Origin of the sequence: Nocardia shimofusensis NBRC 100134 (genome assembly GCF_001613125.1) — a bacterium.
GTDB classification, from domain to species: Bacteria; Actinomycetota; Actinomycetes; order Mycobacteriales; family Mycobacteriaceae; genus Nocardia; species Nocardia shimofusensis.
On sequence record NZ_BDBT01000007.1, the window covers coordinates 173015 to 228848 of the forward strand.

Annotated in this window: 59 protein-coding genes and 1 pseudogene (2 of these 60 cut by a window edge); 31 read left to right on the forward strand and 29 right to left on the reverse strand. The window is 67.5% G+C overall.

Going from position 1 to position 55834, the window contains the following annotated elements; all coding sequences use genetic code 11:
- On the forward strand, nucleotides 1-1098 hold the 3' portion of the coding sequence (locus NS3_RS10265) for a CaiB/BaiF CoA transferase family protein (RefSeq protein WP_067857318.1). The gene continues 117 nt to the left of window position 1, outside the view; the window shows 1098 of its 1215 coding nt (coding positions 118-1215); the start codon falls outside the window, past its left edge; the stop codon is at nucleotides 1096-1098.
- Nucleotides 1099-1121: 23 nt separating this feature from the next.
- Here the strand turns inward: NS3_RS10265 and NS3_RS10270 are convergent, their stop codons facing one another.
- Nucleotides 1122-1907 (reverse strand): IclR family transcriptional regulator, encoded by a 786-nt coding sequence (locus NS3_RS10270; RefSeq protein WP_067857321.1) that lies wholly within the window; start codon nucleotides 1905-1907, stop codon nucleotides 1122-1124.
- Nucleotides 1908-1921: 14 nt separating this feature from the next.
- Nucleotides 1922-2737, reverse strand: a complete 816-nt coding sequence (locus tag NS3_RS10275; RefSeq protein WP_067857323.1) for an HpcH/HpaI aldolase/citrate lyase family protein — start codon at nucleotides 2735-2737, stop codon at nucleotides 1922-1924.
- A gap of 188 nt (nucleotides 2738-2925) precedes the next feature.
- On the opposite strand from NS3_RS10275, the gene NS3_RS10280 reads away from it, so the two are divergent.
- Nucleotides 2926-4116 (forward strand): NAD(P)/FAD-dependent oxidoreductase, encoded by a 1191-nt coding sequence (locus tag NS3_RS10280; protein ID WP_067857324.1) that lies wholly within the window; start codon nucleotides 2926-2928, stop codon nucleotides 4114-4116.
- A 10-nt stretch (nucleotides 4117-4126) separates the two neighbouring features.
- Nucleotides 4127-5068 (forward strand): sigma-70 family RNA polymerase sigma factor, encoded by a 942-nt coding sequence (locus NS3_RS10285; protein WP_067857326.1) that lies wholly within the window; start codon nucleotides 4127-4129, stop codon nucleotides 5066-5068.
- Between the two features lie 451 nt (nucleotides 5069-5519).
- Here NS3_RS10285 and NS3_RS10290 read toward each other — a convergent pair whose 3' ends face one another.
- From NS3_RS10290 to NS3_RS10315, 6 genes are all read right to left on the reverse strand, one after another.
- Nucleotides 5520-6284, reverse strand: coding sequence for a group II truncated hemoglobin (locus NS3_RS10290; protein WP_067857328.1), 765 nt, complete (start codon nucleotides 6282-6284; stop codon nucleotides 5520-5522).
- A gap of 162 nt (nucleotides 6285-6446) precedes the next feature.
- On the reverse strand, nucleotides 6447-7097 hold the full coding sequence (locus tag NS3_RS10295; protein WP_067857614.1) for a nitroreductase family protein: 651 nt from the start codon (nucleotides 7095-7097) through the stop codon (nucleotides 6447-6449).
- 68 nt (nucleotides 7098-7165) lie between these two features.
- Nucleotides 7166-7669 carry a thioesterase family protein gene (locus tag NS3_RS10300; protein ID WP_067857330.1) on the reverse strand — a complete coding sequence of 168 codons (504 nt, stop codon included), beginning with the start codon at nucleotides 7667-7669 and terminating at the stop codon, nucleotides 7166-7168.
- A gap of 80 nt (nucleotides 7670-7749) precedes the next feature.
- Nucleotides 7750-8919, reverse strand: coding sequence for a zinc-dependent alcohol dehydrogenase (locus tag NS3_RS10305; protein ID WP_067857333.1), 1170 nt, complete (start codon nucleotides 8917-8919; stop codon nucleotides 7750-7752).
- 14 nt (nucleotides 8920-8933) lie between these two features.
- A complete protein-coding gene (locus NS3_RS10310; protein ID WP_067857336.1) occupies nucleotides 8934-9437 on the reverse strand; it encodes a hypothetical protein in 504 nt (167 codons plus the stop codon).
- A gap of 163 nt (nucleotides 9438-9600) precedes the next feature.
- Nucleotides 9601-10698 carry a YihY/virulence factor BrkB family protein gene (locus NS3_RS10315; RefSeq protein WP_218018215.1) on the reverse strand — a complete coding sequence of 366 codons (1098 nt, stop codon included), beginning with the start codon at nucleotides 10696-10698 and terminating at the stop codon, nucleotides 9601-9603.
- A 327-nt stretch (nucleotides 10699-11025) separates the two neighbouring features.
- On the opposite strand from NS3_RS10315, the gene NS3_RS28410 reads away from it, so the two are divergent.
- Nucleotides 11026-11193, forward strand: a complete 168-nt coding sequence (locus NS3_RS28410; RefSeq protein ID WP_084495288.1) for a DUF4236 domain-containing protein — start codon at nucleotides 11026-11028, stop codon at nucleotides 11191-11193.
- A gap of 22 nt (nucleotides 11194-11215) precedes the next feature.
- Here NS3_RS28410 and NS3_RS10320 read toward each other — a convergent pair whose 3' ends face one another.
- Complete coding sequence (locus NS3_RS10320) at nucleotides 11216-12187, reverse strand: GlxA family transcriptional regulator (protein ID WP_084495290.1); 972 nt, start codon at nucleotides 12185-12187, stop codon at nucleotides 11216-11218.
- A 73-nt stretch (nucleotides 12188-12260) separates the two neighbouring features.
- Here NS3_RS10320 and NS3_RS10325 point away from each other — a divergent pair, with 73 nt between their 5' ends.
- Both NS3_RS10325 and NS3_RS10330 read left to right on the forward strand, forming a co-directional pair.
- Nucleotides 12261-12716: a hypothetical protein gene (locus NS3_RS10325; protein ID WP_157101262.1), complete on the forward strand. Its 456-nt coding sequence runs from the start codon at nucleotides 12261-12263 to the stop codon at nucleotides 12714-12716.
- A 138-nt stretch (nucleotides 12717-12854) separates the two neighbouring features.
- A complete protein-coding gene (locus tag NS3_RS10330; protein WP_067857344.1) occupies nucleotides 12855-14372 on the forward strand; it encodes a sulfatase family protein in 1518 nt (505 codons plus the stop codon).
- A gap of 125 nt (nucleotides 14373-14497) precedes the next feature.
- Here NS3_RS10330 and NS3_RS10335 read toward each other — a convergent pair whose 3' ends face one another.
- On the reverse strand, nucleotides 14498-15283 hold the full coding sequence (locus NS3_RS10335; RefSeq protein ID WP_067857347.1) for a MerR family transcriptional regulator: 786 nt from the start codon (nucleotides 15281-15283) through the stop codon (nucleotides 14498-14500).
- Between the two features lie 4 nt (nucleotides 15284-15287).
- Nucleotides 15288-16100, reverse strand: a complete 813-nt coding sequence (locus NS3_RS10340) for an alpha/beta hydrolase (RefSeq protein ID WP_067857350.1) — start codon at nucleotides 16098-16100, stop codon at nucleotides 15288-15290.
- Between the two features lie 403 nt (nucleotides 16101-16503).
- Between NS3_RS10340 and NS3_RS10345 the strand changes: the two genes are divergently transcribed.
- From NS3_RS10345 to NS3_RS10385, 9 genes are all read left to right on the forward strand, one after another.
- Nucleotides 16504-17553 (forward strand): 3-oxoacyl-ACP synthase III family protein, encoded by a 1050-nt coding sequence (locus tag NS3_RS10345; RefSeq protein WP_067857353.1) that lies wholly within the window; start codon nucleotides 16504-16506, stop codon nucleotides 17551-17553.
- A gap of 8 nt (nucleotides 17554-17561) precedes the next feature.
- Nucleotides 17562-18476, forward strand: coding sequence for a hypothetical protein (locus tag NS3_RS30325; RefSeq protein WP_067857355.1), 915 nt, complete (start codon nucleotides 17562-17564; stop codon nucleotides 18474-18476).
- Nucleotides 18473-20182 (forward strand): fatty acid CoA ligase family protein, encoded by a 1710-nt coding sequence (locus NS3_RS10355; protein ID WP_067857358.1) that lies wholly within the window; start codon nucleotides 18473-18475, stop codon nucleotides 20180-20182. Before NS3_RS30325 ends, NS3_RS10355 begins: the two co-directional genes overlap by 4 nt.
- Nucleotides 20179-20478, forward strand: coding sequence for a hypothetical protein (locus NS3_RS30020; RefSeq protein WP_067857361.1), 300 nt, complete (start codon nucleotides 20179-20181; stop codon nucleotides 20476-20478). The genes NS3_RS10355 and NS3_RS30020 overlap by 4 nt, the downstream gene beginning before the upstream one ends.
- A complete protein-coding gene (locus NS3_RS10365; RefSeq protein WP_067857364.1) occupies nucleotides 20475-21521 on the forward strand; it encodes an NAD-dependent epimerase/dehydratase family protein in 1047 nt (348 codons plus the stop codon). Before NS3_RS30020 ends, NS3_RS10365 begins: the two co-directional genes overlap by 4 nt.
- A gap of 19 nt (nucleotides 21522-21540) precedes the next feature.
- Complete coding sequence (locus tag NS3_RS10370; protein ID WP_067857368.1) at nucleotides 21541-22728, forward strand: peptide synthetase; 1188 nt, start codon at nucleotides 21541-21543, stop codon at nucleotides 22726-22728.
- A 35-nt stretch (nucleotides 22729-22763) separates the two neighbouring features.
- Complete coding sequence (locus NS3_RS10375; RefSeq protein WP_067857623.1) at nucleotides 22764-24827, forward strand: MMPL family transporter; 2064 nt, start codon at nucleotides 22764-22766, stop codon at nucleotides 24825-24827.
- 146 nt (nucleotides 24828-24973) lie between these two features.
- Nucleotides 24974-25297 carry a putative quinol monooxygenase gene (locus tag NS3_RS10380; RefSeq protein ID WP_067857371.1) on the forward strand — a complete coding sequence of 108 codons (324 nt, stop codon included), beginning with the start codon at nucleotides 24974-24976 and terminating at the stop codon, nucleotides 25295-25297.
- A gap of 137 nt (nucleotides 25298-25434) precedes the next feature.
- A complete protein-coding gene (locus NS3_RS10385; RefSeq protein ID WP_067857374.1) occupies nucleotides 25435-26268 on the forward strand; it encodes an enoyl-CoA hydratase-related protein in 834 nt (277 codons plus the stop codon).
- A 58-nt stretch (nucleotides 26269-26326) separates the two neighbouring features.
- On the opposite strand, the gene NS3_RS10390 is transcribed toward NS3_RS10385, so the two are convergent.
- Nucleotides 26327-27088, reverse strand: a complete 762-nt coding sequence (locus NS3_RS10390) for an alpha/beta hydrolase (RefSeq protein WP_067857377.1) — start codon at nucleotides 27086-27088, stop codon at nucleotides 26327-26329.
- Between the two features lie 188 nt (nucleotides 27089-27276).
- Nucleotides 27277-27591, reverse strand: coding sequence for an oxygenase MpaB family protein (locus NS3_RS29020; protein WP_157101263.1), 315 nt, complete (start codon nucleotides 27589-27591; stop codon nucleotides 27277-27279).
- On the opposite strand from NS3_RS29020, the gene NS3_RS29025 reads away from it, so the two are divergent.
- Entirely contained in the window at nucleotides 27574-27780 is a 207-nt protein-coding gene (locus NS3_RS29025; RefSeq protein ID WP_157101264.1) for a hypothetical protein, read from the forward strand. The two genes, NS3_RS29020 and NS3_RS29025, sit on opposite strands and share 18 nt — an antisense overlap.
- Before the next feature lie 24 nt (nucleotides 27781-27804).
- Nucleotides 27805-28419, forward strand: coding sequence for a class I SAM-dependent methyltransferase (locus NS3_RS10400; RefSeq protein ID WP_067857383.1), 615 nt, complete (start codon nucleotides 27805-27807; stop codon nucleotides 28417-28419).
- A gap of 161 nt (nucleotides 28420-28580) precedes the next feature.
- Here the strand turns inward: NS3_RS10400 and NS3_RS10405 are convergent, their stop codons facing one another.
- Nucleotides 28581-29114: a DUF1360 domain-containing protein gene (locus NS3_RS10405; protein ID WP_067857386.1), complete on the reverse strand. Its 534-nt coding sequence runs from the start codon at nucleotides 29112-29114 to the stop codon at nucleotides 28581-28583.
- Between the two features lie 196 nt (nucleotides 29115-29310).
- On the opposite strand from NS3_RS10405, the gene NS3_RS10410 reads away from it, so the two are divergent.
- Nucleotides 29311-29859 (forward strand): DUF2231 domain-containing protein, encoded by a 549-nt coding sequence (locus NS3_RS10410; protein WP_067857389.1) that lies wholly within the window; start codon nucleotides 29311-29313, stop codon nucleotides 29857-29859.
- Nucleotides 29860-30125: 266 nt separating this feature from the next.
- Entirely contained in the window at nucleotides 30126-31013 is an 888-nt protein-coding gene (locus tag NS3_RS10415) for a cation diffusion facilitator family transporter (protein WP_245649551.1), read from the forward strand.
- Between the two features lie 119 nt (nucleotides 31014-31132).
- On the opposite strand, the gene NS3_RS10420 is transcribed toward NS3_RS10415, so the two are convergent.
- Together NS3_RS10420 and NS3_RS10425 are read right to left on the reverse strand one after the other, a co-directional pair.
- The gene (locus tag NS3_RS10420) at nucleotides 31133-31546 is read right to left on the reverse strand and encodes a hypothetical protein (protein ID WP_084495294.1); all 414 of its coding nucleotides are present in this window, start codon (nucleotides 31544-31546) and stop codon (nucleotides 31133-31135) included.
- Nucleotides 31547-31660: 114 nt separating this feature from the next.
- Entirely contained in the window at nucleotides 31661-32671 is a 1011-nt protein-coding gene (locus tag NS3_RS10425; protein ID WP_067857396.1) for a GlxA family transcriptional regulator, read from the reverse strand.
- Nucleotides 32672-32725: 54 nt separating this feature from the next.
- Between NS3_RS10425 and NS3_RS10430 the strand changes: the two genes are divergently transcribed.
- From NS3_RS10430 to NS3_RS10440, 3 genes are all read left to right on the forward strand, one after another.
- On the forward strand, nucleotides 32726-34051 hold the full coding sequence (locus tag NS3_RS10430; RefSeq protein ID WP_067857399.1) for an MFS transporter: 1326 nt from the start codon (nucleotides 32726-32728) through the stop codon (nucleotides 34049-34051).
- A 752-nt stretch (nucleotides 34052-34803) separates the two neighbouring features.
- Nucleotides 34804-36867: an McrB family protein gene (locus NS3_RS10435; protein WP_067857402.1), complete on the forward strand. Its 2064-nt coding sequence runs from the start codon at nucleotides 34804-34806 to the stop codon at nucleotides 36865-36867.
- Entirely contained in the window at nucleotides 36860-38143 is a 1284-nt protein-coding gene (locus tag NS3_RS10440; protein WP_084495296.1) for an McrC family protein, read from the forward strand. The genes NS3_RS10435 and NS3_RS10440 overlap by 8 nt, the downstream gene beginning before the upstream one ends.
- Nucleotides 38144-38497: 354 nt before the next feature.
- Here the strand turns inward: NS3_RS10440 and NS3_RS10445 are convergent, their stop codons facing one another.
- The 3 genes from NS3_RS10445 to NS3_RS10460 all read right to left on the reverse strand — a co-directional run bounded on the left by NS3_RS10445 (nucleotide 38498) and on the right by NS3_RS10460 (nucleotide 41118).
- Nucleotides 38498-38860, reverse strand: coding sequence for a hypothetical protein (locus NS3_RS10445; RefSeq protein ID WP_157101265.1), 363 nt, complete (start codon nucleotides 38858-38860; stop codon nucleotides 38498-38500).
- A 288-nt stretch (nucleotides 38861-39148) separates the two neighbouring features.
- The gene (locus NS3_RS10455; protein WP_067857410.1) at nucleotides 39149-39379 is read right to left on the reverse strand and encodes a hypothetical protein; all 231 of its coding nucleotides are present in this window, start codon (nucleotides 39377-39379) and stop codon (nucleotides 39149-39151) included.
- Between the two features lie 524 nt (nucleotides 39380-39903).
- Entirely contained in the window at nucleotides 39904-41118 is a 1215-nt protein-coding gene (locus NS3_RS10460; RefSeq protein WP_067857413.1) for an NAD(P)/FAD-dependent oxidoreductase, read from the reverse strand.
- 333 nt (nucleotides 41119-41451) lie between these two features.
- Between NS3_RS10460 and NS3_RS10465 the strand changes: the two genes are divergently transcribed.
- The 3 genes from NS3_RS10465 (at nucleotide 41452) to NS3_RS10475 (ending at nucleotide 43589) form a co-directional block, all read left to right on the forward strand.
- Entirely contained in the window at nucleotides 41452-41757 is a 306-nt protein-coding gene (locus NS3_RS10465; RefSeq protein ID WP_067857416.1) for a hypothetical protein, read from the forward strand.
- 247 nt (nucleotides 41758-42004) lie between these two features.
- Nucleotides 42005-42886 (forward strand): acyl-CoA thioesterase, encoded by an 882-nt coding sequence (locus NS3_RS10470; RefSeq protein ID WP_067857419.1) that lies wholly within the window; start codon nucleotides 42005-42007, stop codon nucleotides 42884-42886.
- Between the two features lie 16 nt (nucleotides 42887-42902).
- Nucleotides 42903-43589, forward strand: a complete 687-nt coding sequence (locus NS3_RS10475; RefSeq protein WP_067857422.1) for a DUF427 domain-containing protein — start codon at nucleotides 42903-42905, stop codon at nucleotides 43587-43589.
- Between the two features lie 120 nt (nucleotides 43590-43709).
- Here NS3_RS10475 and NS3_RS28415 read toward each other — a convergent pair whose 3' ends face one another.
- Nucleotides 43710-44282 (reverse strand): DUF3558 family protein, encoded by a 573-nt coding sequence (locus NS3_RS28415; RefSeq protein ID WP_169811625.1) that lies wholly within the window; start codon nucleotides 44280-44282, stop codon nucleotides 43710-43712.
- A 221-nt stretch (nucleotides 44283-44503) separates the two neighbouring features.
- A complete protein-coding gene (locus tag NS3_RS10485; RefSeq protein WP_067857428.1) occupies nucleotides 44504-45418 on the reverse strand; it encodes a YncE family protein in 915 nt (304 codons plus the stop codon).
- A 433-nt stretch (nucleotides 45419-45851) separates the two neighbouring features.
- Between NS3_RS10485 and NS3_RS28420 the strand changes: the two genes are divergently transcribed.
- The gene (locus NS3_RS28420) at nucleotides 45852-46529 is read left to right on the forward strand and encodes a nuclease-related domain-containing protein (protein ID WP_169811626.1); all 678 of its coding nucleotides are present in this window, start codon (nucleotides 45852-45854) and stop codon (nucleotides 46527-46529) included.
- A 185-nt stretch (nucleotides 46530-46714) separates the two neighbouring features.
- Here NS3_RS28420 and NS3_RS10495 read toward each other — a convergent pair whose 3' ends face one another.
- Entirely contained in the window at nucleotides 46715-46927 is a 213-nt protein-coding gene (locus NS3_RS10495; protein WP_067857434.1) for a hypothetical protein, read from the reverse strand.
- Between the two features lie 460 nt (nucleotides 46928-47387).
- On the opposite strand from NS3_RS10495, the gene NS3_RS10500 reads away from it, so the two are divergent.
- Nucleotides 47388-48905: a sulfatase family protein gene (locus NS3_RS10500; protein ID WP_067857437.1), complete on the forward strand. Its 1518-nt coding sequence runs from the start codon at nucleotides 47388-47390 to the stop codon at nucleotides 48903-48905.
- A gap of 230 nt (nucleotides 48906-49135) precedes the next feature.
- Nucleotides 49136-49762, forward strand: a complete 627-nt coding sequence (locus NS3_RS10505; protein WP_067857440.1) for an NAD(P)-dependent oxidoreductase — start codon at nucleotides 49136-49138, stop codon at nucleotides 49760-49762.
- Nucleotides 49763-49897: 135 nt separating this feature from the next.
- Here NS3_RS10505 and NS3_RS10510 read toward each other — a convergent pair whose 3' ends face one another.
- The 7 genes and pseudogenes from NS3_RS10510 to NS3_RS28425 form a co-directional block, all read right to left on the reverse strand.
- Nucleotides 49898-50269 carry a hypothetical protein gene (locus NS3_RS10510; protein WP_157101266.1) on the reverse strand — a complete coding sequence of 124 codons (372 nt, stop codon included), beginning with the start codon at nucleotides 50267-50269 and terminating at the stop codon, nucleotides 49898-49900.
- Nucleotides 50270-50283: 14 nt separating this feature from the next.
- A complete protein-coding gene (locus NS3_RS10515) occupies nucleotides 50284-50910 on the reverse strand; it encodes a hypothetical protein (RefSeq protein WP_157101267.1) in 627 nt (208 codons plus the stop codon).
- Complete coding sequence (locus NS3_RS10520; RefSeq protein WP_157101268.1) at nucleotides 50907-51536, reverse strand: hypothetical protein; 630 nt, start codon at nucleotides 51534-51536, stop codon at nucleotides 50907-50909. Before NS3_RS10520 ends, NS3_RS10515 begins: the two co-directional genes overlap by 4 nt.
- Nucleotides 51537-51671: 135 nt before the next feature.
- Nucleotides 51672-51995 (reverse strand): hypothetical protein, encoded by a 324-nt coding sequence (locus NS3_RS10525; RefSeq protein ID WP_157101269.1) that lies wholly within the window; start codon nucleotides 51993-51995, stop codon nucleotides 51672-51674.
- Entirely contained in the window at nucleotides 51988-52323 is a 336-nt protein-coding gene (locus tag NS3_RS10530) for a hypothetical protein (protein ID WP_067857455.1), read from the reverse strand. The genes NS3_RS10525 and NS3_RS10530 overlap by 8 nt, the downstream gene beginning before the upstream one ends.
- Nucleotides 52320-52727, reverse strand: a complete 408-nt coding sequence (locus NS3_RS10535; RefSeq protein ID WP_067857458.1) for a YbaB/EbfC family nucleoid-associated protein — start codon at nucleotides 52725-52727, stop codon at nucleotides 52320-52322. Before NS3_RS10535 ends, NS3_RS10530 begins: the two co-directional genes overlap by 4 nt.
- Before the next feature lie 249 nt (nucleotides 52728-52976).
- Nucleotides 52977-53120: pseudogene (locus tag NS3_RS28425) on the reverse strand (transposase); the annotation flags it as partial.
- A 201-nt stretch (nucleotides 53121-53321) separates the two neighbouring features.
- Between NS3_RS28425 and NS3_RS10540 the strand changes: the two are divergent.
- The 3 genes in view from NS3_RS10540 to NS3_RS10550 are tightly spaced (at most 6 nt apart) and all read left to right on the forward strand, a layout consistent with a single transcriptional unit that may run on beyond the window.
- Nucleotides 53322-53993, forward strand: a complete 672-nt coding sequence (locus NS3_RS10540; RefSeq protein WP_067857461.1) for a TetR/AcrR family transcriptional regulator — start codon at nucleotides 53322-53324, stop codon at nucleotides 53991-53993.
- A gap of 6 nt (nucleotides 53994-53999) precedes the next feature.
- The gene (locus tag NS3_RS10545; protein ID WP_067857464.1) at nucleotides 54000-54992 is read left to right on the forward strand and encodes an SDR family NAD(P)-dependent oxidoreductase; all 993 of its coding nucleotides are present in this window, start codon (nucleotides 54000-54002) and stop codon (nucleotides 54990-54992) included.
- Nucleotides 54982-55834, forward strand: the 5' portion of a protein-coding gene (locus NS3_RS10550; protein ID WP_067857467.1) for an AMP-binding protein. Its footprint extends 800 nt past the window's final position; only the first 853 of its 1653 coding nucleotides appear in the window; it begins with the start codon at nucleotides 54982-54984; its stop codon lies off the right edge, out of view. The genes NS3_RS10545 and NS3_RS10550 overlap by 11 nt, the downstream gene beginning before the upstream one ends.

The following is a 55834-nucleotide window of genomic DNA, read 5'->3' on the forward strand; positions in this document are numbered from 1 at the left end:
GTGATAAAGCTCGAATCACCGGGAGTGGGAGATCCCATGCGCCAGTGGGGCCGCGAGTCGTCCGACGGCAAGTCGCTGTGGTGGCCGGTGGTCGCCCGCAACAAGAAATCGGTGACCTGCAATCTGCGTGACGCGCAAGGTCAGCACCTGGCGCGCGAGCTCATCGCGACCGCCGACATCGTGATCGAGAACTTCCGCCCCGGCACCATGGAACGCTGGGGACTGGACTACGACACCCTGCGCGCCGACCATCCCGACCTGATCATGGTCCGCGTCAGCGGCTACGGCCAGACCGGCCCCTACGCCTCCCGCGCGGGCTACGGCTCGATCGGCGAGGCCATGGGCGGCATCCGTTACACCACTGGCGATCCCGACCGCCCCCCGGCGCGCACCGGAATCTCCCTCGGCGACTCGCTGGCAGCGGTATTCGCCACGATCGGCACTCTCGCCGCGCTGCACCACCGGAATCGGACCGGACAGGGCCAGGTCGTCGACTCGGCGATCTACGAAGCGGTGCTGGCCATGATGGAATCGCTGCTCCCGGAGTGGGCCGTCACCGGCTACCGGCGTGAGCGCACCGGCTCGGTCCTGCCGAATGTGGTGCCCAGCAATATCTATCCGGCCGGAGACGGCGACCTGGTCCTCATCGCCGCTAACCAGGACACCGTCTTCGCCAGGCTCGCCGCGCTCATGGGCAGGCCGGAACTCGCCACCGACGAGCGATACTCCAGCCACACCGCGCGCGGCGCCAGGATGAGCGAACTGGACGATCTCATCGCCGACTGGACGATCGAATTCGACGCCGACGACCTGCTGGCCCGTCTGCACGAAGGCGGCGTGCCCGCCGGGCGTATCTACACCCCCCGCGACATGTTCGCCGACCCGCACTTCGCCGCGCGAGATGCCATCGCGCGCATCGCGCACCCGGAATTCGGTGAACTGCCGATGCAGAACGTCGTGCCGAAGCTGAGCGCCACGCCCGGAGCCATCCGGCACGCCGGACCCACCCTCGGACAGCACAATGACGAGGTCTATCGCGAGATCCTCGGCCTCGGCGAGGATCGGATCGCCGCGCTGAGCGAGGCGGGCGTGCTCTGAAAGCTGTCCGGCGGGCGCGGGGTTCAGCCGCTGTAGCCCAGCTGCGCGGACACCGCGGTGGCCGCCTTCCGCAGCAGCGGCACGCAATCGCGCATCCGCGGTTCGAATCGTGACGACGGCCCCGAGACGCTGATGGCCCCCACGACCCCACCGTCGTGATCGAGCACCGGCGCCGCGATCGACGCCGCGCCGACCTGCCGCTCCCCCGACGAGATCGCGTATCCACGCTCCCGGATCGTCGCCAGCTCGGCGCGCAGGGCGCTCGGCGAGGTGATGGTGGCGTCGGTGAAAGCCGTCAGTTCCTGGCCCTCGAGGTAGTCGTCGATCTCCTCGGGGCGCAGCAACGCCAGGATCGCCTTGGAAGAACTGCCCGCGTGCAGCGGATACGGCACGCCGAGAGTCACTTCCATGCGCAGTTCCTGATCCGGGACGACCTGATCGACGTACATCCGGGTGTTGCCGCGCCGGATGGACAGCGTCGCCGTCTCACCGGTGGTGCTCGCCAGTCGCCGTAGTTCGGGTGCGGCCATGACCCGCAGATCGGTGCGCGCGAGATAGGCCCGGCCCAGGGCGATGGCCGCGTGCCCGAGCGTGTACCGGCGCGTCGTCGGCTCGACGCTGATCAGCTCGCGATTGCGCAGCGCCGTCAGGATCCGGTGCACCGCGGCTTTGGTCAGGCCCAGTTCGTTGGCGATCTCGGTGACGCCGAGATCGGGCCGACCGGAACGGCCGAACAGCAGCAATACGTCCATCGCGCGCTCGACAGCGGCGATGGAACGGCTCGAATTCTCCACCTCGGCGTCCGCCACGCCCTGAGCTTAGGTCATCGACCGAGCAGCCTGCGGGCCTGACGGATCACCGCCCGGTCGACCATTCTGCCCACCTCGTCGAGGATGACGCCGCCCTGGGCGGCCTCGAACCGCGCGACCAACGCCCGCGCGCGGTCGAGCTCTTCCTCTGCGGGAGTGAATATTTCGTTGACCACCGGCACCTGGGCGGGATGGATGCATGCCCGCCCCCGGAAACCCAGCCGCCACAGCCTCAGGGTGGATGCGCGCAGCCCCTCGAGATCGCGGAAGTCCGTGCGCACCGGCCCCAAGGGAGCGGCGATGTTCGCGGCGGCACTGGCCAGCACCACCTGACCGCGGATCGCTGCCAGCTCCTGCTCATCCGGCCCCGGCGTGATCCCCACTTCGGCGCACAGATCCGCCTCACCGATCTGGAGCCGCAAAACCCTGGGGGCGCGGGCGATCTCGTGGGCGGCGTAGACGGCCATCGCGGTTTCCAGGAGCGGGCACACGCGGATGGACCCCGCGGTGTTCTCGTGCCGTGCGAGAATCTCGTCGACCGCCCGGATCTGTCGCACCGACTCGGTTTTCGCCAAGCACACCGCGGCGATCGCGGGCGAGGCCACCGCCGCAAGGTCGGCATGGCCCATCTCCCCCGGATTCACCCGCACCCAGAGCCGGCCCGGCGTGGTGACGGTGCGCGACCACCGCGCCACCTCTCGCCGCGCGGACTCCTTGTCCGCCGGCGGCACCGCGTCCTCGAGGTCGACGAGCACCACATCCGCCGGTCCGGCCAGCGCCTTGTCGAACAGTTCCGGGCGGTTTCCCGGAACATACAGCGCCGACCGCATCGGGCCTACCTCCTTCCACAGGCGAACCCAGATATAGAAACGCTGTTTCTTTCAGCGAAACACTACGGGGAGGCCGTGGACCCCGTCCAGGGCAATCGCACAGGACCGTGATCCACGGCACTGCGCGGGGCTGTCAGGAACTCGATGGCTGTCTCGTTCAAGGAGCACGCGAACAGACAGGAGCCACCATGCTGCACCGCATCGTCGTCCTCGGGGCCGGATACGCCGGAGCCTTCTGCGCCGGATACCTGGCCCGTCAACTCCACTCCGACGATTTCGAGATCACCGTCGTCGATGCCGAACCCGATTTCGTGGAGCGCCTGCGCCTGCATCAGCTCGCCGCGGGCCAGGACCTCCCGCACCGACCGCTGAGGGAGGTGTTCGCGGGCACCGGCATCCGGCTACGACTGGCGCGGGTGACCGCCATCGACCCCGGCCATCGGACGGTCACTGTCGCCGACGGCGAGGGCGAGGACCAGATCGCGTACGACACCCTGCTGTACACGCTGGGCAGCACTGCCGCCCGCCACGGCGTCGCGGGCGTCGACGAACATGCCTTCCACGTGGCGGCGCGGCCGGCCGCGCTGCGCCTGCGCGCACGCCTGGACGAGCTGGACGAGGGCGGCCTGGTGTGGGTGGTGGGCGGCAACCTGACCGCGATCGAGGCCGCCACCGAGATCGCCGAATCCCGTCCAGGCCTTCGGGTCGGGCTCGCCACCAGCGGCGAACTGGGTGGCTGGCTGGGCCCGAAGGCGCGCCGTCACCTGCTGCGCGCCGTCGATCGGTTCGGCATCACCGTCCACGAACACACCACGATCGAGCGCGTCGAACGGGCGGCGGCGATCGCCGCCGACGGCACCGCGCTCGTCTCCGACGCGACCGTGTGGGCCGCCGGCTTCGCCGTCCCCCCGATTGCCGCCGCGGGCGGCCTCGAGGTGATGGCCGACGGCCGGATCACGGTCGACCGTCAGATGCGGTCGGTCTCGCACCCGGATGTATACGTCGCCGGTGACAGCGCCTTCGTCATCGGCGACAACGGGCGGCCGTTGCCGATGTCATGTGCTTCCGCGGGATACACCGGCCTGCAGGCGACGGCCGCGATCATCGGGGACCGGACCGGGCGCACGATCAAGGCACACGCGCTGAGCTATGTCGGCAACCACATCAGTCTCGGACGCAAGGACGGGATCTTCCAGCTGGTCGACAGCGACGCCCGCGCCAAGCCCGGGGCTCTGTGCGGCCGGTCGGCGGCCCGGGTCAAGTCGGCGATCGTGGCGACCAGCGGGTGGGCGATCAGCCACCCGACCTTCGGAAAGCCCAGTCACAAGTATCGCGCGGCCACCGGCCGGGAACGCTCGACCGCACTCGTCGCCGGATAGAGTCGCGCTCATGGACACTGCCGCCGTGGCGTGTTTCGAGGCCAGCCGCCATCGGCTGGCCTCGCTGGCCTACCGCCTGCTCGGCTCGGCCGCCGATGCCGAGGACACGGTGCAGGACGCGTTCCTGCGGTGGCAGGCCGCCGACCGGGAGTACATCGAGGTGCCCGAGGCGTGGCTGACCAAGATCGTCACCCATCTGTCGCTGGACCGGCTCCGCTCGGCGAAGGCACGGCGCGAACGGGCGGTCGGCGCCTGGATGCCCGAACCACTGCTCGACGGCGACCCGATGCTGGGCCCGGCCGACACCGTCGAGCAGCGTGAATCGGTGACCCTGGCGGTGCTGACGCTCATGGAGCGACTGTCACCGATGGAACGGGCCGTCTACGTGCTGCGCGAAGCCTTTGCCTACAGCCACGGCGAGATAGCGGAGATTCTCGGCATCACCGAGTCCGGGAGTCAGCAACACCTCCACCGGGCTCGGCGTCGAATCGCCGCCGCTCGCAACGACACCGTCATCGATCATGTCTCCGCGCGAGGCATCGTCGCCGCGTTCGTCGAGGCGGCCGCCTCGGGCCGGACCGAACGGCTGGTCGCGCTGTTGACCGACGACGCGACCGGCATCTCCGACGGCGCGGGGTTCGGGCGCACCGGGAAGTTGATCCGGTTCCCGACCCCGGAGCGGATCGCCCGCGCGATGCGGGCCGGGTTCAAGCCGACACCGGCCAAGCGGAGACTCGCCGGTGGCTCGCCCTCGATTCACGCCGCCAAGGTGAACGGCTGCCCGGCCGTGCTCGTCTCGCTCGACGAACGGGTTGCGGGAGTGGTGATCCTGGAGATCCGGGGCGACAAGATCGCAGGCGTGCGCGGTATCGCCGCCCCGAGCCGACTCGGCCGCCTCACCGCGGAATGGATGCGGCAGGAGCACGATGCCCCGCTGATCGGCTCGTGGTGATATGCCGACGCCGGTAACGAAAGGGTGACGCCGAACCCGAGCGCTGCTGCCGAATGGAATCGAATACTGATAAAACGCAGTTCTTGCCCGAGCTAGAATTTCGGCAGGTCGGGGTACAAAGAATTCGATTATGGAAAGGAGATGAGCGCGATGTCCTTCGGCATCGACTTTGACCTCGGCTTGAACCTGTTCAGGAATTGGCTGATGGTAATGTTCGGAATCGACCTCGGCGTCGGAAGCAGCTGACGCCCTGAATACCGCCCTTTCTGGGCACACCGGGAATCCGCGTCACCTCGTGTCGCGGATTCTCTTCGTCGGTGTAGCGCCGACCTCCGACCTGGATATAGGTCATGTCACCGGAGCGGCCTACCACCGGTACGCCGCCCACTCCCCGGTCCGGGAGCGCGACGTCCTGCTCGTCGGTCCGTCGACCGGCGTGCCCCGGGTTCGCTCAGGCGGGGGTGTACGGCGGGGCGACGCCCCAGCCCCAACGTGGAGTCGGGAGCTGCGACGGCGGCGCGGCGTCCGGCTGCGAGTTGGCCAGCGCGATGCGGGTACCCCACTCGATGTAGCCGAGGAACGCGGCGCGGAACTCCGGGTCGCCGGGCAGGCCGACCTCGTCGGCGGAGTCCGACAGCAGCGATACCCAACGACGACGCTGGGGTTCGGTGATGGCTTTGCCGAGATGGTGGGCCAGCATGTGGTTGTAGCCGCCACGCTCGGCGGTGTAGCGCGCGGGGCCGCCGAACACCTCGGCCAGCCACATGGCCACATAGCGGGGATGGCCCGGGTCCATCCCCGCGAACATCGGCCCGAGCAGGTCGTCGGCCAGCACGTGCGCGTAGAAGGCCTCGGTCAGCCGCTCCAACGCCTCGGTGCCGCCCAGCCATTCGTACATGCTGGGCACCGAGGAACCCGTTCCCCGGACGGCGGTGCGTTCGTAGTGCCGCATCTCCTCGATCTGGCGCACATACGGCTTGATCTCGGCGAAGAACGCCGCGAAGTGCTCTCCGCCGCGGAACCCCTTCAGGTGATCCTCGGCCGAAGTCCAGGTGATCCGCAGTACGTACCACTCGGGCTCGTCGACGCAGCGTGACAACTCGTAGTCGACGCATTGCGGGGCTACCGCGAGCGACCGAGCGGCCCGCCCATAGGCGGTCTCGAACTCGGTCGCGTCCTGCTCCGGAATCCGGTAGCGGATGTATTCGATTGTCATGTGTAATACGGTAATCACCTTCCGGCGTAACGGATTCCGCCCTCGGTGAAACCGGAGGCGCCGACATCCCTGTGCGGAAGACATTTCGGACAGTCGGGGCACGATCGCATCGTCGACCCGGCGCTCCCCGACCTCGCCCCGGCGACCGGACAGAGGTCCGTTCTACCAGCTGTCGATATGCACGATGGAATCCAGGTTCTTTCTGGGCGCGGGCTTGAAGTCGGTGCCCTTGGTGTAGGCGACCGGCAGCATCGCGCCCTGCGACACCTTCTCGTACGGGATGCCGAGAACGTCGGCGGCTTCCCGCTCATAGCTCAGATGCAATGTGGTCCAGGCGGTTCCGAGCCCACGCGAGCGGGCGGCCAGGCAGAAGCTCCACACCGCGGGGAACAGCGAGCCCCAGTACGAGGCGCTGTGGGCGCTCGTGGCATTGTCGGCGCGGTTGGACAGGCAGGGGATCAGCAGGACCGGCACCTCCCCCATCTTCTCGGCGAGGTATTCGGCCGAACTGGCGACCCGTTGCCCCACCGCGTCGGCCTCGGGGTCGCCGGTGGAACGCTTGCCGAGGTACTGCGGCGCCGCCGCGTACGCCTGGAATCCCCGCCGGTACAGCTCCCCGAGCTGCCTGCGCTTGTCGGCATCGGTGACCACCACCCAGTGCCAGCCCTGGCTGTTCGACCCGCTGGGCGCCTGCACCGCCAGCTCGAGGCATTCCCGGACGACCTCGACCGGAACCGGCCGCTCCAGGTCGAGGCGTTTGCGCACGGTGCGGGTGGTCGACAGGAGTTCGTCGGTGGAGAGATCCACTTCGATCGGCATGTGGTGTCCTTTCGCCTTGTCGGCCCCGAACGTACCGAACCGCAGGCCCGGATGACGCAGGCTCAGCGACGGATGCCCATCACTCCGCAGACGGGCGCCTCCCAGCTCAACTTCCCCGACGCCGCGATCAGTTCGTCGAGCCCGAGCGCCAGGTCGTCCGGCATCGGCGCGGACCGCCGGGAGTCGAGATCGACATGCACCAAGAGGATTTCGAGTGTGTTCGACAGCCGCGCCCGCCCGCGATCGACCAGGAAGGTCATCATGTGCACGGCCTTCTCACCGCGGTCCACGATGCGCGCGTGCACCGACAGCGAGTCACCCTCGCGCAGTTCGCTGTGGTAGGCGATGTGGTGCTCGGTGGTGAACAAGCCGACCCGGCGCTCGCTGCGATAGTTGTCGTCCACGCCGAGCGCGCGCAGCAGGATATCGGCGGCGCGGATGTTGTTCGACAGGTAGTGGACGACGTTCATGTGACCGTTGTCGTCGATCTCACGATCGGTCACCTCCGTGGTCAGCAGGGCGGGAAGCTCACGGATCTGTTCGACAGTCGGTACCTGGATCGCCATGCGCCCATCCTGAAGCATTCCCGCGATCGCCTCGCGACCAGGTCACCCCTCGGCGCACCGGCGGCGCTCCTGGGCAGCGGCTAAGGACGGAACACCGCGCGGACGCAACCCTCGCTCTTGTTCTTGAACAGGTCGTACCCCCGCACGCCCTGTTCGAGCGGCAGATCGTGGCTGATCAGATACGAAGGATCGAGGTCACCCTGCTGGATGTAGTCGAACATTCTCGGCACGTAACGCTGACCGTGTTGCTGGGCACTCCTGATGGTGAGGCCCTTGTTGGTGACCACACCCATCGGGAACTTGTCGGTCACGCCGTAGACGCCGAGCACCGCGACGACGCCGCCCTTGCGGCAGGCGAGGACGGCCTCGCGCAACGGGGTGGCCCGGTCGGTCTCCATACGCAGGAGTTGCTTGGCGCGGTCGTAGACATGCCGCAGGCCGGTGCCGTGGCCCTCCATGCCGACGGCATCGATGCAGGCATCGGGGCCGCGGCCGCCGGTCATCTCTCGCAACGCTTCCTGAACGCTGTCCACGGCGGTGTAGTCGATGGTCTGCGCGTTGAAATGCTTGCGCGCCAATGCCAGTCGCTCCGGGATGTGGTCGATCACGATCACCCGTCCGGCGCCGAGCAGGCGTGCGGAGTGGCCCGCCATGAGCCCGACGCCGCCGCTGCCCCACACCGCGACCGTGTCGCCTGGCTCGATGTCGCAGAAGTCCGCGCCCATCAGGCCGGTCGGGACCGCATCGGAACAGAACAGCGCCTGTTCGTCGGTGACGCCCTCGGGAATCCGGAAGCAGTTGACGTCGCCGAAGGGCACCCGGACGTACTGGGCGTGCGAGCCCTGATAGCCGCCGAAGGGATGGGTGTAGCCGTAGATGCCGCCGGTCGGATAGCCGAAGAGCGGTTGTTGCAGTTCGGCGTTGGGGTTGGTGGTGTCGCACAGCGAGTACATGTCGTGGGTGCAGTAGAAGCAGGTGCCGCAGCCGATGAAGGAGGGCACCGTCACCCTTTGGCCGACCTTGCGCTGCCGCACCTCCGGTCCGGCGTGGACGATCTCCCCCATGAACTCGTGACCGAAGACGTCGCCTTCCCGCATACCCGGCAGGTATCCGTCGATGAAGTGCAGATCCGAGCCGCACGTGGCCGTCAAATTCACCTTCACGATGACGTCGTGGGGATTGAGCAGTTTCGGATCGTCGACTGTCTCCACGGCCAGGTCGTCGACGCCGTTCCAGCACAATGCGCGCATTGATATTCTCCTGTTCAGCGCGCGCCGGAACGCGCGCTCGGGTTGTACTCGAGGGTCGGAAATTCGCCACTCTGCAACAGTGCGCGCATTCGGTACAGCAGCTTGAACGCCATCGCGCCGGTGAGTAGACCCGGCAGCGGAGACCGCATCCGTACGTTCACCTCGGTGCCGAGGTCCTTCGGCGCCTGCGCGAATTCGACGCGCAATTCGGCCTCGGCCCCCGCCAGGTCGCCGGAGAAACGCAGGCCGTTCGGTTCGGTGGTCAAGGTTGTCTGCCACGTGGTCCGCGGTCCGTCGTCGTGACCGAAGATCCAGTCGATGCTGTCGGCGGTCGGTCGGATCTCGCCGGTATCGCCGAGAACGCGGGAGAGCCGCACCGGATCGCGCCAGCAGTCCTCCACCTGGTCGCGTGGGACGGCGATCGTGACCGATCGGGTGCTGGTCCGCTCGCCGCCCGCGCCGATGACCTTGCCCATCACGTCGTTCACCCGATGCTTGACCTCGTCGATGGTGTGCACACCGAACCCCTTCGCCGGGCGCCGACCGTTCGGCTGCGGACTCCGATCTGGTCGGCGCGTCTGGTGCTCCGGGTCCCCGGTCCTGGAGCCGACCGGAGCACATCGCGTACCTACCCGGCGATATCCCGGCCAAACGCCGCCGTCCGGCTGTGTCGCCGCGAGTTCAGTCGCGTCGAAGCGATCGCGCGGTCCGGACCGCTTCCCTGTCCGATTCGTCGAGCTTGCGCATGTCGCGCGGTTCGGCGAAGGGCTCGACGTCTTCGGGCAGTCCCCCGGCAATGGCTTTGGCGTGGTCGAGTTCGGCGTTGATCTCGGCGCCGAGCAGCAGCGCGATATTGGTCAGCCAGAGCCACACCAGGAAGATCACGATTCCGGCGAGCGAGCCGTAGGTCTGGTCGTAGGAGGAGAAGTTGGCGATGTAGACCGTGAAGAGCGCCGAGATGATCACCCAGATGAGCACTGCGATGACGCCGCCCGGGCTGATCCATTTCACGCCGCCCTGCCGGGCGTTCGGGCCGGCCCAGAACAGGATGGCCAGCAGTACCGACACCAGGACGAACAGCACCGGCCATTTGGCGATGCTCCAGATCATCAGAGTGGTGTCTCCGACGCCGAGGAAGTCGCCGATCTGCTGGGCGACCGGTCCGCTCGCCACCACGATCACCGCGCTGACGACCAGCAGGATCACCGCGACGAAAGTGACGCCGAGCCGGATGGGCGCGGTCTTCCAGATCGGCCTGCCCTCCCCGATGCCGTAGACGACATTCGACGCGCGCATGAACGCCGCCACATAGCCCGAGGCCGACCACAAGGCGACGGCGAGGCCGATGATCGCGCCGAGGCCCGCGCTGCGTTGGTTCTCCTGCGCCTGGGTGATGAGTGTGTGCACGACATCGGCGCTCGAACCCGGCGCCAGTTGCTCGGCCTGATTCGCCAGCTCGTCGGCGGCGCTGGGGCCGAGCAACCCGAGCAGCGCGAACAGAACGATGAGGCCCGGCACGATCGCCAGCACGGCGTAGTAGGTGAGCGCGGCGGCCAGGTCGGTGAGATTGTCGTGCTGGAATTGCTTTGCCGCGCGTTTGACCACCGCGATCAGTGAGGGTTTCGACAGATCGGTTGGGCTGTCGGGTTCGGCCGGGTCGAGGTCGGGCCGGGCGCCGGTCGCGGTCGGCAAGGCCGTCGTCTCGCCGTCGTCCCGCTTGTCCACCGATCCGACGACCCTGCCGCCGTGCGGTTCCGGGTCGTTGCGATCTGTCGCCACTTCGATTCGCCTCGCTCGCAATGCCTACTCGTGGTCATCTGCGGAAGCAGTGCTCTCGCGCAGTGATCGAGTGGTGCCCGGAGCGGGGATTCCCAAACACCCGGATCGAGGTCCGCGCCGGATGAGGTGGGCGACTCGCCCGCTCGCACCCGGCCGATCGCGGCCTCGGCGTCGGCGGCGGTGCGCTGCCCATCTTCCGCGGAGCGGCGCAACATCGCGGCGATGAAGCCGGAGTCGACGCGCGGTGCCGCTGCTCACCTCTCTTCGGCGAAGCGATTGAGACCGAACAGAATCGGCTACCCTGACGGCAGATCAGGGAGGTCACACATGCCCATCAGGTATCGCCAGCGCAAGTCCTTCGGGCCGCTGAAGTTGAATTTCACCCAGCAGGGTCTGTCCTCGTGGAGTATCAAGATCGGCCCGTGGTCGTGGAACTCCCGCAGCAAGAAGAACAGCGTCGACCTGCCCGGCCCGCTGAGCTGGCGTCAGCGCTGAGCGCTGAGCGCTGTTTACTTCGTCATCGAGCGGTAGCGGTCCGGAAGCGTCCGGGCGGCTGACCGGTGGTGCGCCGCAACAACCGGTTCAGGGTGGTCGCGTCGGCCAGTCCGACAGCGTGCGCGACCTCGGTGACGCTGCGGTGCGGATCGCGCAGCAGGTCCAGCGCGCTCTCCACTTTGATGCGCTGGGCGAACCGGATCGGTGACAGACCGGTGGCCGCGTGGACCCGCCGTGCCAATGTGCGCGACGACATGTGGGCGGCGGCGGCCAGTTCGTCGAGGCGGATCGGCTGATCGAGGTGGTCGAGCACATAGCGCTCGACGGTGACCAGATCCGGGTCCAGGTCGCGGTAGACGGCACTTCGCCGAAACGGCGTCTGCGAAATACGCGGCGCCACAGCGATTCTCGACGACACGATCCCGGCGATCGCCGGACCGAACTCGTCCTCGATGATCGCCAGCAGCAGGTCGACATGTCCGAGTGCCGCGCCCGCGGTGAGTGCCGGACCATCGCGGATGAGCATGCGATCGGCGTCGACCCGGCAGCGCGGATAGCGTGCGGCGAACAGGCCCGCCAGCCACCACGTCGTGGTCACGGTCCGTTCGTGCAGCACACCCGCCTCGGCCGCGAGGAAGGTGCCGGTACAGGAGGCGGCGACGCGGGATCCGCCCTCCGATCCGGCGGCGAGCCATGCCGCCGCGGCGCGTAGCTCGGGATCGTTCATCCGACGTTCGACCTCGGTCGCGCCCGATTCGCCGATTCCGGGGACGACCACCCACGGGCGTGCAGGTCCGGTGTCGGACAGGGGAATCGCGGGTATCGACATCCCGCCGCGCAGAGCGATCGTGCCGATGTCGCCGCCGACGACCCGGACATCGACGGATGCGTGGGCGCCGGTGTGACTACGGGTGATCGCCTCGGCCAGGTCGACGGTGGCGGCGACCCCGACCGGTCCCGAACCCGGCACGACGAGCAGGTCGATCTCGAGCATGTGGCAAGAATAGGCAATTTCTTGTCCATCTCGCCACTTCTTCCGGCCGCACAGCGTTCGTAGCGTGATCGGCATGCCATTTCTGCACATCCGAACGTCCGCGGGCGCCTTTTCCGAGGCCGCCATCGACACCTTGGCCGCCCGACTCACCGAGGCGAGTTGGCGCGCCGAATCCCTTCCGGACACCTCGGAAGCGAGGATGTACGCGGTGGCCTTCCACGACGAGATCCCCTCCGGGCGCACCTACTGCGGCGGCCTGAAGGCCGATGAACTGGTCGCGCTGGTGCTCGTCGACTTCACCGTCGGCGAGGGCGTCCTCGATCCGGTCCGCCGCGTTCGATTCGCCGCCGACCTGGAACGCGCCGCTCGCGACATCGCTACCGATCTCGGTGGCAGGCGGCTGGTCACTTCGGTCACCTTCGACGAAGTGCCCGACGGCCGCTGGGGCCGGGGCGGCCGGATCATCCGGCTGCCGGAGATGGCGGCCGCCGCCGGATTCGAGCACCTGCGCGAGATCGCCGCGAGATAGAGGCGGCCACCGACCCGTTGGGCGAGGATCGGCTGCGCGCGCACGGCCCCGTCGGCGACGATTCGCCGCGGCCGGCCTCTAGGCTCTACGGCAACCGCGCACCGCGGCGGAGCTTGTCGAGTCCCGGAGGAGTTCGAGATGTTCACCGTGCCAACGGCGCGACGCGTGCTGACCGTGTCGCTGGTCGTCGCATCCGCCTCGACGATGTGCGTTTCCGCGGCATCGGCACGGGAGGATGATCGTCCCAATGTGGTGATGATCCTCGCCGACGACCTCGATGCGGTGACCACTCCGGTGTGGGAGGCCATGCCGCGTACGGCCGAGTTGATCCGCGACCGCGGTGTCGAATTCACCGAGGGATTCGCGCCGCTGCCGATCTGTTGCGCGGCCCGCTCCTCCATCCTGACCGGGAACTACGGTCACAACACCGGGGTGCTGACCAACGCGGGCCCGGTCGGCGGCTTCGAGACGTTCCGCGCCAACGGCAACGAGTCGCGCACCTTCGTCACCGCCCTGCACGACAGCGGGTACCGGACCGGCATGGCGGGGAAATACCTCAACGGTCTCGAGGACGATCCCGGTCACATCCCGCCCGGCTGGGACGACTGGAACGCCGGTGTCGACAACTTCCTGTACGCCGGCTACAACTACACCCTCAACGAGAACGGCCGCTTCGTGAAATACGGTGTGGCGCCGCAGGATTACCAGACCGACGTGGTCGCCGAGAAATCGCGGCGATTCATCACCGAATCGGCCGCCTCCGGACAGCCCTTCTTCTGGTACGCGGCGTCGACCGCACCGCATTTCCCGATTCCGCCCGCCCCGCGCCACGTCAGCGACACCGCGCCCACGGCCGCGCCGCGCTCGCCGAACTATCAGGAGGCCGACGTCTCCGACAAACCCACCTGGCTGATCGACACAGCGCTCCCCCGAGCCGCGACGATCGAGGCGACCAACGACGTCGACTACACCAACCGGCTGGGCGCGCTGAAATCACTCGACGAGATGGTGGCGGGCATCGTGACGACCCTCGCCGAGACCGGCGAGCTCGACAACACCTACCTGGTCTTCACCTCCGACAACGGCTACAGCCTCGGCGCGCATCGCCTGACCCAGAAGATGGCGCCCTACGAAGAATCCATGCGAGTGCCGCTCGCGATCGCGGGGCCGAATATCGCGAGCGGGCGCTCCGATGCCATGGCGCTGTCGATCGATCTCGCACCCACCGTTCTCGACTGGGCCGGCATCACCGGGACGGACCGGATGGACGGCCGCTCACTCACCGCTGTGCTGGGTGGTGAGAGAAGTTCGTGGCGAACGGATTTCGCCGCCGAGTACGGCGGCGCGGGCTACACCGGACGGGACGGCATCGCCCAGGAGCAGATCCCCGGCACGGAGACACCGCTGGTCTACGCCGTGGACATGCCGTCCTGGGTCGGGATCCGCAACCAGCGCTACCTCTATGTGCGCTGGTACGAACGCGAACGTCCCCTCCCCGAACGGGAATACGAGCTCTACGACCTGCACACCGATCCCTACCAACTCACCAACCTCATCAAGACTCCCGAAGGCCGGGCCGCGCACGCCGACCTGATCGCCGACCTCGACCGCCGGTTGAACGAGCTGGCGACCTGCGCGGGCACGGACTGTCACTGACCTCGTCCGTGCCGATGACGGGACCGGTTCGCACGCCGACCTGTTCGATTCATGCTCCCCCGACGACGCTCGGCAGCCGCCGGAGCGCGTGATCCCCTGAGTCGCTCGGCAACAGATCCGGTTGTTCAGTCGGAGTCCGGTCCCGGAATCGCGACTCCCGCGGCCCGCAGCTTCACTTCCACGAGCGTGGTTAGTCGCGCCGTGGCCGAATCACGCTCCTCGGCGTAATCCCGGATCAACCGATAGCGGGTCCCGGTCTCGGTGCGAGCCTGGAAGGCGGTCACGACCTTCAACAGTGCCGGGTTCGCGAGATAGGTCTCGGCCATGTCCTCGGCGAGTTCGGGTATGCGAGGGTCGTACGGCTTCCAGGTCGCGGCTTCCAGGGCGCGCTTGTTCAAGACGATGAAGCGGGGATCGTCGAGCGCGTGCTCGAGATCGTCGAGATATTCGTCGAATCCGTCGGGGACAAGCGCTTTCGCCAACACCAGTCCCTCCCGCGAGGCCGCCGCCTGCTCCGGAGTGAGGCCGAGATCGAGCATCCGTTCCAGTAATGTCACGACGCGTTCCGGCAGCAGGGCCCGGTCGCCGTCCGCCAACCGCCGTACGGTGGCCCGTCGGGCGACCAGGTCCCCGATCCGTTCGGTGAGCCGGCGTTCGACCTCGGCGATGGCGACAGCGAACAGCGTCGCGTCGGCCTCGAGCAACGGCCCGATCTCAGCCAGCGGCACCCCCGCCGCGGCCAGGGTGCGGACCTGCACGAGCCGGGACAGGTCGGCCGAGCCGTATCGCCGGTAGCCGCTGCTGTCGCGCGGGGGCTCGTCGAGCAATCCGTGCTTGTGGTAGTGCCGCACGGTCTTGACGGTGACACCGGCGAATGCCGCCGCCTGTCCGATCGTGACGCCGGTGATCATCTGCTCAGATCGCTTTCCGTTCGGGGAGGGCGGCGAGATCGCGCACCGCGTCGGCTACGGCTCGAAAATCCTTGCGCAGGATGTGCGAGTGGTTGCTCGCGACCTTCGCACTGACCCGCAGATTCGGGTTCGCCGCGAGCACCGGATTCAAGGACGCTCGTACCGCCTCCATTTCGTCTTCGCCGCCGCCGAGGTTAGCGCCGGTCGCGAGGACGTATCGCACGGGGTAGTCGGCGCGGTGGAGGACCGGCGCGAGGGCGGCATGCAGCCGATTGGCCTCGATATTGACCTCGGCGTGCTGGTCGGCGCTCATCCGTGCGGCCAGTCCCATCGGACGCGCAAGCGGAAGCAGGAACCGCATGCGGTGGAACAGCTTCCGGATCCGCGCCTCGCCCTCCGCGCCGGTCAGACCGTACGGCATGGCGCCGTCCACAGACACCACCCCGGCGACGCGGTCGGGATTCCGATCGGCCCAGTGCACCGCGAGCAGGGCGCCGTAGGACCAGCCGACGATCAGGGGGCGCTGCACACCGGTGGCCGCGAGGACGGCATCGATGTCGCGCAGGCACGCTTCGAAGGAATAGTCCGCCGACCGCTTCGACTTGCCACGCGCCCGCTCGTCGAAGGTGATGTGCCGGTAGTCCTCGCCGAGCGCGCCGATCAGTGGCCGCCACGGCGACGAGTCGGCGTAGGAGCCGTTCAGATAAACGAGGGGGCGGCCCGGACCGCCGGTGTCGGTCACGGCCAGCGCCGTGTCATCGACCGGCACCATGCCGGACCAGGTCGAAGTGCTCATGTTGCTTGTCGAAGTGATCATGCGATGAGCTTGAACATTGACCTCGGGTCAAGGTCAACACCGGTCGCGCGCCTCGCTGTGCCGATGGGCTCGGCGCGGCCGGAACCCACTCTCGCGGGCCGTTTGCCGATCGGTGTCCAGAACCGTCCTTCTCGGCCGGACGCGCGCGACGGCGGTCGGTCATAAACGCTGCACGCGCGGCAGAACGAGCGAAGCCGAAGGGGTGCACAGGGATAGATTTCCGCTATAGCGGAGTGGTCGCCGGTTGATGACACCTCACGGCAAGCAGCTTCACGGTTTGTGTGAACAACGCCACGGCAGCCGAATTGCGCAGCACAACAGTGGTTACTGTCCGGTAATGTCCGTCGCGCCGTCGATCGTGGCGATCTCGAAGCCGTCATCCGTCCCACCGCTGGAGCGTCCCATGCCGCAGTCCCGTTTCGAATCCATCGGCGCGTATCTGCCCTCCGACATCCTCACCACTGAGGAGTTGCTGTCCCGGCTGGCCACGCCGCCGTCGTTCGATCTGGAGAAGATCACCGGAGTCAAGGAACGCCGTGTGCACTCCAAGGCCCCCGAGGCGTACGAGGATTCCTTCACGCTGGCCGCCAGAGCCGCCGAGGACTGCCTGTCGCGGTCCAGGTACGAGGCCGGGGACATCGACGTCGTCATCTCCACTTCGATCACCCGCAGCCGGTACGGCACCCGGATGTACATGGAGCCGTCGTTCGCCGGAGCGCTCGCGCGACAGCTCGGGGCGGCCCGCGCCATCACCTTCGATGTCTCGAACGCCTGCGCCGGAATGCTCACCGGCACTTACATTCTCGACCGGATGATCCGTTCGGGCGCGGTACGCAACGGCTTGGTCGTCAGCGGTGAGGCGATCACGCCGATCGCCGACACCGCGGTCGCGGAGATCTCGGAGAAGTACGACCTGCAGTTCGCCTCGCTGTCGGTCGGCGACTCCGCGTGCGCGGTCGTGCTGGACGAGGCGGTCGACGACCGCGATGTCATCCACTACGTCGATCTGATGACCGCCGCGGAGTACGCGCAGCTGTGCCTGGGCATGCCCAGCGATCGCAGTCAGGGCATCGCCCTCTACACCGACAACCGTCAGATGCACAACGAGGACCGGTTCCGGCTCGGCCCCGACAGCCATCGCAGTTACCTCGCCGCCCAGGGCCGCACCTTCGCCGACGAGAAGTTCGACTACGTCATCCATCACCAGTTCGGCGCCGCGGCGATCCCGTGGATGAACGCCATCTGCGAGCGCGAATTCGGCAGCCCCATGCCGCCGGACCTGCGGGTGATCGAGAAGTACGGCAACACCTCCACCACCTCCCACTTCCTGGTGCTGCACGACTCGCTGCAGGACCAGGCCATTCCGGAAGGGTCGAAGCTGCTGATGATCCCCGCGGCCTCGGGCATCGTCACCGGATTCCTGTCCACCACCATCTCTTCGCTGAAGGTCTAGGTCGAGTCATGAGCGTGCGTATCACATCCACCGCGATCAGCCGCGGCGGCGAAACCATCGGCATCGTCGCCCACAGCGGTCGGGCCGCCCGGCTCTGCCTCGAGCGCGCGGGCGTCCGGCCCGACCAGGTCGGGGTGCTGATCAACACCGGTGTCTTCCGTGACTCCAACACCCTGGAACCGGCTGTGGCGGCGTTGATCCAGAAGGAAGCGGGCATCGGCCTCGAGTACGCCGTGGACGATCCGCGGACCTTCGCCTTCGACCTGATGAACGGCGCGACCGGAGTGCTGGAGGCCGTCCGGGTGGCCACCTCGATCCTGGAGACCGGCAGCACGGAATACGTGCTGATCGTCTCCGGCGACACCCATCCCTCGCTCACCCGGCCCACCGCCACCGCCGAATTCCCCTACGCCACCTGCGGTGCGGCCATGCTGCTCGGCCGCACCGAGGAACCGGCCGGGTTCGGCACGGTGCGCTCGGTCGCCGGCGCGGGTACGCCCGCCGTCGAGGGCTACGTCGACACGGCCGCGATGGGAACCACCGGACGCGGCGCGATGACCATCGTGCGGGAGGACGACTTCGCCGAGCGTCTGCTCGCCGTCGCGGTGGAGGCCGCCGCGGGCGTGCTGGCCGAGTCCGAAGCCGGCGAGACAGGTGACCTCGCGCTGCTGACATCCACGCCCACAACGGATTTCGGTGTGCGGCTCGCCGACGCGCTCGGCATCGACCGCACCCACGTGCGTGCTCCCGACCTCACCGACGGCGACCCGCACACCGCGGCGCTCACCGCCGCATTCGACCGGGCGGTCGCCGACGACACGCTCACCGGCTACCGCCGCGTCCTGTTCGTCGCGGCGGGCGCGGGACCGTCGGCGGCCGCCGTGCTGTACCGGTTGCCCGCTCCGGCCGGAGTGCCGGCATGACCGCTGCCGATCCCCTCGGCGCCGAGCGCACCACCACCCCGCAGACCTACTGGGCGGGACTGGACCGATTCCGTGAGGTCGTGCGCCAGGACCCGCGTCGCCCGGCGCTGCGCTATCCCGACGGCTTCGGGCCCGATGGATTGCCGCAGTACCGCACGCTCGAATACGGCGAACTCGACGCGTGGGCGGCCGCCATCGCCCAGCGGATGTCCGACGCCGGTGTCGGCGCGGGAACCCGCACGATCGTGCTGGTGCTGCCCGGACCGGAGCTCTACGCGACCCTGCTGGGGCTGCTGGAGATCGGCGCGGTGCCGGTGGTCATCGACCCCGGCATGGGTGTGCGCCGGATGCTGCGCTGCCTGCGCGCGGTGCGGGCCGAGGCCTTCATCGGCATGCCGCAGGCACACGCGCTTCGGGTGCTGACGCGATGGAACTTCCGGACCGTGCGCACCGCGGTGACGGTCGGCAAGCGCTGGTTCTGGGGCGGGCCCACGCTGAACTCGTGGGGCCGCCGCCCCGAGCGTCCCCGGACACCGGGTGTCCACGGCGCCGCCGACGACACGCTGCTCATCGCGTTCACCACGGGCAGCACCGGCCCGGCCAAGGCCGTCGAGATGACGCACGGCAATCTCAGCGCGATGGTCGAACAGGTGCACTTCGCCCGCGAGGAGCGCGCGCCCGAGGCTTCGCTCATCACGCTGCCACTGGTCGGCGTGCTGGATCTGCTGCTGGGCTCGCGCTGCGTCATCCCGCCGCTGGTGCCGAGCAAGGTGGGCGCCACCGATCCCGAGCATGTGGTGGACGCGATCGGTCGGTTCGGCGTCCGCACGATGTTCGCCTCCCCCGCCGTGCTGATCCCACTGCTGCGTCGGCTGCGCGCGCGGCCGCGGGAACTGCCCACCCTCGAGAGCGTGTTCTCCGGCGGAGCACCGGTGCCGGACTGGTGCATCACGGGTCTGCGCGAGGTGCTGCGTGAGGATGTCCGCATCTTCGCCGGATACGGCTCCACCGAAGCGCTGCCCATGTCGACCGTCGAATCCAGGGAACTGCTGGACGGATTGGTGGACCGGGCGCACCGCGGCGAGGGCACCTGCATCGGACGACCGGCACACCGGATCGAGGCGCGCGTCGTGGCGATCACCGAGGAACCGCTGCCGACCTGGGCCGATGTCGAACGTCGCGCCGGTGAGCTCGACAGCACCGGCGGCATCGGCGAACTCGTCGTCGCCGGACCCAATGTGAGCACCCGCTACCACTGGCCGGAGCAGGCCAACGCACTGGGCAAGATCGCCGACGGCGACCGGATCTGGCACCGCACCGGTGACCTGGCCCGCCTCGACGAGCAGGGCCGGATCTGGTTCTGCGGCCGCAAGAGTCAACGCGTGCGGACCACGGACGGCGAACTGTTCACTGTGCAGGTGGAGCAGATCTTCGCGCCGGTCGCCGGCGTGGCGCGCACCGCGCTGGTCGGTGTCGGCGAGCCCGGCGCCCAGCGTCCGGTGTTGTGCGTCGAAGTCGACGAGGACGCCCGGACGCAGACGGTGCTGGCCGCCGTGCGCGCCCGCGCCGCCGAGTTCGCGCTCACCCGGCCGATCACCGATGTCCTGGCGCATCCGGGCTTCCCGGTCGACATCCGGCACAACGCCAAGATCGGCCGCGAAGAACTCGCCGTGTGGGCGGGCAAGCAGCTGGGCGGCGCACGATGAGCGCGAACCGCCGGGCATCCGCGAAAGTCCTGGCCCTGCGGGCGATTCCGATTCTCGGCTGGCTGTATCTGGCGGTCGGCGCGGTCGCCGCCTGGCGCGGACGGGCGCCGCGCCACCGGCTGCTGCGGGCGGCGTGGTGGATCGACGCCTTCCTCAGCCTGGTGGTGCACGCCGCGCAGATCCCGGTCGCCCTGCGGGCCGCCGAAGGCAGCGGTCGGTCGGCGCTGCGCACCGCTGTGCTGACCCAGATCTTCGGACTGACCTGGTGGCGCACCAACGGAAAGGGACAGGCGTGAGCACGGTACTGGTCACCGGGGCATCCGGATTCGTGGGCGGCGCGGTGGTGCGCCGGTTGGTACGCGAGGGCGAGCACGAGGTGGCCGTGCTGGTGCGCCCCACCAGCGACCTGAGCGATCTCGGTGACGCCGCGGACGCGGTGCGCAAGGTCTACGGCGACCTCACCGATCCGGCCTCACTGGCGCGCGCCACCGCGGGCATCGACATCGTCGTCCACAGCGCGGCCCGGGTCGACGAACGCGGCACCCGCGCTCAGTTCGTCGCCGAGAACCTGCACGCCACCGAGCATCTGCTGGCCGCCGCGCGCCGCGACGGGGTGTCCCGGTTCGTCTTCGTCTCGAGCCCGAGCGCGCTGATGGACCGCGACGGCGGCGATCAGATCGACGTCGACGAATCGGTGCCGTATCCGCGCCGGTACCTGAACTATTATTCCGAGACCAAAGCCGCCGCCGAGCGCGCCGTGCTGGCCGCCGACTCGCCGGGGATGCGGACCGTCGCGCTGCGGCCGCGGGCGATCTGGGGTGCGGGCGACCGCTCGGGCCCGATCGTGCGCATGCTCTCGCGCACCCAGGCCGGCTCGCTGCCTGACCTGTCCTTCGGTCGCACCGTGTACGCCTCGCTCTGCCACGTCGACAATGTGGCGGAGGCGTGCCTGCTCGTGACCCGGTCCGACGCCCCCGGTGGGCGGGCGTATTTCGTGGCCGACGCCGAACGCACCGACGTGTGGGGATTCCTCGCCGAGGTCGCGCGGCGGCTCGATTACCCGGTGCCCACCCGCACCCCGAACCCCGCCGTGCTGAACGCGCTGGTGACGGTGCTCGACACGGTGTGGCGCATCCCGGCGGTGGCCGCCCGGTGGTCCCCGCCGCTGTCGGGCTATGTCGTCGCGTTGCTCAGCCGCACCGCCACCTACGACACCGGCGCCGCCGCCCGCGATCTGGGCTATCGGCCGATCATGGACCGCGACACCGGTATCGACGAATTCCTCACCTGGCTGCAATCCGAGGGCGGAGCGCTCGCCCTCACCGCATCACTGCGCTGATTCGCGAACGGACACCACGATGGGCACCGACTACCGCAGGCCGATCACCCCCACCGAACGGCTCTACTTCTCCACCAGGCAGGTGACGCCGCCGTTCATCATGCAGCTCGCCGTGCCCGGCGAGGGCACGCTGGACCCGGCCGTGCTGCAACGGGCCGTCGATGTCGCCTCGGCCGCGAATCCGGGATCGCGGCTGGTCGCCGACGGCGACCGGTGGACCGACAGCGGAGTCGCCGCGACGGTGCGGGTGGTGCCCGGCTGGACGCTGGACTACAACGCACTCGAGCACGACGCCGAACTGAACAGGCCGCTGGGGCCCACCCCGGACCGCACCACCGAGGTGCTGCTGCTCACCGGCGACCCGGTCACGGTGCTGTTCCGGGCGTTCCACGGCGTCATGGACGGCATGGGCCTGCGCCGGTGGGTGGACGACATCTTCCGTGCGCTGCGCGGGGAACCGCTGGTGGGCGCGCCCGATCCGATCGCCGACGCCGAACTCGTCGACCGGATCGGCACGCCGGGGAAACCGACCCTGGTCGTCCCCCGTTTCCGCGCCGCCACCGGCCGCGGCAGACAGGATCGCAGCGCACCCCGATGGCTGCTACGGCACCGCACCGTCGAGGCCAACGGTCGCGCCGTGGTGGCACGCACCTGCGCGATTCTCGCCGAGCAGACCCGCGGCACCTCCCGTTTCATGATCCCGGTGGACCTGCGCAGGCACGATCCGGCATTGCGCTCGACCGGGAATCTGGCGCTGCCGCTGTTCCTGGATGTCGCGCCCGGCACCGGATGGGAGGCCGTCTCCGCGCGGATGCGCGCGGGCTTGAGCGTGAACCAGGAACTCAACGAGATGGACAACGGCGGGCTCTCACGTTACCCCACGCCGATGGTGCGTTCGGTGCTGCGGGCGAGCAACTGGCTGGGCGCTCGCGCGGGCCGGAACATGGTCTCGGCCACCGTTTCCCACATGGGCACGGTGGACACGGCCGCGCTCGCCACTCCCACCTGGCGGCCCACCACCATGCGTATCCTGCCTCAGCACAGCGGTGCGATGCCGCTGCTGTTCGGCATCCTCGCGGTCGGACCGCGACTGGAGATCACCGTCTCCTGCCGCAACGGCGCGGGCATCGAACTCCGGTTGGAAGCGGTACTGGACATCCTGGCCGCGCGGCTCAGCGCCGAGCTCGCCGAAGCGCCCGCGGCGTGATCCGGCTCGACCGGCTGGTGCGGAGCCGGCCCCGGATGATCCTGGCCGTCTTCGCCTCGATCATGCTGGCGTGCGGGTTGTTCGGCGCGGACACCGCCGAGCGGGTGAGCTCGGCCGGATTCAGCGACCCCGGCAGCGAGTCCGCGCTGGTGGAGACTTTGGTGCGCGAGCACTTCGGCCCTCAGACCCCCGATGTCGTCGCGCTGTACACCGCGCCCGCGGGGCACACGATCGACGAGGTGGCGCCGCAGGTGCGCGCCGCATTGGACAGCATCGATCCCGCCCTGCTGCAACGCCCCATCGAGACTCCGTGGACGACTCTGGGCAAATCCGCCATGCTGCGCTCCGATGACGGCACGCAGGCACTGGCCCTGGTCTACCTCGCGGGTGACGAGAACCGCCGCATCCACGCCTTCACCGATATCGAGGCGACGCTGCGGGTGCCGGAGGTGCCGACCCGGCTGTCCGGCTACAGCGCGCTGGCCACCGAGATCAACGAACGCTCGGCGCAGGACCTGGTTCGCGCCGAGGTCATTTCACTGCCCCTGGTGTTGGTGATCCTGGTCGTGGTGTTCGGCGGATTGATCGCGGCCGCCCTGCCGATGGCAGTCGGTGTGCTGACCGTGCTCGGCGCGCTCGGCGCGATCCGCCTGCTCACCGAATTCACCGAGGTGAGCGTCTTCGCGGTCAACATCGCCTCGCTGCTCGGCCTCGGCATGGCCATCGACTACGGGTTGTTCCTGGTGAGCCGGTTCCGCGAGGAGCGCGCCGCCGGAGGTGACGTGGCCGCGGCGGTGACCCGCACCTACGCCACCGCGGGCCGGACCATCGCCTTCTCCGCACTCCTGTTGATCTGCGCCTTCGCCGGGACGTTCGTCTTCCCCCAGGCGGTGTTGCGGTCGCTCGGCTTCGGCGCGATCGCCGCGGTCGCCTTGGCCGCGCTGCTCTCACTGACGGTATTGCCGGCCCTGCTGGTGCTGGTAGGCCATCGCATGGCCCCGGCTCCCGAACAGCCGCGCACCGAGCGATTCTGGGGCCGCGTGGTCGGGGCGGTGCTGCGCCGTCCCGGTGCGGTCGCACTCGCCGCCGTCGCGATCCTGCTGTTGCTCGCCGCGCCGCTGACCGGCCTGCGACTGGGCGACATCGACCACCGCGCGCTGCCCGCCGACAGCTCGTCCCGGGCGACCGTCGAAGAACTCACCGTCCGATTCCCCGCGGCGGGCAGCGGAATCAACGCGGTGCTGCGCGGCGACGACGGCCCGCCGCAGTCGGCCGCGGTCGAGAGCGCCTCGCGCGCCATCGCCGCGGTGCCGGGCGTGCGGACGGTGCTCCAGGTGGGGCGCGCCGACGACATCGTGGTCTTCCACGCCTTCCTGGACGCCACCGACCGAAGCGACGCCGCCGCCGACGCGGTCCGCGGAGTGCGCGCCCTCGAGCCGCCCGCGGGCACCCACGTGCTGGTCGGCGGCGACACCGCGGCCACCGTCGACAGCGTGGACTCGATCCTGCGCTACATGCCCTGGATGATGCTGGTGATGGTGGCGGCCACCCTGATCCTGCTCACGGCCGCCTTCGGCTCGATCGTGTTGCCGCTCAAGGCCGTCGTCATGGCCTTCCTCAGCCTCGCCGCCACCTTCGGCGTGCTCACCTGGATCTTCTGCGACGGCAACCTCGCCGGCCTGCTCGCGGTGAGCACCGGCCCGATCGCCGCGGGCATGCTGGTGCTCATCATCGCGGTGGTCTTCGGGCTGTCCACCGACTACGAGGTGTTCCTGCTCTCGCGCATGGTGGAAGCTCACCACGACGGCGCCGACACCACCGAGGCGGCGCGGATCGGCACGATACGCACCGCCCGTGTCGTCACCGCGGCCGCGACACTCCTGGTGATCGTCACCGGAGCGTTCGCCCTGTCCCCGCTCACCCCGATGCGCATGCTCGGCCTCGGCATGATCATCGCCCTGGTCATCGACGCCACGCTGGTGCGCATGCTGCTGGTGCCCGCGACCGTTCGCCTGCTCGGCGCGGCCAACTGGTGGTCGCCGTTCGCTCGCGTGGATCACCGTGAGCGCGAAATCGGACTGTCGGCGGTTTCTCGGTAGAAACGGGGCGCCCCGGAGGCGGACCTCGGTTTCGTCGCGGCGGAGGGAGCCGGACGGCCACCGGACCCTTGCGGTCTTACGCGCCCGCTTGTACGCTCGCGCGTTATATCGACCGTTATAATCCGGTGTTATCGAAGGAGATACCCATGTCCGCACCGATCGTCGTCGTGGCAACCATAGTCGCCAAGCCCGGTCACGAGGACGAAGTCGAGAAGGTCTTCGCCGACGCCGCGCCCGCTGTGCACGCCGAGCCGGGATGCCTGCTCTACGCTCTGCACAGGAAGACAGGGGCGACCGGCGTCTTCGTGATGGTCGAGAAGTGGGCCTCCCAGGAGGCGCTGGGCGCGCACATGCAGGGTGCGGCCATGCGCGGGATCGGCGCCGCTCTGCGCGACGCGCTCGCCGGCGCGCCGGACATTCAGACGCTGGAAGCCGTGCCCGCGGGCGACGCCGAACGCGGCGCACTCTGATCGCAGCCGCGAAGCCGATCCGCCGCGGTGAGCCCCGCTCCGATCCCCCGCCCGGCGGTTGGGCAGGATCGGGACGGGGCCGACGGCGGCAGGCCGGCATCGACAGACACCCCGTGTACCCGGGAAAGGCAACCACGATGAGCTACACGACGATCACCTACGACGTCAGCGAGGCGATCGCGACGATCACGCTGAACCGTCCCGAAGCGCGCAACGGCTTCACCGCCGACATGGCGAACGAGCTCGGCGCGGCGCTGACCGCGGCGGATCTCGACGATCAGGTCAGGGTGGTCGTGCTCACCGCCACCGGGAAGTACTTCTGCGTCGGCATGGACCTGGGCGCGGGCGGCGGCGAAGAGGACATGGACCACCCGGAGTGGGTCGAATGGGCCACTCGGGTGGCGCGGCCGATGACCGATCTGAACAAACCCGTCATCGCCGTGCTCCAGGGGCCGGCCGTCGGCGTGGGCATCACCATGACGCTGCCCGCGGACTTCCGCCTCGCCGCCGACGACGCCCGGTTCGGTTTCGTGTTCGGACGCCGAGGTCTGGCGCCCGAAGCCGGATCGCTGTGGTATCTGCCGCAACTCGTCGGCCTGGCCAAGGCCAAGGAGTGGATGCTGACCGGACGGCTCATCGAGGCCGACGAGGCGCTGGCCGCGGGCCTGGTCACCAGCTTGCACCCGCAGGAGGCCCTGCTCGACGCCGCCTACGCCCTGGCCCGTGAACTCGCCACCGAGATCGCTCCCGGCTCGGCCGCGATCATCCGCCGCGGCCTGGTCGCCATGACCGCCGAGGGCAGCCCCGAGGCCGCGTTCGAGTTCGACCGCAAGACCATTCCGCACGCGCTGCGCTCCGCGGACATCGCGGAGGGTATCGGCGCGTTCCTGGCCAAGCGGCCGCCCGCCTTCACCGGCGTCGCCCGCCGTGACATTCCCGACCTCACGAAGTGGCTGCACGCCTCGTCGTAGTTCGCGCGGTCCGCGGTATCGGCGTCCGCCGCATGGCCGGACGCCGATACCGGTCACGTCAGTCCGAAGCCGTGTCGGCGGCCCGGCCGAGGTGGCGGGCGAAGAACCGGACAGAGCTGTCGCGCTCGTATTCGGGCACCTGGTTGTGCCTGCCCGGGTGAGCGTGCATCGCCTTGTCCGTCGATCCGAAGGCGTCGAACAACGCGATCGCGGCGGCGTGGTCGATTTCGTCCTCGTCCCACGGAATCCGGTACTCCACCGGGACGGTGATCTTTCTCGCCGCCTCGATCAGGGCGTCGTGCACGAAGACCCCACCGATGCTCAGGGCAGCGATCCGGGATTCGACCGCCGTCAACATCAGCCCGGTCACGACGCCCAACGTCATGCCGCCGTAGCCGACCGGCGCTTCGGCGCCGATCTCGGGCAGCGCCTGCAAGGCGTCCAGGGTCGCCTGCCATTCCGGCACCGCCCGCTCCGCCAGCGACATGTTGTAGTCGATCCCGATGGCCGCGATCGGCTCGACCGCTGCCCGGGCCCGATGGATCGCCTCGACCCACTGTTGATCCTGAAGGTCTCGCGACCGGTCACCATGTCCGGGCGCGTCGATGGCAGCGACAGCGAAGCCGTAGGTGGTCACGCTGTGGAGTGCACTGGCGACCAGCCCCGGCGCCTTCTTGTGCATGCCGCCGGCGTGCCCGAACAGCAGCAGCGGTGCGCCGACGGTTGCGGATGTGGGCGACCAGAGCACGCCGGTGATCTCGTCCAGGGTGAAGTTGCGTTCGATGACACCGTTCGACGATGTCTCGGAGGTGAAATGCATGGTGTTGCCTCTCGGGATTGCCTCTTCAGGCGCTCCCGGCGACACCTACCTCGATCGCCCGACCGTGCACACGAGTGGGAGCACCCACATGGTTGTCACGTTCATGGGTCTCACCTCCTCGTGTGATGTCACGGTCCAGCGCACGCTATCAATCCGATCCGAATGCCGTCCAACCTATTTCTCGTCGGCTACGAGCCGACCGCGGCCCCGTTCGCCCGAGCCTTCGATGCCTTCGACGTCCTCGCAGCCGCGACGGCCGACAGAGCCGGCGCCGCGGGGGTGGCCGCCGCCCGCGCGTGCGCCTGGTAGACCTCTTTGATCTTGCCGTCACGCACGCTCTGCAGGAGCAGACGCGTGAGGCCGCGCAGCACGGCCTTCTTCGGGCGCGAGTACTGCGGGGTGTTCATCAGGCGCTGTGCCCAATCCGGATGCAGATCCTGCACCGCCCAATACAGCAGCGCGTACACCGGGCGGACGTAGACGGGATGACGCCAGGGAGCCAACGGGTTCAGCAGATCCAGCACTCCGCCCGGTTGCTGGACGCGGAGATCGCCGCGGACGTCGCGCGCCTCGCCGAACTGGAGAAGCGCGGAGACCAGCAGCGAACGCAGGCCGGGCTGCGACAGCGGATCAGCGCGATGGAGTCGATCCGTAACCGTTTGCGCACGCCCCGCGAGCACGGCGGGCCGTAGCGCGGGGCGCGGTAGTTTGCAGTCATGGCAGCCGACGCCGAACAGCGAGTCATCGATCTCTATGAGCGTCATGCGGACGCCTGGGCTTACGAGCGGGGTGATCGCGTGGTGCTCGAGACGGAGTGGCTGGACCGGTTCACCACACTGCTCCCGGAGGCCGCGACCGTACTCGATCTCGGTTGCGGGTCCGGAATGCCGCTCGCGGGCCACCTCATCGAGCGGGGCTGCCGAGTCACCGGGGTCGACTCCTCCCCCGCCATGATCGGCCGGTGCGCGCGGCGCTTCCCCGACCATGAATGGCTCGTCGGTGATATGCGGACCGCGGCGCCGGATCGCGCGTTTCACGGAATCCTCGCCTGGGACAGCTTCTTCCACCTCACCCCGGACGATCAACGCCGGATGTTCCCGGTCTTCGGCACACGTGCCGCACCGGGCGCCGCGTTGATGTTCACCAGCGGCCCGGCGGCGGATGTGCGGATCGGCACCTACCACGGCGAGCCGCTCTATCACGCGAGCCTCGACAGCGACGAGTACCGGGAATTACTGCACGCCAACGGGTTCGAGATCATCGCCCATATCGCGGAGGACCCCGGGTGCGGGCTGCACACCGTCTGGCTCGCGCGTCGCGCCGAACGCTGACAGTCGCGGCGACGGCCCTGCTACTCCCGAGACGTTCCGCGGGACGGCGATGGTGACCTGATCCAGTCGTGGAATACGCGCGATAGCGCCGGTCGCCCACAGCCCCGGCATCCGGCGCGGCGCCTGGTCCAGTCGGTCGCGGAAAGGTCCAACTGTCTCGATTACGCGGTGGCGGGCCGCGCGCCCGAGAGCGGGATCTCGCCTTCGGCGATCTGCTGGGCGGTCGCGTAGGCCAAGTGCAGGAAGTCGGCGCCTGCCAATGCGGTCGTCGCATCGATCACCACTCGGGTGGCTCGCGGCGCGAATGCCTGACCGATGACGAATCCGGTGACCACCCAGACGTCCAGGCAGAATGGGCAGCTCAGCAGTTCTCCCAGACTGTGGGCGAAACCGCTGTCCGCCTTCGGCTGCTCCATCACCTCGCCGGGGCCGCCGTCCGCGCCCGAGGGAGTCGTGAACGGAGCCCGCACCGGTGCGGTGACGGCGCCTTTCGTCACCAGCCGCGACACCTTGTGCGTCGCCAGCGCCATCCCGAGCACGGTGCGCACGCTCATCCGGGCCGGAAGTTGCCTGCCGGTCACCGCGCCGACCATGACAACGCCTGCCACGACCATGCCGTACAGCACGAGCGTCGCCAGGTAACCGCCGAGCGTACGGTTCTCACCGCTCGAGTCCCGATCTCGGAAGTGAGGCATCGTCGGTTCTCCCTCGGTTCTTCCCGTTCACACCGCCGCGCTGCCACAGTGACCGCGAGCACTTGCTCGGCGACCTACCCCGCCCACCGGGGGACAAACCGGGCTACCTCGATCCTCCGTGGTTCGAACACCCGGGAGGACGAGCGTCGGACCTCGCATACCGGTTCACGCGCAGCGATGCGGGTATCGCCACCGCATGGACATTCACCGAATCCTGAGCGCGCCCGAACAGGCCGAAGGGCTCGACAAGCCTGCCGCGAAGCTCGCCACTCTGACCGGGCGGTTGTTCGGCGACGGCCGGGTCGCCGACTGGGCACGCGGCTCCTGGCTGGGCCACCCGCTCCATCCGATCCTGGTCACCCTGCCGTTGGGTGCGTGGTCGAGTGCCGCCGCGCTGCGCGCGGTCGGATACCCCGACGAAGCCCGCAGGCTCGTCCTGATCGGACTGCTGGCCTTCCCGCCCACAGCGGCCCTCGGCTGGGCCGATTTTCAGGATCTCGACAGGCCGCAACGTCGTGTCGGACTCGTGCACGCCGCTGTGAACGGTGTCGCCGTCGCGCTGTTCTCGGCGGCCTACCGTTCGCGGGACGATCGCACGGCGACCGTGCTCGGCGCGGCGGGCCTGATGACGGTGGGCGTCGGCGGCGCCCTCGGCGGACACCTCACCTACGCCCTCGGCGCCGGTGTCCACCGCTGGCAGCACGTGCCTGCGCCGCTCGAGACCCCGGCTGTGCCGGTGGCCTGACCCCGAACTCGCCGCCGGTGTACCGACGGACCTTGTCGAACAGATCATCGCAGCCATCGCACCGTCGGCCGAGGCCATCACTTCCGGCTGACCCGGACCAGGCGGCGTCGACGGCCGACATGCGCCCCTGGGCAAGCTGGTTCGCCACGAGCCATCCGGGATAGTAGACATATGCGCAGATGTCTATGTATGGTTCGGTTCGTGATCGAGCGGCGTGGAGGTGTGGCCTGATGGGGCATGGACATAGTCATGCGGGAGTTGGGCCGGTGGGTACCGGGCATGCCGGCGGGAGGCACCGCTGGCGGCTGGCGGCGGCGCTCGTCCTCATCGCCGGATTCTTCGCCGTCGAGCTGACCTACGGCCTGCTCTCGGGGTCGCTGGCCCTGATCTCGGACGCCGGTCATATGGCGGCCGATGTGGTCACATTGGCCGCCGCGCTGGCCGCGACCGGTATCGCGACGCGCAAGGACACCAGCGGACGTCGCACCTACGGCTCATACCGGGCAGAGGTTTTCGCCTCCGGGCTCGCGGTCCTGATGATGCTCGGCGTATCCGTCTACATCGTGATCGGCGCGATCGGCCGGATCGGCAGCACCCCTGAGGTGCAGACCGGACCGATGCTCGTCGTCGGGGCGCTGGGCCTGGTCGTCAACGTCGTCGCGCTGTTGTTGCTGCGTTCGGGCGCGACGGAAAGCCTGAACGTCAAGGGCGCCTACCTCGAGGTGGTGGCCGACACCGCCGGGTCGGTGGGGGTGATCGCCGCGGGCTGGCTGGTCCTCGCCACCGCGAACCCGGTATGGGACACCGTCATCGCGCTCGCGATCGGCGCCTTCGTCGTAGTCCGTGCGGTCAGCCTCGGCCGACAGGTCCTGGCTGTGCTCGCCCAGCACGTTCCCGAGGGGATGGACCTCGGCGCGGTCGAATCCGATCTCGCGGGCATCCAGGGCGTGATCTCGGTGCACGACCTACATCTGTGGACCCTCACCTCCGGCATGAACGTCGCCACCGCGCATCTCGTCGTTCCCGGCCAGCACGAGGTGCACAGGGTCCTGGACGAAGCTCGTCGTGTCCTGAGCGACGATCACGGGCTCGCCCACGCCACGCTGCAGGTCGAGCCCGCGGACCACACCGGGTGCGACGAACTCGACTGGTAATCGCAAGGTCTCTCCCCGCACCGCCGCAGTCTCCAGGCCACCGACGGGCACCCCTTGCGGTCGTCGAGGAACACCGGCCCTCGGCGCCGGATTCCTCTGCGATGTGTGCGGTCCCCGTTTCAGCGGGGCGCGACGGTCGGCCCGGCGGTCGGGCCGCCGAACGGATGCCGCCAGCTTCGCTGGGTCTGGACCGGCGCCGTCTGGACCGGTGCCGTCTGAGCCGGCGCCGCGGCAGGCCGGACGTCGTCCTGCCCCACGACGGTGTCGCGGCGGGTTGCCTTCAGTTCGCGACGAGCGTGGCGCGCCCGCTGAGAATTCCGACGCGCACCCGCGAGCAGCATGCTCAGCCCGAACGCGGCGACCGCGCCCACGACGATGCCGTAGAGGAACAACGTCCCGGTCGAGCCGGTGACCTGGTATCCGAACACCGAGAAGTCGTTGGTCAGCGAGTGGGCACTCCCGGTGTTGTCCACCACCCCGACCACACCGACGATCACGGCGGCGAGCAGAAGAATGAGCCCGATGATGATCATGTCGACCTCCAAGGCCTGGAGAGTGTGCTTTTCTCCAGTCAACGCCAGGTCTCGTCGGGTGTCGAGGTTCGTCCACCGATCGTTGCAGAACGTGGGGCGGCGGTAGCTGCCCGTTCACTGACCGGTGAATGCCTTCCGATACGCCGAGGGCGACATCCCCAACCCCCGCCGCATGTGATGGCGCAGATTGTCCGGCGAGCCCAGCCCGGACATCTCCGCGACGACATCGACCGGCAGATCCGCCGACTCCAGCAGTTCCCTCGCCCGATCCACCCGCCGATCGCGAATCCACGCTCCCGGCGACATGCCGGTCTCGGCCTGGAACCGTCGGGCGAAGGTGCGCGGGCTCATCCGTGCGCGCGCGGCCAGAACCGCCACGCTCAACGGCTCGGCCAGGTGTTCCAGCGCCCACGCCCTGACCGCCGCGGTACTGCGGTCGTCGTGGTCGGGCACGTGATGTTCGATGAACTGGGCTTGCCCGCCTTCGCGCCAGGGCGGCACGACGCAGTGCCGGGCGACGCGGTTGGCCACCGCGGCCCCGTGGTCTCGGCGGATCATGTGCAGGCACAGGTCGATGCCCGCGGCCAGCCCGGCCGAGCTGAGCAGTGATCCCTCGTCGACGAACAGCACCGTCTCGTCGAGGTCGACCTTCGGGAAAAGACCGCGGAAATCGTCGGCGTAGCGCCAATGGGTGGTCGCGCGGCGGCCGTCGAAAAACCCGGCGGCCGCGAGCACGAAGGCGCCGGTGCAGATCGACACGATGCGTGATCCGGCCGGAATGGCGGCCAGCGCCGCGGCGACCTCGTCGGTCAGGCGGCCTTCGTTGCGGGCGGGCGGGAATCTCGTCCCCGGCACGATCACCGTGTCCGCGACGGCCAGTGCCTCCACACCGCGCTCGGCCACCAATGAGTACCCGGCGGTGCCCCGCACCGGACCGGGTTCGAGCGCGCAGGTCACCACCTCGTAGAGCGGCATGCCGTCCTCGGCGACGGCCGCCCCGAACACCATCGGCGGGATGGTCGCGTCGAATCCGACCACCGGCTCGAGCAGCAGGACCGCCACGACATGACGGCGAGAAGCGGCCCCCTTCGCCTCGAACGACTCGGTGGCGTGATTTTCCGGCATATTGGCAATCCTGCCACTGGTGGTACGTCGTGTCCTCCCGGATGCTGATTCACCGTGACCACAGAGATCGACCGCGGCATCCACTCCGCGCCCACCCGACCGAAACCCCGCCTGCACTTCGCCTGGATCGTCGCCGCGGTCAGCTTCGTCGCCATCCTCGGCGCCGCGGGCTTCCGCGCGGTGCCGAGCGTCATGATGACGCCCCTGCACGACGAGTTCGGCTGGTCGCACGCCACCATCGGCGCGGCCATGTCGGTCAACATGGTCCTGTTCGGCGTGACCGCCCCGTTCGCCGCCGCCCTGATGGACCGCTTCGGCGTGCGTCCGATCCTGACCGGCGCGCTCGTGCTCATCGCGGCCGGGACCGGCATCGGCGTCTTCATGACCGCGAGCTGGCAGATGGTCCTGCTGTGGGGTGTGCTGGTCGGCCTCGGCACCGGCTCGATCTCCATGGGCTTCGTCGCCACCGTCTCGACCCGATGGTTCGTCGCCCGGCGCGGAATGGTCACCGGCCTGCTCACCGCGGCGGGCGCGACAGGACAATTGATCTTCCTGCCCGTGGTCGCGGACGTGACCGACCGCTTCGGCTGGCGCTGGGCCTCGATCGTCGTCACCGCCGCCGCGCTCGCGGTCATCCCGCTGGTCCTGCTGTTCATCCGCGACCGCCCGAGCGACGTCGGCACCACCCCCTACGGCGGCGCACCCGACACCGATCCGGAACCACTGCCCAACGGCAGCTTCGCCGCCGCGGCGAGCGGACTCCTCCGAGGCGCCCGGGTACCCGCCTTCTGGCTGCTGGCGGGCAGCTTCGCCATCTGCGGCATGACCACCAACGGCTTGATCGGCACCCACTTCATCCCCGCAGCTCATGACCACGGCATGCCCACGACGGTAGCCGCCGGCCTGCTGGCCACCGTCAGTATCTTCGACGTCGCCGGAACCGTCTTCTCCGGTTGGCTCACCGACCGCGTCGACCCCCGCATCCTGCTGATGATCTACTACCTCGGCCGCGGCGCCTCCCTGCTCGCCCTGCCCGCACTCCTGTCCCCCCACGCCGAACCGAGCACCTGGGTCTTCATCATCTTCTACGGCCTCGACTGGGTCGCCACGGTTCCCCCGACCATCGCGATCTGCCGCATCTGGTTCGGCGCGTCGACCCCGGTGGTGTTCGGCTGGGTCTTCGCCTCCCACCAGATCGGCGCCGCCGTCGCCGCATTCGGCGCGGGATATGTCCGAGACGCCCACGGCTCCTACGACACCGCCTTCTTCGTCGCCTCCGGACTCTGCGTGGCGGCGGCGCTCTTGTGCGGCGCCATCCGAATGCCCCGGGAGCGGGCGAAGACAACGGTCCAGCCGCCCACCGAAGTGACATCGAACTAGCGCTGCCGATCACCTGGGAGTCCAGGCAGCAATCGAGGTGTTCTACAGTTGGCGCCGGCGACGGAGGGCTGCCGACGGTTCTCTCGTGGCTGGACTCGGGAGGTCGCGTGGTGATGCAGGTGTCCGACCCACCCGTTGTCGAGCGGAACTCCGCCGCGACGACGGCCTCGACCGCGAAGAGTGGCGCGTGAACGCAGATCGCTGGAAGCAGCTGACCGAATGGCCGCTCACCGCGGCCGCTCTCCTTTTTCTGAGTGTCTACACCTGGATAGTTCTCGCCCAACGCCTACAAGTTTCACCGCCTCATGTATTGAGCACGATCGGGTGAGGATGCTGGTAAGGGAGCCGACAGCGCATACGCCATCACTGCGCAAGGATGACTCGAGGCACCGACAGGATCCGGGACATGGCGGGTTGCCGGACCCACAGCGGCTCCCCAGGTACGAGAGCCGAACGCATTGGACGGGGCGATGCCCCACCGATCATCCTGCATTAGGCACGCTCCTGTGGCATCGTCCTCGTTCGGGCGGCACCGCGCGGTTGGGGTGGAGGGACGTTGGCTCGGATGCAATGGCCGAGGGTGCTGAGCTTGGAGGGGCTGCGAGGCAAGAACAAACGCAGTCGGCGCTGACTAATGGCCACGCGCCTCGCCCCCCGGTCTCGGCACACCGAATACTGGAGGAGAGACTTCGTTCCTCCATCGCCTGCAACTACCCAGCACCCGACGTCCGACACAGCACAGTGAGGCCGACTTGACCACCGATCTGCGGACCGCCATCGCCACATTCGACCGCTCCGCCGTCGCCGCCCAGGTCGCCGAGGCCGCCGACCTACGCAAACAGGTCGTCGACCTCTTCCCCTTGGACGAATGGCCGACACTCCCCCTCGAGCGCTACGCCCTCGGCCTCGGCGCGTCCGACACCGTCACCTACTGCCACCTCATGGAGTTCGGCACCCGCCGACTCGGCAGTATCAGCGGCGGCAGCGCGGGCAAACACATGCTCTACCGGCACCGCTCCGGGGAGTGGAAGCTCGCACCCGCGTTGCTCGGTTCGTCGGTCGAGCAGGCGTGGGAGCGGCTGCGTGGCCAGTTCGTCACGGCTTTCGAGGCGGTCGAGCAGGGGGCGTTCGACAAGCTCGACGACCTCGAGATTCTCCGGTCCGGACAGGCGTTGGTCACCAAGTCCCTCGCGACATACTTCCCGGAGCACTTCCTGCCGATCTTCTCCTCGCCGCATCTGCGGGCGTTCATCACCGCACTCGGCGGCACGCCGGAGAAGGATGTCGCGGCGTGGCAAGCCAACCGGCAGTTGCGGGAACTCGTCGCCAGTGATGCCGAGCTGGCCACGTGGGATGCGCAGGAGATCATGCGCTTCCTGTACGCGAACTTCGATCCGCGCGGACGCGATCACGCGATCTGGAAGATCGCGCCGGGCGCCGAGGCGAGGCATTGGCAGGAATGCCTCGCGGGTGGATTCATCTGTGTCGGCTGGGACCAGATCGGCGATCTCACTCAGTTCGCCAGCGACGCCGAGCTCAAAGAGTTGATGGACGAGATCTACACCGAGCGTCCCGGCCAGAATGCCGACAAGGCGAGCAAGCTGATCGCGTTTCGTGACCTGCAGCCCGGCGACCGAATCGTGGCCAATCACGGAATGCGGAAAGTGCTGGCGATCGGCACGGTGACAGACGGATACCGGTTCGACGACACCCGGCCCAAGTCCAAACACCTCGTCTCGGTCGAGTGGAACACCGACTACGCCCAGGAGCTTCCGGAGCCGAAAGGGGCCTGGCGCAAGACCTTCGCCAAGGTGCCACGAACCCTGTTCGCGACACTCACCGCCGCACGCCGCGCCGGACCCGAGATCCAGACGGAATCCGCACTGCCCGAGGAGGTCACACGCGCGCTCGCGGTTCTCGAGCACAAACCACAACTGATCCTGCACGGGCCGCCGGGAACCGGTAAGACTCGGCTGGCGCTCGATATCGCGCTGGCGATGCATGCGGATTCGGTGGCCGAGGGTTCCTCGCGGAATGCGGCGGTCGCCCGGCTCATCGACTCCGGTCGCGTCCGGCTGGTGACTTTCCATCCGTCCTACGGATACGAAGACTTCGTCGAAGGTTTCAAGCCCGCCCAGGACACGGACGGCCAGGGACTGCGGCTGGAATTGGCGGACGGGGTGTTCCACACGCTGTGCACCGCGGCCGCCGCTGATTCGAAATCGACATTCCTGCTGATCATCGATGAGATCAATCGCGGCGACCTTCCTCGGATCTTCGGTGAACTGGTGACCCTGCTCGAATCCGACAAGCGTGGCCTTCCGCTCACATTGCCGATCAGCGCCCGCCGTTTCGCGGTTCCGCCGAATATCCGGATCATCGGGACGATGAACACCGCGGACCGCAGTGTCAGCCACCTCGACGCCGCCATCCGACGGCGCTTCGCTTTCCTGTCGGTGGACCCCGACCCGGATGCCGTCTCGGGCGAGGTCGGGCCGCTGGAGCTGTCGTCGCTGCTGGAGTCGATGAACGAACGTATCGACCGCGTCCTGGACTCCGACCACCGCATCGGCCACGCCTACCTGCTGCGCGACGACGAGCCCGTCGCCACCGAGGACGAACTGTGGTCGGCCTTCTATCACGACATCGTGCCGCTACTGGTGGACTACTGTGTCGGCCGCGCCGATCTGCTCCAGCAGATCCTCGGTGCGCTCGTCGACCACAAGACCGGTCGGCCGGCCCATTTCGCCGCTGCCGACCTGCCCGCGGCACTCGCCGCCGAATTCACCGCGGGGGCACGCGACGGCGATGAGTGACACACACCGGCTCGTCGTCGCCGAATACGAGTCGGCGGCGCTGGGTTACGACCAGCTGACCGACAACGACATCCGGCGGCTCACCCTCCTGCAGAACCAGCGGCGCTGCACGCTCACCCCAACACGCACCGGCTGGCAGTTCCGCCCGGAGGGGACCGTCGGTGTGCTGAACCTCGACCGGGTCTGCCTGATAATCACCCCGAAAACAGCGTTCACCGGACGCTCCCTGATCCAGTGGCTGTGCTACGCGCTGCAGGTACCCGTGCCGCACGAGTCCACCATCCGTGAATGGACCGTGTCCGCTGACGGATTCGCGGACCTGGTGGCCGCCGCACTACTCGCCGAATGCCACAACCTGCTCCGCGACGGATTGCGCCGCGACTACATCCGCGCCGATCACGTGGGGCCGATCCTGCGTGGTCGGCTCGACGTCGCGGCCCAGGCCAGCCGGAGGTTCGGGCAGCTCGACCGACTACACATGCGCACATTCGACCGCGATGTCGACATTTGGGAGAACCAGTTGTGCGGGCACGCCCTGCGGGCGGCGGCGGCAACGGTCGCCGACTCACACCTCGCCCGGAATCTCCGGTCGGTGGCCGCGGAATTTCCTGTCACCGGATCACCCTCCGAGGCAGTGCGAGCACACGAGCGGGCTCGATACACGCAGCTGAATCAGCGCTACCGGGGTGCACATACGTGGGCTGCGTTGCTGTTGCGCGGTGGTGGGGTTGCCGATTTGCTCGCCGACTGCGGATCCAAGGCGGGCAGTCTGCTGCTCGATCTACCTCGTCTCTGGGAGACAGTGGTGCGTCGGCTGTGTGCGGAATCCTGCCCGCCGGAGGGAATCCTGCTGGCGGCGAGAGGAAACGATGCCATCACTGTCCGCGGCGATCTCACTTCGACGTCGCGGTTCCGACCTGATGTGCTCATCCGGCTGGGCGGGCCCGACGCAGCCGTGGTTCCCATCGATGCGAAGTACAAGACATATCACACCGATCGTGTGTCCCCTTCCGATATCCATCAGCTGCTGACTTACATAGCTGGCTACTCCCCCGTCTCCGCGCCTTTCGCTGCCATCATCTACCCGCAGCCTGGTGACCACTCCCGGCGAGTCCTACGTGTCGCCAACTCCGACCGCAGGCTGGGGGAAATCCATGTCCTGGGAGTATGCGCGGATGCGACGCCCGCAGAGGCGGCCGGATGGCTGCAGGACGTGTACTGGAACCCCCTACAGAACAGATACGCACCACCGGATCACGTGTTGTCGCCTCACTAGACGCGGCGAATCGACCTCAGGTTCCGTCGAATTCTCCACAGTCGTGGAGGTGAATTCCTCCGCTACGCTGGTCGATCGGCACTGAGTGGCGCAGGCCGTCGCCCGGCGTTCTCCTAGGGGCACACAGGTGGCCGAGATGGTCATTGTTTATAGCGGCGCTCCCAGTGAGTTGCTACCGCTGCGACAGGAGGCAGGTGCAGCAACCGATGAGTGACTACTCCGTCATTTCGGGGCTTGTAGGGCAAGGGTTTACAGGTATGCGTCAGATCGAGGGCAAAGTTATCGCTCGTCTTTTCCGAAGAAATCTCTCGGCACATTCAGCCCGGCGACGTGATTTCTTCCTGATCACGGAGATCAACCTGCATTAAATGTCCCGGAGCCGGGTGGAGCGAAGATCGCGATATCGTCCAAGGCATCCTCTGCACGCCCCATAGTCTTCGGATCACGCTGAAGGTGTTGCAGGGCGGGAACGACGCGCTCGCGGTCGATACTTCGGTGGATGCGGGCGATGTGCCCCAAGGCCGTGGCCGCGTTGTTGCGCACATCCGCATCCGGGTTCTCGAATAGGGCCAGTGCACGTGAGGTAACCCACTGGGCATCGGGGTCGTGCAGCGCCAGCCGCAAGATCGTCTCGGCGAGCACCCTATTATCGGTGGATTCGAGTAGCGTGGTTGCTTCGTCGCGCTCGATCGGATCCAACCGTTGGTAGGTACTCATATGCGCTTGCCCTTCCTATTGACCACGCCTGCTTTCACCAAAGCATTCTGCATTTCCTGGGTCAGTTCCTCCCACTTGCGTTGATGCCCATGGTAGATGCCGGAGCCATTATGCGTCTCGTACACGTACCGGGGGAACGTCCCGGCGCAATCGGTCTCCTCCCGCAAGGCAAGAGCAATTGTGTCTTCGAAGACAGCGCGGAACATCCCGTCTCGCGCCGCTACGCGGGCCGTCGCTTCGCCTCGTCCAACGAGATGATCTGTTGCGCAACATCGACCGCCAAGTCCATCACGTCGCCCAGGGGTTCCAGACTGTCACGTCGTCGAATCGGAACTCGAGCGCTCCGAACCGGACCAGACCGGCGCAGACCGAGCGATTCTCGACCTCGCTGGCGAGCACGCTCATCAGATGATCTGTCCCGGGGAGCAGGTGCGACACCACAAGCATCACCTCATGCGTCGCCTCGGCAGTTTCCTTCCACCCGGGTGGCAGGTCGACGTCGAAGGCGGCTACCAGCAACTCGTTGTCCGGGCAACGGACCGAAAGGGTGTCGCCCGCGGTCTGTTCAATGCACCACCCCCAAGGATTCGCGGGGCTTCCGGAACTATCTTCTTGTAGCGCTTCATGACTGCCGTCAGACGTCGAACCTATCCGGTGACCGACCAGTTGTACACGTCCGACCTCTCCCGATCCGAACGGCAAACGACTCTTCTCCGGTGTGCTCGGGTCCGAGGCGGTCCATCGAGTGCTGACCGCTCGCGAATCGCCTCCGGCTGGGTGTGCCCGACGCCGCCGTGGCATCTGTCGCTGCGAAGTACAAGACCTCAGGCGGACATGGTTTCCTGCTGCGGCGCCCCGACCAGTACACCTGGCGCCCTGACGGATGCATCACCACCATCCAGGCCCCGCGGCGATCCTCATCCGTGCTACGCGCGGCGAGCACACCGATGGCATCGGGGTGCAACGGCTTCGGGGTGGCTTCCGGCACTGAACGCCTGCACCCATTCGGCGACCGCGTTCGGAATTCTCGAATTCGATGCGGGTCAGTTCGGCTGGGTTGCGGGCGCGGTCGCGGCTGGTGCTGCCATCGCCTCGCGCTGGGCCCGCAGCAGGGCGGGCCGGTGTTTGCCGTCTTTGAACCAGTGGTGCGAGCCGGGCTTGCTCGCCTCGGTCGCCAGGTGCTTGATACCGGCCGAGCAGGCGATCTCCTTGAGCTTCTTGCCCATCGATCCGCTGAGATACAGCCGCATACCGGTCTCGTTCTTGTGGCCGAGCTGGTAGATCCCGGCGTCGCGGCCGAAGCTCAGGCACATGGCGGGGAACGACAGATCGATCGGCGCGGGCTGCTCGCCGGCGATGCGGTGCAGCAGTGTGTCGGCGGCGTGCGCTCCCAGGCAGTACGCGGAGTAGGCACTCATCCGGAACGGCAGGTCCGACGGCGCCGACGCATCGCCCGCCGCGACGATGCGCTCGTCGTCGATGCTGGTCAGCGTCTCGTCGGTGAGCAGGCGCCCGGCAGCATCGGTGCTCAGCCCGCTGCGGGTGGCCAGGTCGGGCACCCCGAAGCCCGCCGACCAGATCGTGACATCACTGGCCAGTCTCCGACCGTCGGCCAGTTCCACGGCGCCGACCGTCACCGCGGTAACCGCAGCCTCGGCCCCTTCGATGACGGTCACGCCGAGCTGGGCGAGGTACTTGTGGGCCGTGCGCCGCGCCTTGGGGTGCAGGTACGGAACGAGGGCGCCGCCGCAGACCAAGGTGACCGCACGTCCCTGTCCGGCCAGCTCGGCGGCGGTTTCGACGCCGGCCGGGCCACCACCGATCACCGTCACCGGGGCTGTCGTGGGCGTATCGAACAGCACCGACCGCAACCGCTGCGCAGCCTCCAACGTCGCCACCGGATAGGCCAACTCGGCCGCCCCCGGTACCAGCGGCTCGGCGTTACCACTGCCCACCGTATAGACGAGGTAGTCGTAACCGATCGAGCCGCCCTCGGCCAGCAAAACCCTGCGCGCGGCCGCGTCGACTCGCGTCACACTGTCGACTGTCAGCCGCACCCCCTCTGCCAGCACATCCTGGTAGTCGACGACGCCCTCGTGGGTACCGCCGACCACCTGGTGCATCCGCAACCGCGGCACGAAGACCTGGCGCGGATTGATCACCGTCACCCGGACGTCGGCGCGCTGGGTCAGGCGGTTGGCCGCCATCACACCGGCATATCCGCCACCGATCACGACGATTTCGTTCGTACTGTTCATGCTGTCTTTCCTTCGTTCGATAGGGGTTCGGGCACAGGACACCGTGGGTCCTGCTGCTGTGACAGCCGGTGCGTCAGATCACAGCAGTCACAGGGCCCTCGGCTGGTGAATGGTTCGACGGCCCACACGACGCGGACCGCCGGCGCGAGGCAGTGGTCAGTCTCCACTGCCCAGGGGCGAGCCGGGCAGTGGAGACGAATCGAGGTATCTGACCTCGTACTCGCGTTTGACCGGATCCCTCTGGGCAGGTCCGACGAACCCGTCAGCCACCATTTCAGGCAGGAGTCGAACGCCGGTGCTCGGCCATATCCTTGGACTCGTTACCGAAGAACGATGAACTATCCGTACGAGTACGGCATTCATCTCGATGCGCCGCAACCACAGTCCAGTCCGGTCAGCGCCACGATCGCCGCGATCCTGGCGACCATCGCCGGCCTGTTCGCCGCCGCCGGGGCGATCCTCTCGATCGCCGCTTCGGCCCTCGGGTGCGCGCTCGCCGCTTTCGCCCTCGCATACGATGCGGACGTCGGCACCGTCGCAGCGGTCGTACTGTGCGGCACGACTCTCGTGCTCGCCGCCCTGCCCCACACCGGACGATGGATCGCCGGCCGGAAGCTGGGCACAGGACCATTCGCATGAATCCGGAGGCACCCCTACCGCTATTCGTCGAGTAGTGGCTTCTTCGAGTGGCTCGACAGGATCGGCGCAACTCGAGAATGAGTGGCAGCGGCTGTCACATGCGTAGTCGCCCGAATTCCGCACCAGAGCAATCGCCCCGGACTCGAGCGAACTGATCCACTCGACCGGACTGCCGCCCTCGTGTGCGATACCGTGCGAGCAACGGGTATCGACCACCAGCGGGTGGCGGCCAGGAGGGTGGGTGCGAATGACATCCGAGTCCGACACCATGCAGTGGTCGGTAGCCGAGATGCTGGCGCTGTTCGACATCTCCCGCATCGATGAGCATCGGTTCGTGGGGGCGACCGGCCTGGTGGGTGTGGACGACCGGCAGGTGGTCGAAGGAACCCAGGTGCTGGCGCAGGCGATCGTGGCAGCCGCCAAGCGATTCGAGGGCAAGTCCGTGCGGTCGGCGCACGCCGTGTTCGTCCGCGCTGTCATGACCGGCATCCCAGTCGAGTTCGACTTGGACGTCGTCCACGAGGGCCGGTCGACAGCCACCGTGACGATCGCGGCGAAACAGAACGGCGGACGCTGCGTCACCATCACGATCCTCGCCGACGTCCCCTCCGAAGATGTGATCCGCCACCACGTTCCACGCCCTGACGTGCCTTCGCCCGCCGACGCGAATGCCGCCTCGATGCCGATGACCGGACGGGAACTGCGGCTGGTCGGCGTGCGCGATGTCAACGATCCCGACGAGGTCGGACCACCGGAGTTGCATGCCTGGCTGCACTACGACCCGATCCCGGCCCGTGACGATCTCGCCAAAGCGCTGCTGGCGCATTTCACCGGGCACCTGTCGATTTCGACGACCATGCGGGCCCACGCGGGTATCGGCACCGCCCAGGCTCACCACACCGTCTCCACCGCGCCGATGACGGTGGCCGTCAGCTTCCACGAACCGGTCTCCTGGGACGGCTGGCTGCTCTACACGCACGAGAGCACCCAGGTCGGCGCGGGCATGTCCTATGTTCGCGGCACCGTTCACACCGAACAGGGCGAACTCATCGCGTCGTTCACGCAGGAAGGTCTCATTCGCCCGCTGCGCGGCACCGATATCGCCATCGACGCTCGAGCGCGCTTGTGAGTTCAGGAGTAGTGCGATGACTCTGTTCGCGGCACGTGGGCCACTCGGCCCGGACCCGGCTGGCCGGCTCTCCGCCGCGTTGCCCGAGGACCTCGTGTATATCGAACCCCATCCTCGCCGCGTGCAAGCAATTCATCAGGGGCGCACGGTGATCGACACCGAGCGTGCATTGCTGGTGCACCGGCGGCACCGTCCGCTGACCTACGCCTTTCCGGCCGATGCGGTGGTCGGCCTCGCCTGCGAACCGCTGCCCGAAGCGCCGGATCATGTGGTTGTGCCCTGGGATGCGGTCGACACCTGGCTGGAGGAGGGGCGCAGGCTGGTCCACTATCCGCCCAATCCCTATCACCGCGTCGACTGCAGGCCGACGACGCGACATCTGCGCGTCGAGATCGCGGGCAGCCTGCTGGTGGACACCAGGGAGACGATGATTCTCTTCGAGACAGCTCTCGAGCCCCGACTCTATGTCGCACCGCATGTGGTCCGCACCGATCTGCTGCGGCGCACCGAGACGACGAGCTATTGCAATTACAAGGGGACAGCGACCTACTGGGCGGCGGTCGTCGGCGACACCGTTGTCGACGACGTGGCCTGGAGCTATGCGGACCCGCCACCGGAAAGTACGCCGATCACGGGGTACTTGAGTTTCGACGCGTCCAAGGTCGACCTGCGCGCCGAACTGCCCGGAGCACCTTACGTATAGCCCCACATTCGGGGCAGCTGACGGCCGGAGAATTTTCGTCCACCGCGATCTCGGCGGGCTTTGAACACTGCCCCCCGTTCTCGCCCCTGTGGGGATCGGGCACAAGGCCCACTATCGATGCTACTTCCACGGAATTCTTGCGAATACCTGGTCGATCAACGGCTTCGACCGATCGCACATGTCGTTGTCCAGAGACGACGCCCGCTGCGACTCGGGTAGGTAGATCTTCAGATTGGCCATCCGATCACCGCTGTACCAGACGTACACATGACACGCACCCGACATCGCGAGCACCTTGGCCGGATGTCCGATCTCGTCCGTCCATGCCTTGTCCTGATCAGCAGAAGGCAAAGTAGGCGGCGCCATGAACGACAGCTGTACTCCCAGGTCTTCGGGAAGCCGCCACGAGCACGCAGCCATCGACCCGGTCTGCCCGGGAGCGACTATCCGCTTGGGAGCTCCGAGATCCGTTGCCCCGGTGGCATCGCGCGCTTCCTCAGCGGTCAACAGCGCGCACGGGTCCAAATCTTCGAACACAGCCGGAAGGGCGGACACGGGCTCGCCCTCGACAGTGGCAGTTGCGGTCGATACCGTAGCGCCACCTTCTGATTCGTCGCTGTTGCAGGCAGCGGACAGGCTAGCGACCGACAACACCACTGCCAGCGCGCCGCCCGCGGACGCGAGACGTATCACTGACTTCCCCCACTCGACTCCAGCGTTCCAGCAGATCCAAGCAGACACCCGGACAACACACAAATCGCTGTCGCAGCGGACATGCCCTGGATGATTCGCCTGTCGGCTTCGCCCAGTTCGCGACGAGGCACGCCGCGCGGGCCCGCACATCGAGCACGAGGGCCGGATCCTGTGCCTGCTCGTAGGATTGCCACGCACTCGATTCGATCTGCGGCGCCGGTTCACTGAGGAGCGATCACCTCGATTTGGCCTGCGTCTTCGTTTGTCACATAGAGATAGTGGGTTTCCGGATCCACGGCGGCTCCCCAGGTTTGCGAGCCATACCTGGTGGACGGGGTGATGCCCGAGGAGCGCACGGCGGTAACCTCGCGGGTGCGCGTGTCGATCATCGTCACGATCTGGAACACCCCTCCGGTGAAGTACACGGTGTGCACGGTCGGATCGACGACGGCCGCGTAGGCGTGCCCACGTTCTCCCAGGAAGACACTGCCTGTCCGCGTACGGCTATCGGTATTGATGAGCGAGACCGAATTTCCTTCGTAGTGGGTCACGTAGGCGGTGCGCTGCTGCGGGTCGATGGCGATGTGTTGCGGATCGTCACCGAGCCGGATGGTGGTGCTCACGGTGAAAGTTCCGGGGTCGATGACTGAGACGTCGGCTCCGCTGACGACCCAGAGGTGATGCGTGGTCGGATCGACCGCCAGGCCGGTGGGATGACCGTCGAGCGGAATCGTCGCGACGACGGCGCGAGTGACGGTGTCGACGGCGGTCACGGTCCTGGAGAAGCGATTGGCGACGTAGACGGTGCTGCGGACCGGGTCGACCACGACTGCCCTCGGGTCACCGCCGACGTCGATTGTCGCGGTGACGGTATGGCTGTCCGGACTGATGACCAGCAGCTTGCCGGCCGAGTTTCCGCACACCAGGTAGACGAGGTGGGTAGCCGGGTCGACCGCGATCGACTGGGGCGAATCCGGAAACACCCGACCCACTGGAATCGTGGCGGTGACGGCCCGGGTGCGGGTGTCGATGACCGATACCGACTGGTCATCGGTGGAGTCCGCATAGTGAGCGACGTAGGCCTCGTCTGTCCCGGGATCGATCGCGACACTGCGGGGGTTATCGCCGACCGCCACGGTCGCCTCGACTCGGTAAGGGCCGGGGCCGATGTGGGACCCTCCGACGGTCGCCGGATCAGTGGTGGTGGCTGCGGCAGCGGTAGTTGTCGATGGCGGAGTGGCCGTTCTCGGCGCGGCACAGCCGGACACGGAAACCCCCACCGCTACCGCCAGACCGAATCCGGCGATGAGCCTTGTCCTGGAATACATTTGCCGAAATCTAGCAGCCGTCGGCTATCCAACCGGTCGTGAAGTTCCGTCCCGGCTTCGGCCACGCCGATCAGGACTATGGCGTTTGTCCAACGTCTTGATCGAGGACCGACCGTTCCACATGTAACCCGCTGTGCGCGAACCACTTCCGAGCGCCGGTACTGCGTGCGACACTGACGGAGACGTCGGTGAGGGAGACCGGCCTGATGAGCTGGGTCAGGTCGATCGGGGGGAGGTCACTGTGCTGCTTGTGGTCAACCGGGATTCGGAGTTGTCATCCGCCGAAGCGCGCTTCGCCGAATGGGTCCGGTGGAGCCCTGCTCAGCCCGGAGTGGTTGTGCTCAACGTCAACGTTCCTCACCGTGGACGTAGTCGCCAGCTCGACGCGCTCATCTGGACCCGGCAACGGTGCATTGCGGTGGAGATCAAAGGATTCCGCAGCCAGCAGCACGGCACGGTGGTAGTTCCGCCAAATGGCCCCTGGTTGATGGACGACGGCCGGATCGCCGATATCTACGGCAACACCTACGACCACGATCCCCTCAGCCAGGTCCGCACGAACGCCCTGGCGATGAAGAACTGGGCCACCCGGGCGACTCATCGGAGATGTTTCGTGTACGGCCTGGTCGTGGTGATGCTGCTACCCGGCCAGCACGTTCCGTCGCTGGAAGCTCACGCCCATCCGGAGAAGACCGACATCATCATCGAAGACTTCGACGTGTTCCGCTACTACCTGCACCGCCTGGAAAACCAGAAGGTGCAGTGGAACGCCGAGCAGGTCCACACCCTTCTGACCCGACTCGGCGTCGCGCACCTCTACGGCGGTCGCCAGGATCTGATCGCGGCCGCGCTCGGCGAACCGGCGAACTCTCCTCCCGGGGCCGACGCTCTCGGTGCGGTTCAGCCGCACCGCTACTGAACGGGCTGCATGTCAGACGCCGTGCAGATCGATGTGCACGATGCGAGTATGCGCATAGCACTTATCGACGGCGACATCGCGCAGTATCACTTCGCCTGTCGACGAGGTGAACCAAACCGGTGCGTGCAGGCATCAGGTGACGAGACCAGCGGGGCGGCCGACGGAAATTCGTCCCGCCACACGGTTCAGTTGGGTATGACGATGGGACAGGACGCGGCGCCCACGGCGCAGGCGAATGACATGAGGAGGTTCTGCATCACATCGGCGGAACCGGTGCCGATCGAACTGCTGCCCGCACCGGCAGTTTCCGCGGCGGCCGGGCCGGCTGCGGTGACAAGTCCCGTGGTGAGGGCGATAGCAGCGATACTGATGCGCAGTGTTTGCGTCGGTGAGATCATAATTGAATCGTATAATTGTGCTGCCGATTCGGCTGCCCCCGATTACGGGGGCTCGGTGACCTCAGTGATTTCGGCCCATTTCGCGCGCGGACGCAACCACCTCTCGCCCAGGATTATTGGGCGAACGCGAGCACACTTCGAATCACGATTCGATTCCGTCTGGCCGAGACCGTCGCAATCCCGGTCGGCGTGGCTACCGCAAGGAGTCTGCCTGCTCGCTTCGATTGGCTTCCTGTTCGTAGCGGTTGCGGCGCGTCCTCTTGCCTGGTGCAGAGAAGCCGAGCGAGACGACGAGCAGGACGGCGACGCCAACCACTGCCGAACGCGCCTCGCGCATTTTGACAGCACTACCCGATCGCCGGACACGCCCCTGCTGACCACTGGTTTTCCCGGATCCGCCCTCTAAGCTCGGCGGCGACCGCGCCCCACGCCGACTTTGTCGAGATCAGAGGAGTTCGGGTTGTTCACTCTGCGTATCGCACGACGAGCACTGACCGCCTCACTGGTCGCCGTAGCGGCATCGACGCTATGCGTCTCGGCCGCATCGGCGGAGAACGACAACCGGCCCAATGTGGTGCTGATCCTCGCCGACGACCTGGATGCGCTGACCACGCCGGTCTGGCAGGCCATGCCGCACACCGCCACGTTGATCCGGGATCGCGGCGTCGAATTCACCCACGGATTCGCGCCGCTGCCGATCTGCTGCGGGGGCCGCTCGTCGATCCTGACCGGCCGGTACGGGCACAACACCGGGGTGCTGACCAATGCCGGACCCGCGGGCGGCTTGCAGGCATTCCGTGCCAAGGGCAACGAAACCCGCACCTTCGTCAAGGCGCTGCACGACAGCGGGTACCGGACCGGAATGGCGGGCGTGTACCTCAACGGCCTCGAGCGCTCCCCCGGCCATATCCCGCCCGGCTGGGACGACTGGAACGCCGGTATCGACAACTCCCTCTACACGGGCTACAACTACACACTCAACGAGAACGGCATCTCCGTGAAATACGGTGGCGCACCGAAGGATTACCAGACCGATGTCGTCGCCGAGAAATCCCGGCGCTTCATCACCGATTCCGCCGCATCCGGGCAGCCGTTCTTCTGGTACGCGGCAGCCACCGCACCACATTCCCCGCTGCCACCGGCGCCGCGCCATATCGCCGAGAGCCAGCCCACCACCGCGCCGCGCTCGCCGAACTTCCAGGAAGCCGATGTCTCCGACAAACCCAGCTGGCTCGTCCACACCGCCGATGCCAGGGCCGCCGCGATCGAGGCGACCAACGATGCCGACTACACCGCCCGGCTCGGCTCACTGAAAGCGCTCGACGAGATGGTGGCCGGCATCGTGGCGACCCTGGCCGACACCGGCGAACTCGACAACACCTACCTGATCTTCACCTCCGACAACGGATACAGCCTCGGCGCGCATCGCCTGGACCAGAAAATGGCGCCGTATGAGGAATCCATCCGAGTGCCGCTGGTGATCGCCGGCCCCGGCATCGCGAACAGATGCTCCGCGGCGATGGCGCTGTCGATCGACTTGGCGCCGACCATCCTCGACTGGGCCGGCATCGGTGCGCCGGATCGGATGGACGGTCGCTCGCTGACGCCCGTACTGCGTGGTGACGCCTCCGCGTGGCGGACGGATTTCCTCGCCGAGTACGGCGGCGCCGGCTACACCGGCCGGGACGGCATCGCCCAGGAGCAGGTCCTCACAGCGGGTACACCACTTGCCGATGTCCTGGATATTCCGTCCTGGATCGCTGTCCGCAACCAGCGCTACCTCTATGTTCGCTGGTACGAACGTGAGCGACCACTCGAGGACCGCAAGTACGAGCTCTACGACTTGGAGGTCGACCCTTACCAGTTGACCAATCTCATCGACACCTCGGCGGGGCGGTCCGCGCACACCGATATCGTGACCGGACTCGATCGTCGGCTGAGTGAGCTGAGGACCTGCGCCGGTACGGCCTGTCACTGAATCCGCCGCCGAGCGGATACCGTGCGGCACGACCTCGTCGTTCGCCGCCCTGTGCGCCGGCTCGCACCTGCGAGGGCTGCCTGTCGTTCTTCGACGTTCGCGGGTTGGTGCCACGGTGCAGAAGTTGAGACCATGTACTGAATTCATCTGCGGCACAGCACACATACCGTGGACTGGCAGGAGCCGCCCCGGCCTGCCTGGCTCAGCCCCAGCAACGGAAGGCTCCCACTATGAAACTGCTCGTACTCGGAGGGACCGGTCCCACCGGCCGCCACCTCATCGACCGCGCCCTCGAATCCGGCGACACCGTCACCGTGCTCGCCCGGCGCCCGGAAGCACTCGACCATCTGAAGGGCCGGGTGACCGTGATCGCGGGCGACGCGACCTCTGCCCACGATGTCGCCAAGGCGATGACGGGACAGGATGCCACCATCTCCGCCCTGGGCCGCGGCAAGTCGATTCGCGCCGACAGCCTGTTCACCCGAGCCGCCCACGCCGTGATCGAGGCGGCCGCGGAAACCGGCGTCTCGCGGCTGGTCTGGTTGTCCTCCTTCGGCGTCGGCGACACATTCGCCTCCGCGAACGCAGTACAGAAACTGATGTACAGCACCTTCCTTCGAAATATCTACGCTGACAAGAAGAATGCGGAAGATGCCATCCGCGCCTGCGACCTGGAGTGGACATTGGTCTACCCGTCCACGCTGACCAACGGCCCAGCGCGCGGCGAATACCGCGTCGGTGACCGCGTGGAGATGAAACCCCTGGCCAAGATCAGCAGAGCAGACGTCGCCGAATTCATGCACACCGCCGTCCGCGGTGGCGAGTGGATCCGCCGCGGCGCGGTCATCACTGACTGACTGCCGGACGCGACACCTTTGCGGGGTGCTGGCGGCAGTCAGTCGGGGTGCTGCAGCAGATGCCTCAGACGTCACCGACGGATGGGGGGACCTCCAGCACCTGGCTGATGCGAGCTCGCAGCTCGCCCGCACCGGTCACACTCTCGTGTTTTGCCAGCGCCTTGCCGACCTCCGCGAGATCATCCTGGGGCGACGAGATTTCAACGATGCATCCGCATCCAGAGCCTCGCCTCCGTAGTCGATGCCGCGCTCCGTGTCCCCCACCTGCAACTCCAGGATGGTCAGCTTGCCGAGGGAGAACGCGCGAGCGCGGGCCTGCGCCGGGGTGTAGGCATCGATCGACTTCCGCAGGCGGGCGCGGGCTTCCTCGATGCGACTGCCGGCCAACGCGACTCGGCAGATTGACCCCGTCGAATATGAAGCCATCATGACCACACCAGCCACTCGGGCTGCCTGACCGAACCTGCCACCTACTCGTGCAGCAGTCCCGGTCGGCATGTCGGCCACCGTCGGATCGTGGTCTATTCCGGCCAGGGCATCAGGTCGTCGATGTGGGCTTCCATCGCTGTGGCGACGCTGAGCGCGGTCTTCTCGGCTCGCTCGGAAACATCGGGGGCCGACGGGCCCAGGTCGTCGCCGTTGGCAGTGACCTTGACTTCGAGGTTGCGTACCCGGAAGACGACCCGGGAGTAGGCGCCGGGCGCACCGAGGCGCTCCCCTGTCTCCTGATGTGCGCTCTCTCCCAGCAACGGCACCGGGACAGCCGCGCTGGGCCGACGGAACGGCTCGGTGGCCAGAAGGAACTCGATCTCGACATCTCGCCCCAGGGTCAGGTCCGGGCCGTAACGAGTCTGGTGTGTCGAGCAGGAGATCGAGGTCGGGGTGGAGCGTTTCGAGGTCCGCTCCTCATCGAGCGTTCCGGGCAGATCCGGCAGTGACACATCGGCCAGGAACTCGCGGATCGGTGTGATGGCCTGGTCGGTGATGGCCTGGCATTCAGCGGGCACCGATCGGTAGGTCAGCGTCTCGGGTGGATCTTCTTCGGGTGTCGAGCACGCCGCCAGGACCAGCGCGCAGAGCGCGAGCGCTATCCCTGCGCTGCGCCTGGTCCTGCCGGGTCGGGGAGCGGTTTTCTGCCGCGCGCTCATGAGGGGGTACCCCGGTTGGGGCCGGTCGGGTTGCGGGGCTGCCATCCGGTGGTGTCCAACGCGTCGGGGGCGATAGCGGCGGGGACCGCGATCTCGCCCGCGCGGGTGATGATGCCGTCCATCGTGCCAGCGAGGTTGTTCTTGTAGGTGATGACCGACTCGATTACCTTGCCGGTTTCCTCCATGAACTGCCCGAGAGCCTCGAGGATCTTCGTCTCGATGCTGCCACCATTGAGGGTGATCGCTTCTTTGAGTTCCTCGAACAGTCCGCCGGCCAACTCGGCGACGATCGCAGCGTATTTGCTGATGTGCGCGATGGCGGTGGCGTAGTTCTGGGTGACCAGAGCGCTGAAGTTGTTGATCGCGTCGGCGATCTCCTTCATCACCGACCGCTGCTTCGGTGTCATATCCAGCAGCAGGTCCAGGTACTCGACTGCGGCGTCCTTCGCGCTGCCGTTCCACCGGGCGTTGACCGAAGCGCGGGCAGTGCTCAATCCGTTGCCGTCGTCGCTGCCGTCGACCGACATCGTCAGTTCCGAGATCGCTGTCTGCCAGGCCCCGAGGACGGTGGAGACGTCATTCGGGTTGCCGAGCATTTTACGGATCAGCTCGATCTGCTCACGCACCACGGTGTAGTGGACCCGCTGCGCCGCAGTCACCAGTGTGGCCGCCTGATCGTAGGGAAAGACCATCTCAGCCGGCAGACCGTACGGGTTCCTGTCTGCCGGGATCGGGTAGCCCTCCCGGGTCTTCGTACCCACCTAGTACCCCACCTGTGCGTCGATGAACCCGAACTGGCGGTACCACTCGGCATCCACTGTCTCGAAGTGGGTCGCACACGTTTCCAGGCCGGTCGCGGCCGACTGGATGGACCGTTGCCCTGCGATGAGCTTCTCGCTCACCGTGCTGGCCGCTGCATTGAACTTCGTGACGATGTCCGTGCCGAAGTAGCCCAGCGCGTCTGCGGCCATCGGCGCGGCGCCGATGGCCGCATTCGCCTTCAGCCAATGTTCGGAAGCCTGCCTGACTTCCACAGCCTGCAGCCTCAACGCTGCCGGGCATACACGAAAATCGGTGTCAGCCATGATTGATACCCCCACTCAGTTCCTGTGCTCGTCTCACCTGCGGCTGCGCTGCCGGTGAGTTCAGGGCCGCGATGATCGCCGCCACGACGTCGGCCTCGTTCGACTGCGACACTTCGTAGGCCTCAAGACTCAGATCACGAAGCGCGCCGGTGCCATCCACAGTGAGACTGCCGTATTCCGCGCCGGTGTAGCGATCGATGACCGACACTCGCTGCCGCTCGGCCGCGCGCCGCTCGGCGAGTCTGCCCGATCGGATGTCGGTGATGAGCTGTTCCCAGTCGCGATTCATCTCCGCGACCATGTGATAGATGCGATCGAAGTCGGTCACATCGTTCCCCTGCCCGCCGCGGTGCTGCCGCTGCGGGGGTCACGCAGATCATCGAGCAGTTCGTAGGCATCAGGAAATGCCTGCGCGAACCGTCCCCGCATCTCTTCGGCAGCTTTCGATCGTGCACGACCGACCGCCTGAACGATCGCCACGCAAACCTTGTCGACATCATCAGCCAGCAGCCATGCCGGCTGACCCAGGTCACCGAAACCCGACGCCAACGAAATATTCGTCACAACACCGGTACTCGTGACCCGGACCGTCGCATCGCCGCCATCCGAGGTTGCCTCGAAAGACAGGCCGGCACCGTCGTTCTCGATGTCATCGACCCGCCGCCGTGCGGCGGCAAGCTGCCGATCACCCAGTTCCTGCAGATGGCGCAACTCTTCGAGCTCGAAGTTCACATACCCCCCAAAAAGATGGTCACTATGCGCCAGCGATCATCCTCACCGCGTCAGGTGAATGTCAACTTGGCCTGCGCCTCTGACAAACCCGATTACCCCTCCGCTGCTCCTCCAATCCAATCTTCGACGCGTCCACGGTTCGTTCGCCCTGGGAGGGTCTGTCCAGTTAACGGCTCTGTCCCGATTTTGGTGGTAGGGCTGGTTCTACCCCAGCAGGATCCGTTGCCGGAGTGGAGGAAAGCCTGCGCGGGAGGTGAGGGCTCGTTCGGCGCGTTTGCGGCGTTCGAGCAGCCAATCCGGGAAATAGCTGCCCTGACGCAGCTTCGGGATCGCGACATCGATCGTCCCGACGCGGGTGTCGAAATCACGGTGGCGGTAGCCGTTTCGGGAATCGACTCACTCGCTGGATACCCCACGGCCCCGCGCGGCAAACAGGCCGAGTGGCCGAGCGCCGCGCGGGACTGCAGGTCGCGAGCGTGCGCGCCCTTCGCGCCGCGACACATCTTTGAATCCTGTTCAAAAACTTCTTGACCCGCTCCGCTGGGACACCTACGCTCCGAGTTATTGAATCCGATTCAAACTCCCGGAGGTGCGATGGTCGGCAACAGGCGCGGCGAGGCCTCGCGCGCGGCACTGCTGGCGGCGGGCAAGGCCGCGTTCAGCAGTGATCGCTACGAAGAGGTGTCCATCGTGGATCTGGCGCGATCGCTGGGGGTGGCCGCGGGTTCGATCAGCTATCACTTCGGCGGGAAGCGCGGTTTCTACCTCGCGGTTCTCGAGCAGGCAGCCGAGGAGTTCTGGGGGTATCTGCTGGCCATGCGTGGGCCGGCGCTGGATCGGTTGAATCGTGGCATCGATCGGTTGCTCGACGAGGCCGAGTATCAGCCGCGTGCGTTCGAGGCGCTGTTCGCCGACGTGGCTGATGCCGAGGTGCGCCAGATCCGGGACCGTCACCGGGACCGGGTAACCGATGCCTTGGTCGTCGAGGTGAGCCAATCGGCATCCTCACCGGTGTTGCGTGCGGCGATCAGCGGGTTCGTGTCGTTCATCGAGGGTCTGGTGCTGCACTGGATGCGCACCCGCGCGATCGGTCGTGACCAGGTCAAGGAACTGGTGGTCGGCACCATGTTCGGCACGATCCTGGCCGCGTTGCGCACCGACCCGAGTATCGAGCTGACCCAGCGGGCCATCGACGCCGCCCTCGCAGATCCTCGAGCCCTGGCTTTTCTCGGCTCCTTGTCCACCATGTCAACGACGACGGAGTGATCACTGATGTCCGGAGTTCTACCCACCGGTCCTTCGCGGATCGTCGAGACACCGTTGGCTCGCGCGGTCGCGTGGGTCGTCGGGCCGCGCGGGTTGCGCAGCCGAGCCGCGTTGCGCCGCGAGGTCGAGGGCAAGGTGGTTGTGATCACCGGGGCGTCGTTCGGCGTCGGGGAGGCTACCGCGCGGTGGTTCGCCGCGGCCGGTGCGCGCGTGGTGATCGCCGCCCGATCGATGGACCGGCTGCTCGAGGTGGCCGAGGAGATCAATGCTGCCGGGGGCGAGGCCTACCCGTACCGGCTGGATCTGACCGATGAGCAGTCGGTCGCCGAGTTCGCCGCGGCGGTGCGCTTCGACCTGGGCGAAGTCGATGTGCTGATCCACAACGCGGGCAAGTCGTTGCGTCGTTCGATCCATCTGTCCTATGACCGGCCCAAGGACATCACCGCGACGACGGGTGCGAATTATCTCGGGCCGATGCGGCTCACGCTGGCGCTGCTGCCCGGAATGCGGGCGCGCGGCAGCGGTCACATCGTGAATGTCTCCACGGTCGCGATCATGTTCCCCACCGCCCCGAAGTGGGGTTTCTATCTGTCGTCGAAGCTGGCCTTCGACTGGTGGATGCGTGCTGTCGGGATGGAGGCACGAGCAGACGGGGTCACCTTGACTACGTTCTACGGTGGTCTGCTGCATACGCGGATGAGTGCGCCGAGCCGTTGGATGCGGTTGCTGCCCGGTCAGACTCCGGATGATGCGGCGAAGGTGCTGGCCAAGGCGGTGGTCGAGAAGCCACGCACGATGACCCCGCTCTACGGGTTCCCCTCGGCGATCAACGCGGCCGTGTTCCGGTGGCCGTTGGAACTGCTCGTCGAACGGATCTTCCGCAATCTCGGTGATACCGAGGCCTCGCTGTCGCGGCTGCGCCCGCCCGCACCGGCCTCGGCGGCGGTCCCCGAAGCCACCGGTGACGACCGGAAACAGGTGCGCACCGATGCCCGCTGAACTGAGTCACAATCTGCGTCGGTGGGGTTCGGCGATCCCAGCGGTCCTCGCCTCGGGAATGTTGGCACCGGTCGGCCCGCGCAAGGCCGCGACGTTGGCGCGCAGTTTCTACCGGTACGGTCCGACACCGGCGATGTTGCTGGCGGCGAGCGCGATTCGTCATCCGGACAAGGTCGCGATCATCGACGACTCCGGGCAGCTGACCTACCGGCAGTTGCAGCAGCGGGCCGAAGCGATCGCCGCGGCCCTGTTCGCCGCGAGCTCGGCACCGCCGAGGTCGGTGGGCATCATCTGCCGCAACCACCGCGGGTTCGCCGAGGCGCTGGCCGCGGGCGCACAGCTGGGCGCGGAGCTGATCTTCATCAACACCGAACTCCCCGCCCCACAGCTGCAGGCGATCCTGGCCCGGCACAACCCGGATGTGCTGATCTACGACGACGAATACGCCGCCACGGTGGCGGACGCCGATTTCGCAGGGGTCAGGGTGCTGGCCTGGCGCGAACCGGACGCCGATCTCGCCGGCCTGCCGACGCTGGACGATCTGGCGGCACGACGTCATCCGGCGCCGCCGCGGGTACGTCACGCGGTCAAGCTGACATTGCTGACCTCGGGAACGACCGGACAGGCGAAGGGGGTTCCTCGAGCGGTGAAGCCCACCGCGATCCTGGCGCTCACGGTGACAGCGATGGCGATCGTGCGGCTGCGGTCCACCGACCGGGTGCTGGTGGCACCGCCGATGTTCCACGGATTCGGGCTGTTGTCGTTGATGGGTCCGCTGGCGCTGGGCGGAACCGCGATCTGTCGGCGTCGTTTCGATGCCGCGACCGCGCTTGCCGATATCG

What these genes read in the sequence shown, in the direction of transcription:
- NS3_RS10275 (WP_067857323.1), bottom strand. Translation starts at nt 2,737, where the DNA reads ATGCGGTCGGCGCTGTATGTTCCGGGAAACCGCCCGGAACTGTTCGAC.
- NS3_RS10280 (WP_067857324.1), top strand. Translation starts at nt 2,926, where the DNA reads ATGCTGCACCGCATCGTCGTCCTCGGGGCCGGATACGCCGGAGCCTTC.
- NS3_RS10285 (WP_067857326.1), top strand. Translation starts at nt 4,127, where the DNA reads ATGGACACTGCCGCCGTGGCGTGTTTCGAGGCCAGCCGCCATCGGCTG.
- NS3_RS10290 (WP_067857328.1), bottom strand. Translation starts at nt 6,284, where the DNA reads ATGACAATCGAATACATCCGCTACCGGATTCCGGAGCAGGACGCGACC.
- NS3_RS10300 (WP_067857330.1), bottom strand. Translation starts at nt 7,669, where the DNA reads ATGGCGATCCAGGTACCGACTGTCGAACAGATCCGTGAGCTTCCCGCC.
- NS3_RS10305 (WP_067857333.1), bottom strand. Translation starts at nt 8,919, where the DNA reads ATGCGCGCATTGTGCTGGAACGGCGTCGACGACCTGGCCGTGGAGACA.
- NS3_RS28410 (WP_084495288.1), top strand. Translation starts at nt 11,026, where the DNA reads ATGCCCATCAGGTATCGCCAGCGCAAGTCCTTCGGGCCGCTGAAGTTG.
- NS3_RS10320 (WP_084495290.1), bottom strand. Translation starts at nt 12,187, where the DNA reads ATGCTCGAGATCGACCTGCTCGTCGTGCCGGGTTCGGGACCGGTCGGG.
- NS3_RS10325 (WP_157101262.1), top strand. Translation starts at nt 12,261, where the DNA reads ATGCCATTTCTGCACATCCGAACGTCCGCGGGCGCCTTTTCCGAGGCC.
- NS3_RS10330 (WP_067857344.1), top strand. Translation starts at nt 12,855, where the DNA reads ATGTTCACCGTGCCAACGGCGCGACGCGTGCTGACCGTGTCGCTGGTC.
- NS3_RS10335 (WP_067857347.1), bottom strand. Translation starts at nt 15,283, where the DNA reads ATGATCACCGGCGTCACGATCGGACAGGCGGCGGCATTCGCCGGTGTC.
- NS3_RS10340 (WP_067857350.1), bottom strand. Translation starts at nt 16,100, where the DNA reads ATGATCACTTCGACAAGCAACATGAGCACTTCGACCTGGTCCGGCATG.
- NS3_RS10345 (WP_067857353.1), top strand. Translation starts at nt 16,504, where the DNA reads ATGCCGCAGTCCCGTTTCGAATCCATCGGCGCGTATCTGCCCTCCGAC.
- NS3_RS30325 (WP_067857355.1), top strand. Translation starts at nt 17,562, where the DNA reads ATGAGCGTGCGTATCACATCCACCGCGATCAGCCGCGGCGGCGAAACC.
- NS3_RS10355 (WP_067857358.1), top strand. Translation starts at nt 18,473, where the DNA reads ATGACCGCTGCCGATCCCCTCGGCGCCGAGCGCACCACCACCCCGCAG.
- NS3_RS30020 (WP_067857361.1), top strand. Translation starts at nt 20,179, where the DNA reads ATGAGCGCGAACCGCCGGGCATCCGCGAAAGTCCTGGCCCTGCGGGCG.
- NS3_RS10370 (WP_067857368.1), top strand. Translation starts at nt 21,541, where the DNA reads ATGGGCACCGACTACCGCAGGCCGATCACCCCCACCGAACGGCTCTAC.
- NS3_RS10375 (WP_067857623.1), top strand. Translation starts at nt 22,764, where the DNA reads ATGATCCTGGCCGTCTTCGCCTCGATCATGCTGGCGTGCGGGTTGTTC.
- NS3_RS10380 (WP_067857371.1), top strand. Translation starts at nt 24,974, where the DNA reads ATGTCCGCACCGATCGTCGTCGTGGCAACCATAGTCGCCAAGCCCGGT.
- NS3_RS10385 (WP_067857374.1), top strand. Translation starts at nt 25,435, where the DNA reads ATGAGCTACACGACGATCACCTACGACGTCAGCGAGGCGATCGCGACG.
- NS3_RS10390 (WP_067857377.1), bottom strand. Translation starts at nt 27,088, where the DNA reads ATGCATTTCACCTCCGAGACATCGTCGAACGGTGTCATCGAACGCAAC.
- NS3_RS29025 (WP_157101264.1), top strand. Translation starts at nt 27,574, where the DNA reads ATGACGCCAGGGAGCCAACGGGTTCAGCAGATCCAGCACTCCGCCCGG.
- NS3_RS10400 (WP_067857383.1), top strand. Translation starts at nt 27,805, where the DNA reads ATGGCAGCCGACGCCGAACAGCGAGTCATCGATCTCTATGAGCGTCAT.
- NS3_RS10405 (WP_067857386.1), bottom strand. Translation starts at nt 29,114, where the DNA reads ATGCCTCACTTCCGAGATCGGGACTCGAGCGGTGAGAACCGTACGCTC.
- NS3_RS10410 (WP_067857389.1), top strand. Translation starts at nt 29,311, where the DNA reads ATGGACATTCACCGAATCCTGAGCGCGCCCGAACAGGCCGAAGGGCTC.
- NS3_RS10420 (WP_084495294.1), bottom strand. Translation starts at nt 31,546, where the DNA reads ATGATCATCATCGGGCTCATTCTTCTGCTCGCCGCCGTGATCGTCGGT.
- NS3_RS10425 (WP_067857396.1), bottom strand. Translation starts at nt 32,671, where the DNA reads ATGCCGGAAAATCACGCCACCGAGTCGTTCGAGGCGAAGGGGGCCGCT.
- NS3_RS10440 (WP_084495296.1), top strand. Translation starts at nt 36,860, where the DNA reads ATGAGTGACACACACCGGCTCGTCGTCGCCGAATACGAGTCGGCGGCG.
- NS3_RS10445 (WP_157101265.1), bottom strand. Translation starts at nt 38,860, where the DNA reads ATGAGTACCTACCAACGGTTGGATCCGATCGAGCGCGACGAAGCAACC.
- NS3_RS10460 (WP_067857413.1), bottom strand. Translation starts at nt 41,118, where the DNA reads ATGAACAGTACGAACGAAATCGTCGTGATCGGTGGCGGATATGCCGGT.
- NS3_RS10465 (WP_067857416.1), top strand. Translation starts at nt 41,452, where the DNA reads ATGAACTATCCGTACGAGTACGGCATTCATCTCGATGCGCCGCAACCA.
- NS3_RS10470 (WP_067857419.1), top strand. Translation starts at nt 42,005, where the DNA reads ATGACATCCGAGTCCGACACCATGCAGTGGTCGGTAGCCGAGATGCTG.
- NS3_RS10475 (WP_067857422.1), top strand. Translation starts at nt 42,903, where the DNA reads ATGACTCTGTTCGCGGCACGTGGGCCACTCGGCCCGGACCCGGCTGGC.
- NS3_RS10495 (WP_067857434.1), bottom strand. Translation starts at nt 46,927, where the DNA reads ATGATCTCACCGACGCAAACACTGCGCATCAGTATCGCTGCTATCGCC.
- NS3_RS10505 (WP_067857440.1), top strand. Translation starts at nt 49,136, where the DNA reads ATGAAACTGCTCGTACTCGGAGGGACCGGTCCCACCGGCCGCCACCTC.
- NS3_RS10515 (WP_157101267.1), bottom strand. Translation starts at nt 50,910, where the DNA reads ATGAGCGCGCGGCAGAAAACCGCTCCCCGACCCGGCAGGACCAGGCGC.
- NS3_RS10525 (WP_157101269.1), bottom strand. Translation starts at nt 51,995, where the DNA reads ATGGCTGACACCGATTTTCGTGTATGCCCGGCAGCGTTGAGGCTGCAG.
- NS3_RS10540 (WP_067857461.1), top strand. Translation starts at nt 53,322, where the DNA reads ATGGTCGGCAACAGGCGCGGCGAGGCCTCGCGCGCGGCACTGCTGGCG.
- NS3_RS10545 (WP_067857464.1), top strand. Translation starts at nt 54,000, where the DNA reads ATGTCCGGAGTTCTACCCACCGGTCCTTCGCGGATCGTCGAGACACCG.